Origin of the sequence: Rhizobium sp. Root483D2 (genome assembly GCF_001426685.1) — a bacterium.
GTDB lineage: Bacteria > Pseudomonadota > Alphaproteobacteria > Rhizobiales > Rhizobiaceae > Pararhizobium > Pararhizobium qamdonense.
Genome location: NZ_LMFB01000005.1, coordinates 116,548 through 174,218, shown reverse-complemented (window position 1 = coordinate 174,218; position 57,671 = coordinate 116,548). Strand labels below are relative to the sequence as shown.

Here is a 57,671-nt window from a genome sequence, read left to right as displayed (position 1 = left end):
TCGGAAGGATTTTCGCGGCACAATATCAATTGCTCGATCGCTGAAAGCATCGAGCGGTTTCGCCCGGTGGCGCAGGCTGCGCGCGCGCACGGAATTGCGGTGCGCGGCTATGTCAGTTGTGTGGTGGAATGCCCCTATGACGGTGCTGTCCCGCCCGCAAATGCTGCGGATGTCGCAGGGCAGTTGCTGGCGCTTGGCTGCCACGAAATCAGCCTTGGCGACACGATTGGCCGGGGCACGCCGGAAGCGGTGGACCGGATGCTGGCGGCGGTGCTGGACACTATCCCCGCCGAAAGGCTTGCCGGGCATTTCCACGACACATCCGGCCGGGCACTCGACAATATCGGCGTGGCGCTGGAGCGCGGCATCCGGGTGTTCGATGCCTCGGCCGGCGGTCTTGGCGGCTGTCCCTATGCACCGGGTGCCAAGGGCAACGTGGATACGCTGAAGGTGGACGCCTATGTGAGGGCGCGCGGCTTTGTGACCGGCCTGGATGCGCAGGCGCTTGAGGCGGCCTCGATGTTTGCGCGCGGCTTGAGGAGTCCGGCATGACCTACGAGACGATCCGCGTTTCAGTTGACTGCAGGGGCGTGGCGGCGCTGACCTTGGCGCGGCCGGACAAGCACAATGCCCTGTCCGGCACGATGATCGGCGAATTGACCACGGTTGCCCGGTTGCTGGGGGCGGATACAGCCGTTCGCGCTGTTGTCCTAGCGGCCGATGGCGTGAGCTTTTGTGCCGGCGGCGATCTCGGCTGGATGAAGGCGCAGATCGAGGCGGACCGGGCGGGGCGCATGGCGGAGGCTAGGCGGCTGGCGCTGATGTTCAAGGCGCTGAACGATCTGCCAAAGCCGGTGATTGCCCGCGTTCAGGGCAATAGCTTTGGCGGCGGCGTCGGGCTTTTGTGTATCGCCGATGTGGCGGTTGCGGCCGAAACCACGAAGTTCGGACTGACGGAAACGCGGCTCGGGCTGATCCCGGCGACGATCAGCCCCTATGTGGTGGCGCGGATTGGCGAGGGGCAGGCGCGGCCGCTGTTCATGTCGGGAAGAATTTTGGATGCGCAGGCAGCGCAGGCGGCAGGGCTCCTGACGCGCGTGGTGTCACTGGACGATCTCGATGCGGCGGTGGAGGCGGAAATATCACCCTATCTGCAGGTTGCGCCGGGGGCCGTTGGGCAATCCAAGGCGCTGGCGCGGTCGCTGGGCATGCCGATCACCGATGAGGTCATCGCGGCGACGATCGTGCGCCTGGCCGATGTCTGGGAGACGGATGAGGCACGGGAGGGGATTTCGGCTTTTCTGGAAAAGCGCACGCCCTCTTGGCGCGTGCCGGATTAATCCAACCTTGCGCTTGAAATGCGCAGGGTTTGAGCATATTTTGATATCAGACTTATCAATATGTGTTAGGATGATGTCATGACAGCTTTGAGCTTTGATATGACGGCAAGCCGGTTTGGTGACGGTCAATCGCCGTTTCTGTCGGCGGAGCGGGTCTCCAAGCAGCTCGGTGTCACCTTGTCCGAGCTTGCCAAGCTGATCGGCGTTGCCCGCAATACGTTGAACGCGAAATCCGGCGCGCGCAAGGTGGATCATGCGCTGAGCCATGTCGTGCGCATCCTTTCCATGGCCAGCGAAATGGCTGGGGACGACAACCGCGCGACCATCTGGTTCAAGCATCAGCCGATCCCCGGCTGGGCGGGCAAGACCGCTTATGATCTGGTGAGCGAAGGCAAATCGGACAAGGTGCTGGCCTATCTCGAGGCGGTGCGATCCGGCGTTTATGCCTGACACGGTCCGGCAGACGCTGACGCTGTGGCGCGCCTTCGTGCCGCAATGGGCCTTCGCGCCGCTTTCAGGCGAGGGGGCGGCCCGTTTTGGCGGACGCTGGAACCCGGTGGGTGCAGCCACCATCTACGCGGCCCGCGAACTCTCGACCGCCTGGGCCGAATACAACCAGGGTTTTGTCCAGCATCCGGCGCTGATCGCGCAGCTCGATCTCAAGCAGGCGGCACTCGCCGATCTCACGGATCCGCAGATATTGTCCGGTCTTGCCATGCCGGATGACATTCATCATTGCGAATGGCGGATGCTTCTCGACGCGGGCAAGGTGCCGCCGACCCACCATCTGCGGCAGCGGCTGATCGCCGACGGGTTTGACGGCGTCGTCTATCCATCCTTCATGTCGCCGGGCGGGACCTGCGTGGCGCTCTGGCGCTGGAACGGAAAGGGTGCGCCGCGTCTCGACGTGGTCGATCCGGATGGCCGCCTGCCGAAGACCCGAGCATCGTGGGTCTAGAGCCTCATTGATCGTACGAGGCTCTAAGGGAAACACGCTGGCGGAGGATGAAAGCTGCCGGTGGTGGCGCGCAAGGCGAAAGATTTTTCTCCAATAGTCTATAAAATAAATCAACATAGTTATCTAAAACTGGTGCGGCGCTGTAATTTCCTTCTACTTCCGGGGGATATCAGTGCATGCCCAACACGCCGTCCTACATCATCAAAATCCCGGCCCGCCGTCTGGAATGGCCGACGGTTTTTTTGGCAGTTGCAATCTATGGCGGCTTTCTGGCGCTGACATTCTGGTGGCAATCGCTGCCGGTCATCGCCGTGGCGCTTATAGGAGGCTGGCTGACCGCCTGGCAGGGATCGCTGCAGCATGAGGTTATCCACGGGCATCCGACCGGCAATCAGCACATCAACGATGCGATCGGCTCGATCCCCCTGTCACTCTGGCTGCCCTATCCGATCTACCGCGAAAGCCATCTGGAGCATCACCGCGACGAGCATCTGACCGACCCGATCGAGGACCCGGAATCCTCCTATTTTACCCGCGCGACCTGGGAGCGGCTGGGAACAGCCGGCAAGCTCCTGGCACGCTGGAACACGACGCTGTTCGGGCGGCTGACGATCGGGCCTGCGGTCATGCTGGCGAGCTTTCTGGCGCAGGAGGTGCGATTGCTGATAGCCGGCGAACCCGGCCGGGCGCGCATCTGGGCGGTACACATGGTGGGTGCCGCTGCCGTGCTGTTCTGGGTCACGGTGATCTGCGGCATGCCGTTCTGGCTCTATTTCTTTGGCTTCGTCTATCTCGGGGCGGCACTGACACGGTTGCGGTCCTATGCCGAGCACCGTTACGCCGAACGGCACGAGGAGCGCACGGCGATCGTCGAGAACAGCCATTTGTTCGGGCTGCTGTTTCTCTACAACAACCTGCATGTGCTGCATCACCTCAAACCCGGCATTTCCTGGTACCAGCTGCCGTCGGTCTATCGCCGTCACCGCGAGTCCCTGATCGGCACCAATGGTGGGCTCGTCTATAACAGCTACTGGGACATTGCCCGCCGGTATTTTTTGAAGCCGCATGACGACATCACGCATCCCAAGCATTCTTGATGGGGTTTACGCTCAAGCCACCATGATATCTGTGCGGGAAAAGTCTTCGCCCTTGAAGAGAAGCGGTTCATTGCGCGTGGCGGCCAACGCATAGGAGAAGCAATCGCCATAATTCAAACTGGCGGGATGTCGGCCCTTGCCGAATTTCCGCCAGGCTTGCCGCGCCACATAGGCCTGCTCGACATCGACCGGGGTAAACTCGACGCCTGCCTTGTGGAGCCATAGATCAATCTCTGCGACGCCGGCCTCTCCCAGGCGGGTTTCAATCACCATCGTCAATTCGAGGAGGGATGCCGCAGACATAAGGCGCAGTGGCGCATCTATGATCTTTCGCTCAAGTGTCTCGGCATCTGGCTCACTCAGCGCAATCGCAACAATAGCAGACGTGTCAATCACCATCAGCTTGGTAGCCCGTTTTCATCATAGCCGAGAATGTCTTCTGCCGAACGATTATTCAGCACCGGAAGCGCGGCCAGGCGCCGGCGGCTTGCTGCCAGTTCTTCCAAAAGCATATCTTTTCCGGCCCGGCTTCCCACGCCACGGAGGCGCTCTTCAAGCGCACGCCGTGTTGCCAACGTAATCGTTTCACCGGTTTTATCCGCTAATACCCGGGCAAGACGTTCTGTCTCCGGATCTTTTATGCTGAGAGCCATCACTTTGTTCCTTGGTACCTATATGGTGTAATTCTACCTATGGAAATAGGTTATGCAAGGGGCTGAAGCATTTCATTGGTGGCTAAAAATCAGCGGTCAATCAACTATCTCTGATAGATGCCTGCCGATGCTGGAGCTTACAGATTCGGTATTGCCCTCCTTTTCCAGTTGACTCACAGTCCGCTCACCTCAATAGTTCGGTCACCGAACGAATTAATGGAGGTGGCCGTGAGCGAAACTTTGCGTATCTCCCGGAAGTTTTCCCAAAGGGCCGTGATGGAGGCCATCATCCAGAACGGGCCGATCTCGCGTGCGTCGATTGCCAAGCAGACGGGGCTTTCCAAGCAGACGATTTCGGAGATCGTGCGGCAGCTGGAGCTGGACGACTGGGTGCGCGAGACGGGGCGCACCAGCGGCCATGTCGGACGCACGGCCGTGACCTATGAACTGGTGCCGGATGCGGCCTATATTGCGGCGGTTGATCTTGGCGGCACCAAGATCCGGCTCGCCATTGCCGATCTCGCCTGTCAGGTGTTCGCCGAGGAGGTCGTGGCGACCGACCGGCGCGGCGGCCAGTTTGTCGTCGATCAGATCGCTGATCTCTGCGGCAAGGCGGCAAGCCATCTGAACATCCCGCGCGAACGCATCCGCATGGCCGTGATCGGCGCGCCGGGCGCACCGGACGCCAGGACCGGCCGCATCCTGCTGGCGCCGAACATTGCCGATTTCGACACGATGAACGTGGCAGCGGCTTTCGAGAAGGCGCTGGGGATTGACGTCATCCTGGAAAACGACGTCAATCTGGCGGTGCTCGGGGAAAACTGGCTGGGGCAAGGGCAGGGCATCGACAATCTCGCCTTTATCGCCGTCGGTACGGGGATCGGCGGCGGGCTGATGGTCGGCGGACAGCTGGTACGCGGGGCGATGAATGCCGCCGGCGAACTGGGGTTCCTGCCGTTTGGCGCGGATCCCTTCGATCCGGAATCGCTGCGAACGGGCGCCTTCGAACGGGTCGCCGCCTCGATCGGTATCATGGAGCATTATGCGGCGGCATCCGGTGAGACGGCGGATGTTCGCGAAATCTTTGAGCGGGCAGCGCGTGGTGATACCCATGCTGCGGCGACGCTGGATGAGACGGCGAGATATCTGGCGCGCGGCATCAGCGCCATTGCGGCGATTGCCAATCCGGAAAAGGTCATCATGGGAGGGTCGATCGGCTTGCGCCCGGAATTGATCGAGCGCATTCGCAAATTCCTGCCGGCCTGCTTTCCCTATCCCGTCGATATCGAGGCAAGCCAGCTCGGTCCGCGTGCGGCAATCATCGGGGCTGCGGCGATCGGGCTCAGCCATCTCCACAATGCGCTGTTTGGCGCCGATGCCCCCGATAGCCGTATGTCGCTGCCGCCGGCGGAAACGGTGGCGTTTCGGGAAGAGCTACAATAACTGCGCCCGATGGCCTGTAATAGCAGGGGCTACAAGCACCTCCGCGTCAGCGGGATGCGGCGTTGATTGCGGCAGGTTCGAGCTTGCTAATGTCTGGGGCGCCATAGGCCCGCATGAAGGTGCATACCGCGTTGCGGGCTGCACTTTCCAGTTCGGCTTCGCTCGGCGTCGCGCCGAACAGGGTTCTCATCTGCAGGTCGGCATTCACAAGCGCCAGAAACTGGCGGGCGGCGACGTCGAAGTCGTCGATCTGCAAGAGGCCTTTATGGGCGAGGCGGGCAAAGAGCGCGGCGAGTGCCGTGCCGATCTTGCCGGGGCCGTGCTGGCGCCAGCTTTCGAATAGATGCGGATAGCGCTCGCCCTCCGACTGAACCAGCTTGCGCAGGAATTTTCCATCCTGGTTGCAGATACAGCTGCGGCTGAGGCGTACGGCAAAGGCCGCAAGATCGTCCTTCAGATTGTCCGTCTTTTCGGGAAAGGTCGAAAGGGTCGTGAACAGCATGGCGTTTGCCCGGTCCATGACGTCCTCGACTACGGCGGTGAACAGGTTTTCCTTTTCCCGGTAGTGATTGTAGACGGTCTGGCGCGAGACGCAGGCTTCGGCGGCGATCTCGTCGATGCTGGCGCCGGTAAAGCCCTGGCGGCAAAACACTTCTGCAGCGGCGTCCAGAATGGACTTGCGCTTGGCGCATTGGCCGCGCTGGCTATGCACGGACATCTTCGAAACAGTGTCGCGATTGGCTTTCATGGGTTTAAGATAATGCCTCTTGACGTTTTAGACAATGGTGTCTAATTTTACAGCTGTGTCCAATTATATTGACACGAGCTGCCAAGGCGCAGACGTCCTCCCAAGCGCCGCGCGAAACGCTGGCAACGATCCATTGAACCCTCGTGAGAGCAACGCAGCGCAAGACTGATCCGGGTTTGTGCTGCCGTTTTCTGAAAGATGATCCCATGACGTCCTCCTTCTTCCGGACTGCCCTCATCCTCGGCCTCCTGTCCGCCATCGGCCCCTTCGCCATCGACATGTATCTGCCGGCATTGCCCTCGATCGGGCAGGACCTTGGCGCTGAAAATCAGGTGGTGCAGCTCAGCCTGCTTGCATTCTTCATCTCCTTTGCGCTGGCGCAGCTGATCTATGGTCCGCTGTCGGACATGTGGGGCCGCAAGGCGCCGCTCTATATCGGCATCGGCATTTTCGCGCTCGCCAGCATCGGCTGCGCGCTGGCAAGCGATATCGAAACGCTGATCGCCTTCCGCTTCCTGCAAGGGATCGGCGGCGCGGCCGGCATGGTCATTCCGCGCGCCATCGTCCGTGACATGCACACCGGCGTACAGGCTGCCCGGCTGATGTCGCTGTTGATGCTGGTATTCAGCATCTCGCCGATCCTTGCGCCGCTGACCGGCAGCGCCGTCATCGAGTTCTATGGCTGGCGCGGCGTGTTCTGGGCCGTGACGATTGCCGCCTTGATCGGCCTTGTTCTGCTCGCGACACAGTTGCGGGAAACCCGACCGAGGGAACACCGTGCCGAAAGCGGCCTGCGTAGCGCCATGTCCGCTTACGGTGTGTTGCTTAGGGACAAGAATTTTCTGACGCTGACCTTCATCGGTGGCCTCGGCATTTCCAGCTTCCTCGTCTATCTCGCCAATTCGCCCTTCGTGCTGATCGATTATTACGGGCTAACGCCGACGCAATACAGCTTTGCCTTTTCGATCAATGCCGTGTCGTTCTTTGCGGTATCGCAGGCAACCGGCTGGTTTGGCGAGCGCTTCGGGCTCGTGCGGGTGATGCGGATCGCGGTGACGGCCTTTGCGCTGACCATGGCGGCCATGGCCATCGTCATGAGCCTCGGGTTCAACCAGCTTCCGGTCATGGCTGCATTCCTGTTCGTCGGCTACGGCTTTCTCGGCCTGGTCATCCCGACCAGCGCGGTTCTGGCGCTGGAAGAGCATGGCGAGATCGCCGGCACGGCATCGTCGCTGATGGGAACGTTGCATTTCGTCACGGCCGCCGTCGCCATGGTGATCGTTTCGGTATTCTTCGACGGCACGGCCGTGCCGATGGCCCTGGGCATTGCGCTTTGTGCCGTCGGAGCGCTGCTGCTGACGCAGGCAACCATCGGCCGCCGCCGGGCGATTGCCGCTGCCGAATAAGTGCCTGACTGTCACAGGCTGAGTGGCAAAGGCCTGGAGATGTCTCCGGGCCTTTTGCGTTTTGAGCGGGCAACTAGAACCCGTCATTGCTTAAAGACATAAGCATTCCTTTATGTCTCTTGACTGAGTGTGCCGTTTGCCGCATGTTGGATACATCGTGGTTCTCCGGAGTTCGCATCCGGAGCTAAGAGGGAATCCGGTGCGATGCCGCAAGGTGTCCATGCCGGAGCTGCCCCCGCAACTGTAAGCGGCGAGTTTCTGTCTACCGAATGTCACTGGGACGCAAATGCCCTGGGAAGACCGGACAGCGACGATGACCCGCAAGCCAGGAGACCTGCCGCGATAGATAACGTCCACGGGCGGGGTGTCCCGGTGTGCCGCTTTGCGCAACGGGGACCTGTGTTCATCGTTCGATACGCAATGCGTCCACTTTGTCCCTTGCCCTTAACAATCGGGGTAAGGAAAATGACCATCACCACAGCAAATCTGGGATTTCCCAGGATCGGGGCCAGGCGCGAACTGAAGTTTGCGCTGGAGAGCTATTGGGCCGGCAAGTCGTCCGCAGACGGCCTGCTTGCGACCGCAAGGAATCTGCGTGCCAAAAACTGGGCACTCCAGAAAGACAAGGGGATCGCCACCATCCCCTCCAATGATTTCTCGCTGTATGACCATGTTCTCGACACCGCCGTCATGGTCGGCGCCATCCCTGCCGCCTATGGCTGGAAAGGTGGTCCGGTCGATCTCGAAACCTATTTTGCGATGGCGCGCGGCAGCCAAGGCGGCGGCCACGCAGGCTGCGGTCATGCTGAGCACGGGCAGGGCGTACCAGCCCTTGAGATGACCAAATGGTTCGACACCAACTATCACTACATGGTGCCGGAATTCTCAGCCGGTCAAACGTTCGAGCTGACGGCCAACCGGCCGCTCGACGCGTTTCGCGAGGCAAAGGCATTAGGTGTGCACACCCGCCCGGTTCTTCTCGGGCCGCTGACATTCCTCAAACTCGGCAAGGCGGCGCAGGATGGCGTTTCGCCGCTCAGCCTGCTCGACAAATTGCTGCCGGTCTATGGACAGGTCCTGGCAGAGCTTTTGCAAGCGGGTGCAGATTGGGTGCAGATCGACGAGCCTTGCCTGGTTCTTGATCTCTCGGAGGCGGAACGTGCCGCGTTCGCTCATGCTTACGAGACGCTCCGCACCGATGCGCCCGGTTTGAAGATCATGCTCGCAACCTATTTCGGCGCAATCGGTGACAATCTGGAGACGGCGCTCAAACTCAAGGTCGCGGGCCTGCATGTCGATCTGGTGCGGGCGCCGCAGCAGGCCGCCGTGCTGATCGACAAGGCGCCGGCGGATCTCGTCCTGTCGCTGGGGGTCATCGACGGACGCAATGTCTGGCGTACCGATCTTGCCGGGCTGTTCAAGCGCATCCAGCCGCTGATCGAAGCGCATGGGCATGGCAAGGTGCAATTGGCACCGTCCTCGTCGCTTTTGCATGTGCCGGTCGATCTGACACTTGAAACGGCTCTCGATCCGGAACTCACGTCCTGGCTTGCCTTCGCCAACCAGAAGCTCGATGAACTGGCCTTGCTGGCAAAGGCATTCGATGCCGGTAGCGCGCAGGCGGAGACGGTCTTTGCCACATCGATCGCAGCGGCCAGTGCGCGCCTGACATCGGTGAAAGTGCATGATCCCCTGGTCGCAGGCCGGTTGAAGCAGGTCGATGCCACGATGCTGAAGCGCACGTCGCCATTTGCAAAACGTCAGAGGTTGCAGCAGCAGCGATTGCGCTTGCCGCTGTTTCCGACGACGACGATCGGTTCGTTCCCGCAGACGGCGGAGGTGCGCAAGGCCCGCTCGAAACATGCAAAGGGCGAGCTTTCCTATGTCGATTACCAGGCGTTTCTTGAGCACGAGACCGCGCAGGCGATCCGCTGGCAGGAGGAGATCGGCCTCGACGTTCTGGTGCATGGCGAATTCGAGCGCAATGACATGGTGCAGTATTTCGGCGAACAGCTTTCCGGCTTTGCCTTCACTCAGCATGCCTGGGTGCAGAGCTACGGCTCGCGCTATGTCCGCCCGCCGATCATCTATGGCGATGTCTCGCGTCCGAACCCGATGACCGTTGCCTGGTGGAAATATGCGCAGTCGCTGACGGCAAAGACCGTCAAGGGCATGCTGACCGGACCGGTGACGATCCTCAACTGGTCGTTCGTCCGCGACGATCTTCCGCGCAGCACCGTCTGCAAGCAGATTGCGCTGGCCATTCGCGACGAGGTCCATGATCTCGCCGAGGCGGGCGCGGCGATGATCCAGATCGACGAGGCGGCCTTGCGCGAAGGCCTGCCGCTGCGGCGAGTGGACTGGAAAGCCTATCTCGACTGGGCGGTCGAAAGCTTCCACCTTTGCTCGACCGGCGTTTCCGACGAGACGCAGATCCATACGCATATGTGCTACTCGGAGTTCAACGACATCATGCCGGCGATCGCCGCCATGGATGCCGACGTGATTTCCATCGAGACGTCGCGGTCGAAGATGGAACTTCTGTCGGCCTTCACCGGCCGTGGCTACCCGAACGAAATCGGGCCGGGCGTCTACGATATCCACTCGCCGCGGGTACCCGCTGTCAAGGAAATGGTCGAGCTTCTGGACAAGGCGAGCGAGGGGCTGGTTGCGGGACAGATCTGGGTCAATCCGGATTGCGGCCTGAAGACGCGCAAATGGGAAGAGGTCAAGCCGGCGCTGGTCAACATGGTTGCCGCAGCCATCCGGCTGCGTGCCAGCCTGGAGCGGGGCCGCGCGGTCAATTCATGACGCAAGCCGCAAGACAACAGACCGCGCCGGGAGATTTCCCGGCGCAGTCCCGCCTCATCGATCTCGTCTTTCCCGGCGATACCAATCACCACGGGACGCTGTTTGGCGGCGCCGGGTTTGCGCTGATGGACCGCATCGCCTTCATCGCCGCGACACGGCATGGGCGGGTCCCGTTTGTGACAGCCTCCTGCGACCGCATCGATTTTCGCGCGCCGGCGCGTATCGGACAATTGGTCGAGCTGGTGGCCCGCCCGGTTCGCGCCGGCCGCCGGTCGCTTGCCGTCGACGTGGAGATGATTGCCGAGGATCTGATTGGCGGCGAGCGGCACCTGTGCACGCGCGGATCCTTTGCCATGGTGGCCATGCCGGAGGGCGGCGATGCGGACTGGCGCTTGCCGGCCATTTCCGCCGACATGCCGGAGCCTGCGGGTGACCGCCTCAGAATGACCGATATCGTCTTTGCCGATCAGGTCAACAGCTTTGGCAAGATGTTTGGCGGCGATGCCCTGGCGGCCATGACCAAGGCCGCCTTCGTGGTTGCGTCGAGACACAGCCGCATGGTCACCGTGCTTGCCTCGTCGCGCCGAATCGACTTCAGGCATCCGATCCCCGTGGGCTCGATCATCGACGTGGTTGCAGGGATTGTCCGGACTGGCAGGAGTTCTGTGACCGTCGCCGTCGAGCTCTGGTCGGAGACATTGCTGGATGGCCGCAGGCAGCTGACGGCGCGCGGGGAGTTCGTCATGGTTTCTGTCGGTCCGGACGGGCGGCCGGTGCGTGAAGCGCGTGGCTCCTAGCGGAAACGGGAATGGTTGTCGCTGGTGGTGGCCACGCTATCCACAGCCGATTGCCATGTGCCGCATTAACTCCCCATTATCCACAACGCAGCAAAAATAATGTGCTGCAGACCCTGAATCCGGCCTCTACACATTGACGTCATTTTCCCGTCGTATACTATATCTAGTGTTCAACGGTCCTCCGAATCGAAGGGTGAAGAGGCTAAGAGGGAATACGGTGCGCCAGGGCTTTCAAGCTCCGGCAAAGCCGGAGCTGCCCCCGCAACTGTCAGCGGCGAGCGTCTGTTTCATTTCAAGTCACTGAAGCATCAGGCTTCGGGAAGGCGGAATGGACGCAACGACCCGCAAGCCAGGAGACCTGCCATTGAGCGAAAACGTCCACGGGCGGGGTGCCCGGAAGGTCGCGTGATATGTGGCGGAATGAGTCCGCTTTGTGCTCGCGTTCGTCCGATGCCCGCCAAACAAGGCTTCGGGGTGAAGGCATGTCAGTCAATCGAATTCGCAGACCAACAGACGCGGAATCGCGATCGGCGGCGCAGGCCTAACCCCTCGCAAATATCGGAAATGAACAACAGCGATCGGACCCGCGTGCAGCGGCTCGGAGCCTTTCGCGTGTCAGCAACATCACAGACCCACGATCACAAGACCCACGAGGACCATCATGGATATCACCGTTTACAGCAAGCCTTCCTGCGTCCAGTGCACCGCGACCTATCGCGCGCTCGATCGCGAAGGCATCGACTATCAGGTCGTCGACATTTCCAAGGACGAGGACGCCTTCGCGAAGGTGATCGGCCTCGGTTACCAGCAGGTGCCGGTGGTGATCGCGGGGCAGGACCATTGGGCCGGATTCCGGCCGGACAAGATCAGCGCGCTTTCTTGAGTCCGGCCTGAGCGTGGCCTGAACACGAATGGACAAGCGATGGGCCTGATCGTCTATTATTCCAGCCTATCGGAAAACACCCATCGCTTCGTCGCCAAGCTGAATTTGAAATCCGTCCGCATTCCCGTCAGCAACGGCGTGGAAACGCCGGATGTGCGCGAACCCTTTGTTCTCATCCTGCCGACCTATTGCGGCGATGACGGCAAGGGCGCGGTTCCAAAGCAGGTGATCCGCTTTCTCAACGATGCGGACAACCGGTCCCTCATCCGGGGCGTGATCGCCGCCGGCAACAGCAATTTCGGCGAGACATTCGGTCTCGCGGGCAATGTCATCTCGGAAAAATGCCGGGTGCCGTACCTCTACAGGTTCGAGCTTCTGGGTACGGACGAGGACGTCGCCAATGTCATCAATGGATTGGAACGATTTTGGACGTCTCAGAGACTTTGACGCGGAGCGCAAAACCGCTCAACACTTTGGCTCATTCCGCTGGCGAACGCCCCTTGAAGGCGACGGAAACCGCGATTGATTACCACGCGCTGAACGCGATGCTGAACCTTTATGACGATGAAGGAAAGATCCAGCTCGACAAGGACCGGCTGGCCGCCAAGCAATATTTCCTGCAGCACGTCAACCAGAACACCGTGTTCTTCCATAACTTGCGCGAAAAGCTCGATTACCTGGTGACAGAGGGCTATTACGAGCGCGAGGTTCTCGACCAGTATTCGTTCAACTTCGTGCGCGACCTCTACGATCACGCCTATGCCAAGAAGTTCCGCTTCCCGACCTTTCTCGGCGCCTTCAAATATTACACCAGCTACACGCTGAAAACCTTTGATGGAAAACGCTATCTCGAGCGGTACGAAGACCGCATCTGCATGGTGGCGCTGGCGCTGGCACAGGGCAATGAAGCAACAGCCCGCGACATGGTCGACGAGATCATTTCCGGCCGCTTCCAGCCTGCGACGCCGACCTTCCTCAATGCCGGCAAGAAGCAGCGCGGCGAGCTCGTTTCGTGCTTCCTCTTGCGCGTCGAGGACAATATGGAATCGATTGCCCGCGGCATCAATTCGGCGCTGCAGCTGTCGAAGCGCGGCGGCGGCGTCGCCCTGTCGCTCACCAATATCCGCGAGGCAGGTGCGCCGATCAAGCAGATCGAGAACCAGTCGTCCGGTATCATTCCGGTGATGAAGCTCCTCGAAGACAGCTTTTCCTATGCCAACCAGCTTGGCGCACGCCAGGGGGCAGGGGCCGTCTATCTGAACGCCCATCATCCCGACATCATGCGCTTCCTCGATACGAAACGCGAAAATGCCGACGAGAAGATCCGCATCAAGACGCTGTCGCTCGGCGTCGTCGTGCCCGATATCACCTTCGAACTGGCGAAGAACAACGAGGATATGTACCTGTTTTCGCCTTATGACGTGGAGCGCGTCTACGGCGTGCCGTTCACCGAAATTTCGGTGACGGAGAAATACCGCGAGATGGCGGATGATGCCCGGATTTCCAAGAGGAAGATCAAGGCGCGCGAATTCTTCCAGGTGCTGGCCGAAATCCAGTTCGAGAGCGGCTATCCCTACATCATGTTCGAAGACACGGTGAACCGGGCAAACCCGATTGCCGGCCGCATTACCATGAGCAATCTCTGCTCGGAAATCCTGCAGGTGAGCGAGGCCAGCGACTATAATGAAGACCTGTCCTACAAGCATATGGGTAAGGACATTTCCTGCAATCTCGGCTCGCTGAACATCGCAGCCGCAATGGACAGTTCCGATTTCGGCAAGACGATCGAAACCTCGATCCGGGCGCTGACGGCCGTTTCCGACATGAGCCATATCTCGTCGGTGCCCTCGATCGAGAAGGGCAATGATGACAGCCACGCGATCGGCCTTGGCCAGATGAACCTGCATGGCTATCTCGCCCGCGAACGCATCCACTATGGTTCCGACGAGGGCGTCGATTTCACCAATATGTATTTCTACACGGTGACCTACCATGCCATCCGCGCATCGAACCGGATCGCCGTCGAGCGTGGATCGAGCTTCAAGGGCTTTGAGAATTCGAAATACGCATCCGGCGAGTATTTCGACAAATATACCGGACAGGAATGGGTGCCGGCGACCGCGCGCGTGCTCGAACTGTTTAAGACCGCAGGTATTCACATCCCGACGCAGGACGATTGGCTGGCGCTGAAGTCCGCCGTTATGGCGACCGGCCTCCATAACCAGAACCTCCAGGCTGTCCCGCCGACGGGATCGATCTCCTATATCAACCACTCGACCTCCTCGATCCATCCGATCGTCTCGAAGATCGAGATCCGCAAGGAGGGCAAGATCGGCCGCGTCTATTACCCGGCGCCGTTCATGACCAACGACAATCTCGACTATTACCAGGACGCCTATGAGATCGGCCCTGAAAAGATCATCGATACCTATGCGGCGGCGACCCAGCATGTCGATCAGGGCCTGTCGCTGACCCTGTTCTTCCGCGACACGGCAACGACGCGCGATATCAACAAGGCGCAGATTTATGCCTGGAAGAAGGGCATCAAGACGATCTATTACATCCGCCTCAGGCAGATGGCCTTGTCCGGCACGGAAGTGCAAGGCTGCGTGTCGTGCAGTTTGTGATGGTCTACCCTCCCCTTGAGGGGGAGGGTCGGAGCGGAGCGACGGGGTGGGGTGATCTTTTGCGCGTCCCTGACCGTCACCCCCACCCGCGCGTCCCGCGCGACCTCCCCCTCAAGGGGGAGGTGACGGCTCCGCAGTCGCCATTTTCTTCGATTTTTGAGCTTTGAGGACACCCCATGAACATCGCCATCAAACCAGTTTCGCGCGTGCGTGCCATCAACTGGAACCGCATCGAGGACGACAAGGATCTGGAGGTCTGGAACCGGCTGACCGGGAATTTCTGGCTGCCGGAGAAGGTGCCGCTGTCCAACGATATTCCATCCTGGGTGACACTGCGGCCGGAAGAGCAGCAGCTGACGATCCGGGTCTTCACCGGGCTGACGCTGCTCGACACGATCCAGACCAGCATCGGCGCGCCGAAACTGATGGAGGATGCGATCACGCAGCATGAGGAAGCCGTCTATTCCAACATTTCCTTCATGGAAGCGGTGCATGCCCGCTCCTATTCGTCGATCTTCTCGACGCTCTGCTCGACCCCCGATGTCGATGATGCCTATCGCTGGTCGGAGGAAAACGAGCATCTGCAGCGCAAATCGGCGCTGATCCTTGAACATTATCGCAATCCCGATCCGCTGAAACGCAAGGTCGCAAGCGTCTTTCTCGAGAGCTTCCTGTTCTATTCCGGTTTTTACCTGCCGATGTTCTGGTCGAGCCGGGCAAAGCTCACCAATACCGCCGACATGATCCGCCTGATCATCCGCGACGAGGCGGTGCATGGCTATTACATCGGCTACAAGTTCCAGAAGGGACTGGAGCGGTTGAGCGCGCCAAAGCAGCAGGAGATCAAGGACTTCGCCTACGAACTTCTGTTCGAGCTTTATGACAATGAGGCGAAATATACCGAAACGCTTTATGACGGCGTCGGGCTGACCGAGGACGTCAAGAAATTCCTGCACTACAACGCCAACAAGGCGCTGATGAACCTCGGATATGAGGCTCTGTTTCCGCCAGAGGCCTGCAAGGTCAATCCGGCGATCCTCTCGGCACTGTCGCCGAATGCCGACGAGAACCACGACTTCTTCTCCGGTTCCGGCTCGTCCTATGTCATCGGCAAGGCCGTTGCGACCGAAGATGACGACTGGGATTTTTGAGGCAATGCAAGTTTTCCGGTCTCTCCTTGCCGGCGGTGATGCGCCGGCAATCGCGGGATGACGCGCTGGGCTGCTTTCCCCCCCTTGCAAACCCGCACGCACTCGGCACTGGGCAATCCTGTTTCGAACGCTATTCTTCGTGCTTCCTTTCACTGTAATCGAGGATGAGAGATGGCACAGGGACAATGGAACGGGGTGCGTATCGGCGACCTCGACGGCAAGGCGATCTTGATCACCGGCGCATCGACCGGCATTGGCGCTGCCCTTGTGCGCGCTTTTGCGGCACAGGGCGCAAGCGTGGCGATTCATTACAATGAGAGCAGGCAGGCTGCGGAAAATCTGCTTGTCGAAGTGGAAGGCCAGGGCGGCAAGGCGGTTCTGGTGCAGGGCGATGTGTCTGCCGATGGTGTCACGGAACGCGTCGTTGAGGAGGCTGCCGCCCATTTCGGCCGTCTCGATGGATTGATCAACAATGCCGGCGGCATGCTCGGACGCGTCACGACGGCCGAAATGAGCGATGCGCATTACGAGCGTGTCATGGACCTCAATGCCCGATCCGTGCTGGCGGCGACCCGCGCCGCGCATCCTTTTCTGAAGAAACAGGGTGGCTTCATCATCAACACGACCTCGATTGCCGCCCGCAATGGTGGCGGCAACGGCGCCATTCTCTATGCGGCGTCCAAGGGCTTCGTCTCGACCATCACCCGCGGCCACGCCAAGGAGTTTGCCGCCGACGATATTCGCGTCAATGCGGTCGCACCCGGCGTGATCGCCACGCCTTTCCACGACCGCTATACCAGCCCGGAAATGCTGGACGCCCAGCGCAAGACCGTTCCGCAGGGCCGGGTCGGCACGCCGGACGAATGTGTGGGCGCCTATCTGTTTCTGGCGTCGCCTGTGCTGTCCGGCTACGTCACCGGCCAGATCATCGAGGTGAATGGCGGCCAGCTGATGCCGTAAACGGGGAGGGGCGGCGCTCTCGTCTTGACGCCGCCACTGCCGCTGGACTAAGTGACATCTGACGGTTCCCCGATGGATGACTTCGAGGGGATTAATAGGGAACACGGTGCGGAAGACCCAACAGGGACCAAGACCGTGGCTGCCCCCGCAACTGTAAGCGGATTGCCGATCGCCATCCGGCGCTTTTTTAAGAAGCGCCAAGCCACTGCAAGCCCTCGAGGCTTTCGGGAAGGCAGGCGAGAGACAGATATCCGTGAGCCAGGAGACCTGCCGTCGAAAGAAACATCCAACTTCCCGGGCGGGGTTGCCCGGAACAGGAGCCATCATGTTTGATTTCGACCGCCGCACCCGGCGTTTTCGCGCCGTTTCCTTCGCAACGGAATTCTGTCGCCGTCCCTAAGCGGGCGGCTAAGAGCCTGCGCGCGCTTTTGCACAGCAAAAGCTGCCGTTCCCCCTTTTAATTCCACGGGCACCCTGGCGCCCGGACTGGAATTCCGTTTTCAAGAAGGTTCAAATGTTTATCACCCGCATTCTTCCTCTGTCGCGTGTTCTGGCGCCGCTGCCGGCTGCAGCCATCGCTGTCATCGCCTTGGCCGCACCAGTTGCCGCAACGCCCACCACCTATCCGCTCGACATCACCAATTGCGGCCAGACCGTGCGCTTCGACAAGGCTCCGCAGAAGGTCGTCTCGATCGGCCAGGGCATGACCGAAATCTTGTTTTCGCTGGGTCTCGCCGACAAGATTGCGGGCACTGCCGTCTGGGTCGGTCCGGTTCTGCCGGCCTTTGCCGAAACCAAAAACGGCATCAAGCGGCTGGCCGATAACGACCCGAGCTTTGAATCCGTCGTTGGCGCCGAGCCCGATCTGGTCGCCGCCGAATTCGAGTGGCATGTCGGCGCGCAGGGTTCGGTTGGCAAACGCGAGCAGTTTTCCGGCCTCGGCATCAACACCTATGTCTCGCCGGCCGATTGCGTGGCCAAGATCAATACCGATGGCGGCGACGGCGTTCGCCGCGAACTCTTCACCATGGACCTGATCTACCAGGAGATCGGCGAGCTTTCGCAGATTTTTGACATCCAGGATCGCGGCGACGCCCTGATTTCAGAGTTGAAGAAGCGCGAAGCCGACGCTGTTGCCTCGATCGGCGCCGCCAAGCCGGGTGCGCTGCCGGTGGTCTTCTGGTTTTCCAGCAAGGAAGTGCAGGGCGATGCCTTTATCGCCGGCAAGAACAGCGCGCCTGCCTATATCCTGAAAACGCTGGGCGCCCAGAATGTGGTGACCACCGAAGAGGAATGGCCGCTGGTCGGCTGGGAAACGATTGCCGAGGCCAACCCCTCCGTCATTGTCATCGCCACCATGGACCGCCGCCGCTATGCCGCCGACGATCCGGCCGTGAAGATCGATTTCCTGGAGAAGGACCCGGTCACCAGCCAGCTCGATGCCGTGAAGAACAAGCGCTTCGTTGAAATGGACGCGCAATCGATGAACCCGACGATCCGCACGATCGACGGTATCGAGATCCTCGCCAAGGGCATCAAGTCGTTCGGCCTGTCGCAGTGAGCCTGGCCATGGCTCAAACCCTGGTGACCGGCGAAAGGTGGTGGGCGCGTCTCGCGCTCGTCGTCCTCTCCTTCGTGACCCTCGGTTTCGTCATCAGTCTCGCCGTCTCCATCGGCGAGATCCCCATTCCCTTGGAAACGACGGCCAAGGCCGTTTCCAATCGCCTGTTCGGCACCGCTTTCGAACTCAGCCGGATCCATCAGGGCATTGTCTGGGACTACCGCCTCAGCCGCGCGCTTCTGGCGGCGAGTGCAGGCGCCGCACTTGCCTTGTCAGGCGCCATCCTGCAGGCGCTGCTGCGCAATCCGCTGGCCGAGCCCTATGTGCTCGGTATCTCCGCCGGCGCCTCGACAGGCGCTGTCGCGGTGATGATCCTGGGGTTCGGTTATGGTGTTTTGACATTATCGACCGGTGCCTTCATCGGTGCGGTCGTCGCCTTCGTTCTCGTCTCGGCGCTTGCCGCCGGTGCAGGCGGCGGGGCAGACCGGATCATCCTGGCCGGCGTTGCCGGTTCGCAGCTTTTCAATGCGCTGACCTCTTATATCGTTACCACATCCGCCAATGCCGAGCAGGCGCGCGGCGTCATGTTCTGGCTGCTCGGAAGCCTTTCGGGCGTACGCTGGCCCGATGTCTATCTGGCGGCCCCTGTTGCCCTGATCGGTTTTGCCGTGTCGATGTTTTACGCGCGGGCGCTCGATGCCTTCACCTTCGGCGCCGATGCGGCGGCGGCGCTCGGTATCGCCATCAACCGGGCGCGCATCATCCTGCTGGGCGCCACCGCGCTGATGACGGCGGCGATGGTCAGCATCGTCGGCTCGATCGGCTTCGTCGGACTGGTCATGCCGCATGCGGCGCGGTTTCTGGTCGGCCCCGCGCATGGCCGCCTTTTGCCGGCGGCGGCCATCACCGGCGCGATCTTCATGGTGGCGGCCGATATCGTCTCGCGGGTCATCATCCCGCAACAGATCCTGCCGATCGGCGTCGTCACCGCATTGTTCGGCGCACCCGCCTTTGCGCTCATTCTCTACAAGGCGAGGAGGCCGGTTTGAGCATCGTCATCCATGATGTGCGCTGGTCGGCCGGCGGCCTGATGATCGTCGATGGCATCAGCATCGATGTGCCTGCCGGCAAGACGCTTGGTCTGCTGGGGCCGAACGGGTCTGGAAAATCGAGCCTGCTCAAGTTGATCTGCCGTCTGCGCAATGTCAAAAGCGGCGTGATTTCGCTGGGGAGTACCGATATTGCCGGCATGGCCCGCCTCGATATCGCCCGGCGGGTAGCCTTGGTCGAGCAGCAGGCGACAACCGAGGCGCAGGTCACGGTGTTGGATGTGGTGCGGCTTGGCCGCACGCCGCATCGCGGTCCGCTGACGCCCTGGAGCGCTGCAGACGACAAGGCTGTCACCGCTGCGCTGCATCATGCCGGGCTGCAGGAGCGGGCCGGACAGCTCTGGCACACGCTGTCGGGCGGCGAGCGCCAGCGCGTGCATATTGCCCGGGCCTTGGCGCAGACCCCGAGCGAATTGCTGCTTGACGAGCCGACCAACCATCTCGACATCCAGCACCAGCTCGAAATCCTGTCGCTCGTCGCCAAACTGCCTGTCACCAGCATCATCGCGCTGCATGACCTTAACCTCGCAGCCATGTTCTGCGACAGGCTCGCCATTCTCCACCACGGAAAAGTCGTGGCTGCCGGCACGCCGGAAGAGGTTCTGACCGAAGATATGATCGCGAAAGTCTTTGGCGTGCGCGCCTATATCGAACGCTCCGCCCATCACGGGCGCCAGCATGTGCAATACCGGCTTGATTGAGCCGTGAGAGCGTTCAAAGTGCAGTCCACCAGATAGGCCTTTCCGCGCTTCTGATACCGCAACCCAGATAAAGTGTTGATAAACGGGCACAATCGCAGCTTGGATGCCGCGATTTGATCAAATTTGACGTGCGGATCCCCGTCTCACGCGGAACAGCCCGGCGAAACGCGAAGACGAAAAACGATTGTTCAGCTTTGCTCTTCAAGAATAAAATATTCTATAAAATCGCTAGATTTAAATCATAACACTCTGTTGTTCGATTTGCAGCTTCACTACGGTCCCGGCCGCGTCGTTCACGACATTTTAGATACGCTTCGGGGATTGTAATAATGGATAAGACAACTTTACAGCTCACGCCGGGGCTGACACCGCTTCTGGGATATTCCCTGCTCATCGGGCTGGGTGTCGCAAGCCTTGTGCTGGCATTTTTCATCCGGCGTGTTTTGGTGCGAAACACCCACGACTTTATCATCTCGGGCCGCAAGATCGGCTTCGGTTTCGGCGTCGGTTCCGTCATCTCGGTGTGGACATGGTCCATGGCGGTGATGATGACATCGGCGATGACGTTCGAATGGGGGCTGTCCGGCCTGTTCTGGTTCGTGGTTCCGAATGGCCTGGCCATCATGCTTCTGGTGCCCTTCACCAGGATCCTGCGCCGCCAGATGCCGAACGGCTACACGATCTCGGAGTTCACGAAGAACCGCTTCAACCAGTCCGGTGTGGCGACGTCGATCGTGACGCTGACGATGATCTTCGGGATCATCCTCGAGATCCTCATCAACCTGAAGGGGACGTCGGTCGTCATGTCGACGGTTTTCGGCATCGACTGGACCTATGCAGCCCTTGTCGGCCTGCTATCGGTGCTGGCCTATTCCTATTTCGGCGGGCTCTGGACGAGCGTCATGACGGGAACGATCAATCTGCTGATGATCACGGTGCCCGCAGCCATCATCGTCGCATTGGCCTTCGACGCCGTTCCAGGGGGAACGGCCGCCGTGGTTCAGCGCGTTGGCGAGGCCAATCCGGACAACCTTTCGGTTCTGCGTTGGGACGCGGCCGCTGGTTTCGGTATCACCCTGGCACTCGGCATTTTTGCCGCAGCGATCGCCGACCAGACGTTCTGGCAGAAAGCCTGGGCGATCAAGGCCGAATATGTCAACCGGACATTCGTCTGGGCGGGCGCGCTGTTTTATCCGATCCCGATTGCCTTGGGAACGTTGGGCCTGATCGGTATCGCCTACGGCTTGACACCGGCCGATATCGGCGGCGACACGGCGGCCATCGGCCCTTACCTGATCTCGCATCTGGGCCTGCCTCTGTTCATCGTCGTCATCTACGTTCTGATGATCTTGGCGGCCTGCTATTCCACGATTGACGGTGCAAGCTCGGCTCTCTCGTCGATTGTCGCTGTCGATATCGTCAAGCGGTTCGCACCGGGGACGACGGAAAGTGCACTCTTCCTGATCACCAAAGTCTCCATTCTGGCCGGTGGTCTGATCGCATTCCTGATCGTGCTGTCGGGCGTGGATTTCACGACGCTGGTCCTGACGACCTACGCCCTGAAAAGTTCGATCCTGCTGCCACTGGTTCTCGCAATCCTTTGGCCGCGAACAACGACCCTCGGCTTCGTCAGCGGCATCGTGCTTGCGATCCTCGTCGGCATGCCGATCCGCCATCTCTACGGAGACCTGATCGGAACCATCAGTATCGTCGGGATCAGCGGTTTGACCGTTGTGATCGGCGCTCTGCTGCAGCCACAGCGGTTCGATTACGCTGACCTGCGCAAGACCAACGACATCGCTCTTGGTCACCCATCGAACGGCGCTGCTATCGCGTCTCCCGCCGAATAAGGACAGGCAAACAATGTCGAACATCACCATCGTCATCATCGCAGGTGCGCTTCTGTCCACCCTCTATTTTGCCGCAGGATATTGGCGCGGCGTCCGCAACGCGATTGCCGACTTCCGCAATGGCAAGGACGATCAGGGCACCGTGCCCCAGAATGGTCACTGGGCGGGCATTGCGCTTGCCTTTCTGACCTCCATCGTCAGCGTCGTGGGAATTGGGTACGCCCCCTGGTTGATCTATGTCGGGCCCTTCCTCGTGCTTGTGACCACCGTCGGGGTGGGGGTTGCGTTCTTTTTTGAAAAGAAAATCGAACTTTCGCCTGAGGCCGCTCAAAAAGAGCAGAACCGCTCGCACTGACCTTTGGAAATGGCCTTGAGCCGGAATCGATCGCATGACGGAAAAGAAAAAAGCGCACTTCCTCGGGTTCATCCAGAACGGCGTCAATAGCCACGCCACGGGCATGTGGCGGCATCCAAAAGACAAGGTCGGGTGGGATTTCACCCGGCCTGAATATTGGCAACATATGGCACGGACCATGGAGAGGGGGCTTTTCGACGCCATCTTCATCGCCGACGAACTGGCGCCCTATAGCAGCTTCGCAGATAGCTCGGATGCGACGGTGAAATGGGCCGTACAATGCCCGACGCACGAACCTTCCACGATCGTGCCGATCATCACCACCGCCACCTCTCATCTCGGGGTGGGGATCACCTTGTCCACCGCTTTCGAACATCCGTATTCGATGGCAAGGCGCCTCTCCAGCCTCGATCATCTCTCCGGTGGCCGCGTCGCCTGGAACATTGTCGGCTCCTATTCAAAAAGCGAATGGGATGCCTATGGCGCCACCATGGACGATCGAAGCCGCCGGTATGACCGCATCGAGGAATATGTCGGCCTGTGCAAGCGGCTGTGGAATTCCTGGGAGCCCGATGCCATCATCGCCGACAAGGAAAGCGGTGTTTACGCCGACCCCGCAAAGGTGCACGAAATCGTTCACGAAGGTGAATTCTTCAAATGCCGTGGCCGCCATTTCGTCGCACCGTCGCCGCAGGGACAGCCCGTGCTCTGGCAGGCGGGGTCCTCCGAAAGGGGCCGGGATTTTGCCGCGGAACATGCGGAAGCGATTTTTGCGATCCATCCCGATATTGCTCAGATGCGCGCCTATTCCGACGATCTCAATGGCCGGGTGACGGGCAAATTCGGGCGGGCGGCAGAGAGCGTCAAGATGATCTACGGCGTGCAGCCGATCGTGGCTGAGACGCGCCGGGAGGCCGAGCGCAAGTTTGACGGCATCCGTGCGCTTTTGCCGAGAGAAGGTTCGCTCGCCATGCTGTCGGGACAGCTGAGCGTCGATTTTTCCAGATACGATCCCGATACACCCCTGCAGGAGATCGAGATACCCGGGATCCAGGGGGTCAAGGATGCCCTGGTCAGATCAGGGGCCGGCGCTGAAGTAACGATCGCGCAAGCGGCCGATATCTACTCCATGCGTTTTGCCATGCCGGCACTTGTCGGCTCGCCGTCGGATGTGGCCGACCAGCTGGAACTGTATATGGACGAGGGCGGGGCTGACGGCTTCATGCTGCTCGCAACCTATACGCCCGGCTGTTTTGAGGAATTCGTGGATCTCGTCGTTCCCGAACTCCAGCGGCGCGGCCGCTACCGGACGGCCTATGCCGGAAAGACGCTTCGTGAAAACCTCCTGCAGAATTGAAAAAACGCTATGACACGTAAAAAGGCTCACCTCCTCGGCTTCATCCAGCACGGCGTCAACAGCCATGCCACGGGGATGTGGCGCCATCCCAAGGACAAGGTCGGCTGGGATTATGCCAGCCCCGGCTATTGGCAGCATATGGCGCGCACCATGGAGCGCGGCCTGTTCGACGCGATGTTCATCGCCGATGAGCTGGCACCCTACAATACCCATGGCAATTCCTCCGATCTCACCGTGAAATATGCGGTGCAATGCCCAACCCATGAACCATCGACGATCGCGCCGATCATCACCGGGGCAACCAAGCATCTTGGGGTAGGGGTCACGCTTTCGACGGCGTTCGAGCACCCCTATTCGATGGCGCGCCGGCTTTCGAGCCTCGACCACCTGTCCGGCGGCCGCGTCGCCTGGAATGTCGTCTCGTCCTACTCGAAAAGCGAGTGGGATGCCTATGGCGCCGAGATGAGCGAGCGGGGGCACCGGTATGAGCGCCTGGAAGAATATATGGAGCTTTGCTACAAGCTCTGGAATTCCTGGGAGCCTGACGCCATCATCGCCGACAAGGCCAGCGGCATCTATGCCGATCCCGGAAAGGTGCACGAAGTCATCCACGAGGGCGAATTCTTCAAATGCCGCGGCCGCCATTTCGTGGCACCGTCACCGCAGGGGCAACCCGTGCTCTGGCAGGCGGGATCATCCGATCGGGGCCGGGACTTCGCCGCCAAACATGCCGAGGCGATCTTCGCCGTCCTTCCGACCGTCAACCGTATGCGCGACTATAGCCGCGACCTCGACCAACGGGTGCGTGAGCGTTTCGGCAGAAAAGAAGGCAGCGTCAAGCTGATCTTCGGCGTCCAGACGGTCGTCGCGGAAACCCGCGAAGAGGCGCAGGCGAAATATGAACGCATCAAGGCCTGCATCCCGCTCGAAGGGGCGCTCGCCTGGATGTCGGGACATTTCGGACTGGATTTCTCGAAATACGACCTGGACGAATATATCCAGAACATCGAAGTGCCTGGTATCCAGGGATTGTTCGAATCGATCCTCTACGCGCGCGACGGCGCGCCCGTGACCATCGGCGAAGCGGCGATCATCTATGCGCAGGGCATGGGCATGCCCGTCCTCGTCGGCACGCCATCCGATATCGCCGATAAACTCGAGACCTTCATGGACGAAGGCGGCGCCGACGGCTTCATGCTGATTGCAACCTACACTCCAGGCTGCTTCGAAGAATTCGTCGATCTCGTCGTCCCAGAACTGCAACGCCGCGGCCGGTATCGCAACGCTTATCCCGGCACGACGTTGCGGGACAATTTGTTGGGAGATTGAGGGGTCGCGACGGGGTGTGGCGCGGTCGTTTGCTTGGGGCAAATGACGCGTGGATATTACCCTGTCGAGACTCCATGTGTGAAATTTTCCATTTGATTGAATTATAGGGGCACCAAATTCGCCGCTGACTCAACATAGATGTTGGTGAAAGAGGTGGTCGCTTCGGGCATGTCTCTCGGGATAATGCCAAAGGATTTGGTGTGAGCGCGGCCAGTGCCGTTTGGCGGGAAAAACAGTTCATCAAGGCCGGCACATCCAAGCCGAAAAGTAAGGCGGCACTCGCCGTTCAAAAGTAGATTAATGGCCGTTTAACGGCCTGCAGCATCATTGTGTGGCCAGCATTTGACGACTGGGTACGGTCAAATGTTTCGACTTGGCATTGTGTGCCGATGAAGCTTCGGGTTGTGATGCTTAATGCGTCATGGGTCAGATAGGTATGCCAACTGTAATTTTGTATTAACAATTTAACCGCCGGATTCCCTTTGCGGCTGTCGGAACTTCGCAACACCGGTCAACATGAACCAGCGTTGCAACTATCTGCTTCACATCGACGAGTTGTTACGATAATGGTGTGCCGTCGTTGCTGGGTTTGCCGACTGTTTCAGATTTCTAGACGTTGCTAGGTTGATTTGGTTAGGCTTGAAACATAATGCATAACATATTGTGATGTGGAGATTGCCTTCATTGCAAGCCAGCGGCAATTACTACGCAGTGAGGACGTTTTGAGCGATTACCAGTTGTTATGCCCCCAATTAGATCTGACGAATATCGCTACAGTTGGCGTGGCGGAGCAAAGTTCCCACTCGCCATGGTCGAGTGAGTTAGGGGCGAACGGCGTTCTGTGTCGCGACTGTCCGGAAAATTTCGGCTTCCATACGGATGAAGAAGACGCCCCTTGGTGGATGGTAGACCTCCATCGGCCGTACCCGCTGGATGCGCTGGTCCTACACAATCGCCGCGACGGTTTCACAGACAAAGCCAAGACGATCACGGTTAAGACTTCGCTGGACAAGATCACGTGGACCACGATCCATAGCGGTATCAGCTATTTCGGCCCTGGTAATGGTGCTCCACCTCTGCAGCTCTCGCTCCGAGGCCAGCTCTGGGCTCGCTACGTGAGACTCGAGTTGAGTGAGCGCAATTATTTCCATCTGGCACAGGTCGAGATTTTCGTGGAGACGAAATTTGTCCGGATCGTGGAGCTGGGGAATGAGTGGTGCGTGAGCCTGCCTATGGTGAACGAACCCAATTCGGTCTATCCGGAAAGTTATGAAATCGTCGGCTCGAAGCGAGGCGCAGTCTCGGATAAGGTCATCGGGCTCAAAATCAATCAGAATGGTGCTTTCGGCAATTGTGTCATTCAATATGCAAATGCGATCGAACTGGCTCGAAAGGCAGGCCTGCACTACATCCAGGTTGCCAATGGTGGCCTGATAAAATTGGAAGAAAAACTTCCAGTTGATGGTTTGACTTTCCTGCCAGCTGAAGAACCTCGCCCGCAAGACGGCGCTTTTCTAAAAGGCTATTTCTTTCATATCCAGCCAGCAGCAACTCGGACGAGCGAAGACTACCACGCTATAATCAAAGATGTTGCGAAGAAACTTTTTCCATCCATCGTGCCGAATAAAAAAGTGTCGGATGAATTATGCATCCACATACGATCGGGAGATATATTCTCAAGCTGGGTTCATGCCGACTATGTTCAGCCGCCCTTGTCTTTTTACAAGCTTTTGATCGAAAAGCTCAACGGCGAGGGCGTGATCTCCAAGGTAAAGCTCGTATTCGAAGACAGGCGAAATCCTGTCGTAGATCCTCTCGAGGCGTATTTGCGCGACCGAAGCATCGATTATACATGTCAGAGTGGGACAGTGGTTGATGACATCAATACAATCGTAAATGCGAAGTACATGGCCTATGGCTATGGCACATTTGGTCAGGCCATCTGCCATTTCTCGGATTCTATAGACACTGTCTTTAATTTTGTGCCGGAAGGAGGTCAGCTTTTTCCACAGCTTCCCAATATACGTAGAACAATAAATATTATTGACCAATCGAAAGAATATATAAAAGTCGGTGAATGGAGAAATACTGATGATCAACGTAATATGATGGTAGCCCATTCCATGGACAAGCTATGTGAAGCATGATATTTGATGTCGAATAAATTATTGTCAATCAATATTATAATTTACTAAAATAAAGACCGCTGCGATATTGTTCTATACTTCATTTTCAGCAGTCAGCCTGTGCGGTATTGCATCTTTTGTAGCGCGAGGATATCAGTCCAAAACAATATGGAATTCCTAACTCCCGCAACTGTCTTTGTTGTCCGCAGCGAGGCCGGAAGCTCAGTGAAGCAGTGCGTAGCCAAACGCCAGATCGACCGCGATAAAAGGTAAAAGTATATGACGAAAACTGCGCTGATCACCGGCGTTACCGGACAGGACGGGTCTTATCTGGTCGAACTTCTGCTTGAAAAAGGTTATGAAGTTCACGGCATCAAGCGCCGGTCATCGTCATTCAACACACAGCGGATTGATCATATTTTTCAAGACCCGCACAGCACGGATCTGCGGTTGCATCTGCATTATGGTGATCTCAGTGACACGTCCAATCTCACGCGAATCATCAATCAAGTACAGCCAGACGAGGTTTACAATCTTGGCGCCCAGTCGCATGTTGCCGTCAGCTTTGAGGCGCCGGAATATACAGCAGATGTCGACGGGTTAGGCACGCTCAGATTGTTGGAAGCCATTCGTTTTCTGGGGCTGGAAAAGAAGACACGTTTTTATCAGGCATCCACGTCGGAACTATACGGGCTTGTACAGGAAGTTCCGCAGAGTGAAAAAACGCCGTTTCATCCAAGGTCACCATACGCTGTTGCAAAAATTTACTCCTACTGGATTACGGTAAACTATCGCGAAGCGTATGGAATGTATGCGTGCAACGGAATATTGTTCAACCATGAGTCCCCTCGTCGAGGGGAAACTTTCGTTACGCGTAAAATTACGCGGGGCCTAGCGAATATTGCGCAATCCCTGGAAGATTGTCTTTATCTGGGAAATCTGGACTCGCTGCGTGACTGGGGCCATGCGAAAGACTACGTGCGCATGCAATGGATGATGCTCCAGCAGGAGCAACCTGAAGACTTCGTCATCGCTACCGGCAAGCAATATTCCGTGCGCCAGTTTGTGTTGTGGTCGGCGCAGGAACTGGGGATTACCCTTGAGTTCTCAGGTCATGGCGTGAACGAGATCGCGACGGTGGTTGCCATCCAAGGCGACAATGCGCCTGGCGTCTCGCTTGGTGACGTTATCGTCAAGGTTGATCCCCGCTACTTCAGGCCGGCGGAGGTTGAGACCCTGCTTGGCGATCCCTCGAAGGCCGCGAAGAAACTGGGTTGGGTGCCGGAAATCACTGTTCAGCAGATGTGCGCTGAGATGGCGGCTCACGATTTGGAGATTGCTAAACGACATGCGTTTCTGAAACGCAATGGCCACAATGTTGCGTTTGCTGTCGAGAGTTGAGGCGCCACGATGAAAGTTCTCATTACTGGTGGGTCGGGCATGGTTGGAAGAAACCTGCTTGAGCACGCGCGCGCAAATGATTTCCAGTTGGAAGCGCCTGGTCGAAGAGAGTTGGATCTTTCCGATAAAATATCTGTGCAGAGCTACTTTCAAAAGGTGAAGCCCGACGCAGTCATCCATGCAGCCGGGCTCGTCGGGGGGATCCAGGCAAACATAGCTGCACCCGTACGCTTCCTTGTCGAAAACCTGCAAATCGGCATGAATGTCATCCTCGGCGCGCAGAATGCAGGAGTAGAAAAGCTGATTAACATCGGCAGTTCGTGCATGTACCCGCGGGAGGCGACCAATCCTCTCAACGAAGATGACATTTTGACTGGGGGCCTTGAGCCGACAAACGAGGGGTATGCGCTGGCCAAGATTTCCTGCTCTCGGCTCTGCAATTATGTTTCATCGACCCATGGCGTCCACTACAAAACAGTGATTCCGTGCAATCTTTACGGGCGGCATGACAAGTTCGACCCTCAGAAATCTCATATGGTACCGGCGGTCATCCGCAAGATTTCAGAAGCTGTCGAGAACCAGGCCGACGTCGTTGAAGTGTGGGGGGACGGCCTTGCAAGGCGGGAGTTCATGTTTGCTGGTGACTTGGCCGATTTCCTGCTGTTTGCAGTGGAAGACATTGAAAGACTGCCGCAAAATCTCAATGTTGGCATTGGCGTGGATCACAGCGTCAACGACTACTACAAGGCGGTGGCAGATGTACTGGGCTATCAAGGCCGGTTCGTTCACGATATGTCGAAGCCTGCCGGGATGAGCCAAAAGCTGGTAAACATTCAGAAATTGCGCAATCTCGGATGGCAGGCAACTACCTCCCTGTCCGAAGGAATTCGTAAGACCTATGAGTTCTATAAGAATGGAGTCTACAAATGATCAACCTCAGCTTGGCAACCGACACATGGGACAGCAAGGAATTTGCCGCTATTCAGCGAGTGATCGACTCCGGCATGTTCACGATGGGCGAAAACGTCGCCAATTATGAGCAACAATTCGCGGAGTTTTTTGGTTCAAAATATGCATTGATGGTAAGCTCCGGTTCGACTGCGAATCTGCTTATGGTCGCAGCATTGTTTTTTACAAAGAACCCCAAACTCAAAAGAGGCGACGAGGTCATCGTTCCAGCGGTATCATGGTCGACGACGTATTATCCATTCCATCAATATGGTCTAAAGCTCATCTTCGTCGATATAGACCAGTACACTTTGAATATGGATCTGAATAAGTTGAAGTTGGCCATCACCGACAAGACGAAAGCGATTTGCCTCGTCAACTTGCTTGGAAATCCAAACGATTTTGACGCCGTTACTAAGATTGTAGGCAATCGCGATATCACCATTCTTGAAGATAATTGCGAATCCATGGGTGCATTGTTTGCTGGAAAACAGGCAGGAACATTCGGCACCATGGGCACATTTAGTTCGTTTTACTCGCATCATATCGCGACCATGGAAGGTGGTTGTGTCGTGACTGATGATGAAGAACTGTATCATGTTCTCCTTTCCCTTAGAGCGCATGGCTGGACACGGAACCTGCCAAAGTTCAACCACGTTACGGGAGAAAAAAGCGATGATCCTTTCGAAGAGTCGTTTAAGTTCGTTTTGCCAGGCTACAATGTCAGGCCGATCGAAATGAGCGGCGCGATCGGACAGGAGCAGTTAAAAAAACTGCCATCCTTCATTCGGAATAGAAGAGAAAACGGCGCTTATTTTCAGGAGATCTTTGCCAATCATCCTTATCTTCAGATACAGGAAGAAGTTGGCGAAAGCAGCTGGTTCGGATTTGCTCTAACCATACGGGACGGCGCGGATGTGGACAGAAAGGCGCTAGTGGCAAAACTTTCTGCAAATAAGGTTGATGTTCGTCCGATTGTCACAGGAAACTTCCTGAAAAATGAGGTCATAAAATACTTTGATTATGAAGTATCCGGAGGCCTAGAAGCCGCTGAAAATATAGACTCGAGAGGGTTTTTTATTGGAAATCACCAGGTTGAGATTCGCGAAAAACTTCAGGCTGTTCGAACATTGCTGAGTTGAAACACCATTGAATTAGTTCATCTTGCGATCTCTGCATCATCGCGTTCGGAAAATGTACTTAAGAGAAGAAAATGGCGATACGTGAGATTTTAGAGAAGATTGGCCTGCTTCGGAAAAGCAAGAGCGAGGCAACGCGCCTGGTTGAAAGAGCCGATAGTGCGAACCGCAGTCGCCAATGGGCGGTTGCGGAACAGTATTATGCTAAGGCTCTGACGCACCTGCCCCAGAACGACGGACTATGGGTGCAGTATGGGCATTGTCTCAAGGAGCAGGGAAATCTCGCTGCGGCGGAGACCGCCTACCGGACGGCGCTAAAGTTTAACACGAATGCGGCAGATATCTATCTTCAGCTCGGTCATGTGCTGAAGTTACAGAAAAAGATGAACGAGGCCATCAATGCCTATCAGGAGGCGTTGAAGATCGATCCGGATTTTGAATTCGCCAAGGTCGAGCTCCAGCAGCCCGATATTCATATCGTGATGGCTCAGACAAATTCCTTTGACGAGGTCATGGAGACGTTGGCGCCGCATTTCGATTCAGATTACTACAACCAAAGTAATCCGGACATCAAACGCGCCGGCGCTGATCCATTGCGGCACTATTGCGCTATAGGCTGGCGTGAGTACAGGAACCCGTCAGACTGGTTTGACACGGCCTATTACATCGACACGTTCTCAGATGTCAGATCGTCGGGAATCAATCCGTTTTTCCATTACATCATGTTCGGTAAGGACGAAGGGCGACGGGCAAAAGAACATGTTGACGAAAAGCTGGGCCTCCTAGCGTCACTGCGGGAGGACGCCCGCCCGCTAGCGCCCGAGTTTTCCGATGTTGCAGCCAACCGCGATATTCTGGAAATCGCAATTGGAAATTCCCGGACGGCTCACGGGAATGGTTTGGTACTAGCACTGAGCCACACCTGCTATATTGAGGTCGTTGCCGGCACTGAACTCGTAGTGGGCAAGGAGCAGTTACGCTTCAACGCCGAAGGCTTGAGCTACATTCACCTGTCGCCATTTGAGCAGTCGGAATTTATTTTTGATACGGAGCTTGACCAGACATATTTCAAAGTTGTGGTCGATGGCGACTTTGCTGGAATTTTTTCTGGATCGGTTGTCGGCGATGTTCTCATTCCGAATAGGCAGGCAGCAGAAAAGCGCGTCTTCATCATGCACTCGCCTCTTGGGCATAGCCTACCCGCGATTATTGCGTTGAATGCAGCCTATGGGGCGACACATAATTACTATTGGCTACATGATTATTCCAGCCTCTGTAATGGCTATAACTTGTTGCGTAATCATATTGAATTCTGTGGCGCGCCACCGCTGGATTCGGTTGCCTGCACGGTCTGCATCTTCGGTAAGGAGCGCATACGCCGTGTCGAGCAGATGAAAATCCTTTTCGATGCTATCCCGTTCGTCGTCCTTTCTCCATCACAGGCGGCCTTGGATATCTGGCTAAAATCCTTCAACGGCAAATGGGTTGATGCTGAGGTAGTTCTACATGGCACTCTGGTGCCTGAGAAAATCGCATTGAAAGAAAAGGCGGCGGACGAACCGATTAGGATCGCTTTCGTAGGATATCCGGTCGAGCACAAGGGTTGGCGAGTTTTCAGGGATATCGTTGCGAGCAACCGGTTTAACGAAAATTATCACTTCATGCATTTCGTGAGCAACAAATTCCAGTATCGAACTAACAAGTATGTCGAAAGAGTTCATGCTGAGATCAGGGCCGATTCTGGGGAAACGATGGTCAATCTTCTCCAGGACAACGGTGTGGACATCGTCGTTATGCCCTCGGGTTGGCCGGAAACATTTTCCTTCGTGACCTATGAGGCGATTGCTGCTGGATGTACCGTTCTAACCGTCAGAAACAGCGGAAATGTCGCTGCAGTTGTCGGGAAAATGGACAAGGGACGCGTTTTCGACACGTCTGCTGACCTGATCGACTTCTTCTCAGATACACAGTTACCTGACCTGATGGAAGCGGCGGCATCCAGAAAGCAGACCTATAATCTGGTCTTTACCGGAACCACACCCGCTTCTAAGCATTTTAAAGGGTAGTCAATGCCTGAAGTTCACGTCTACACGAGCTTTTCCTATGCCTATTTGTCGCGGGCGCGCATTCTTGCGCAGTCTCTGCGGAACGCCAATCCAGGTTGGAAAATATGGGCAATCATGGTTGATCGTCCACCAAAGGGCTTTTTGGAAACGGAGTGGGAAAAAGACTTCGACGTCATCCTAGATCCTGAGATCCTGTTTCCAGACTGGAAGGCTTTCGTTTTCAAACACGATATCGTAGAAGCATGCACGGCTGTGAAGGGTAGGGCGCTTCAGCATATCCTGGATTCCGGCGCTGAGAAGGTGATCTATCTCGATCCGGACATCGCTGTGTTCCACCCATTGGATCATATAGCCGAGAAGTTGGATACGGCATCTGTCATCTTGACGCCGCATCAAGTTGATCCGAACAGTTCGGCAGTCGACTTTATGGACAATGAACAAATCTCGCTGAAGTATGGCATATATAATCTCGGTTTTATCGCTGTGAAAAATGACGCGATCGGAAATGCCGTCGCTGCCTGGTGGAACGACTGCCTTTACCGGGCCTGCTACGACAGTATCGAAGACGGAATTTTCACTGACCAGAAATATTGTGATCTCATTCCCTGCCTGTTCGACAATGTCTATATCGAACGCCACCCGGGTTATAACGTCGCCAGTTGGAATATCAGCCAGCGAAACGTGAAAATCGGCCAGGACGGAAAAATCGCCGTCAATGACGACCTTTTGCGCTTTTATCATTTCACGAAGATCAATTCCGATGGCGAAGGCATGACCCGTCGCTTCGCCGCAGGAAATTATGCCGTCTTTGAAATATGGAACTGGTACAAGCGACGACTTCGTACGCTCGAAGTTCCTGGCATTCCCAACCGGTACTGGCACTACGGACAGCTAGAGGATGGAACACCTATCCCCAAGAGCATCCGGCTCTTTTTTAGGAATAACCTAAGCCTGATGAATTATGAAAACCCTTTTTCGGTTGGTCAAGGCTCTTTTGCGTCGAACTACCGCCTTAAAGGCCATCAGAAATTCGGCCGGGCGACACGAGTTCCGGCAGAACATAAGGTGGCTTGCGTCATCCATGCATTCTATCCCGAGCTTCTCGATGAAATGTTTTCTGAGCTTGCTAACTATAAAGGAAAGTTGAAGCTTTTCTTGACGACACCAGCCGACAAGGTAGGTCACGTTCAGACCGCTCTAAAGCGCTATAAGTTCGATGCCGAGGTAATCGTCACCGCTAATCATGGCCGTGATGTGCTTCCTTTCCTGACTGTTCTCAAAAAGATCGACCCGGAGGAATTCTCGCTGATCCTGAAGCTTCATACAAAACGGTCGAAGCATCTCGATAACGGTGAAAAATGGCGCCGGGAGCTTTTAGCCTGCTTCATTAAGCCTGATGAACTATCGGCAGCCGTGCGGATATTCAACGACCGGCCGGATGTTGGTATCCTAGGACCGGCAGGACATAACGTTTCCATGGAAGGCTACATGGGAAGCAATGAAACCCATTTGAATGCTCTAAAGGCACGGATGGGTGTCGGCGATCTGAAAATATCAAAGCTGGGCTTCATCGCCGGATCTATATTTATGGCCCGACCGGCGGCTTTGCAGGCTCTTAGCGATCTCAATCTGCAGTCAAGGGAATTCGAGCACGAAGCGTCGCAGACCGATGGAACCATTGCCCATGCAATTGAGCGGGCGTGGACATTTTCGGCCGCTGCCCGGCTGCTCAAAGTCGCGACCAAGCCTATCGATACCCGTGGCGGAAGTCTTCATATTGAGGAAGCCGCAGTCGCGTCCTACGATTTTGCACCACGAAGCCACGATATCGCAGCCGAGTAGATCATTCGGTCTCTCGATGCCCTTCATGTGCAGTTGTGTTGATGAGAGAACCCATTAGTAAAATCGGGCGCATCAACAACATGAAATCTTTGAAGTATTGGGGACGAGAATGGTAAGTCTTGGGATTCGGGAACCACCCCATTCAATTGTGTTGGGTTTTCGCCAAAGTATAAAAATTTCAACGTGTCTCAATCGCCTCGCTCAGATCTAACCGCGCTGTTGTCGTCCATATCGTCTGAAACTTGTTGAGAACGGCAATTTTTGAGGTTCTTAACGGCGATATTGCCTCACAAAAAGCAGGATGCGTTTTTCGACCCATTCCCCCCCAATTTTCGGGAGAGTTTTGGTTTTTCTGCTCTGATCCCAAACCTTGGATCGCCGGGGATTAGAGTTTTCGGGTTTTATCACGATGACAGGCTGGTGGCGCCGCCGGGATTATGTATCGCAATCGGGACGTGATGTCCGATTGCCGAGTGAGGACGATCCCCATTGTAGTATCGACGCCAAGTCTCCAACTTTTCGCGCAAGTCCGCAAGGGTCAGGAACCAGTGCGCGTTCAGGCATTCGGCCCGCAGCTTGCTGTTGAACGCTTCAATGAAGCCATTGTCGGTCGGTTTGCCTGGCCGCGAGATGTCAAGTGTGACCTTGTTGACATAGGCCCAAAGGTCCAGATCGCGGGAGATAAACTCGCTGCCATTATAGACACTGATCGTGTTGCGATAGCCGGTCTTCTTACAGACACGGTCCAGCGCCTGAACGACATCCTCGCCGCGATAGGCAATAGTGCGCCAGTGACCGGGCGGTAGCGCGAATGCGTGTCCACCACGGTCAGGATGCGCAGTTTCTTGCCGGTTGCGAACTGGTCGTGAACGAAGTCCATGGCCCAGATATCGTGCGGGCCAGCGGCGACCTGGCGGTCATCCCTTAGCTTTGCCTTCACCCGACGTTTTTGGTACTTGTTTGAAAGCGGTGCCCCGCTCACACCTTGACGACCAGTTGATATGATAATCAAGATTTCGATGTTGTTTTGGGTTGTCAGATATGCGCTATCACGTGACTTCAAAATTGGAGTTTGGGGTGATTTCTCAACATGAGTAGAAGATGGGTTCTGCGGCCGCTATCACTGCAGATCATCGGGACAGTGACGATATTCTCTCATGTCGATTCAATGGCGGCAGATCGCGTCGATCTCCCAGGTGGCTTTCGGTTGGGCAGTTCACTAAATGAAGCCAAGCGGCATGCTGCGGCCACTGGCTGGCAACTCGTCGCCATGCCACCGGAGCTATCGGGTCAATGGTTCGTAAAAGAGGCGAATATTGGTGTTTATGTCTGTGACGATGCCGTCGCAAGCGTGACCCAAAGCTCCGAGGGTGACCTAGACGGCTTCGCTCAGCTTGTCTTTGATTTGCAGATGAAGCGAGGTGAGCCCAAAATGCAGACGGCGTCATTCATGGCCGGAGCGACGCGCATCTCAAACATCGATGCACGGTTCGCGGAGGTGGACGGCGTGGGTGTCGCTGTACAACTCAGCAGCACGGCAGGCAGGCTTACAATATCCACAAATTACTTTTCTGACACGTGCGCCGATTCGCGACGTGAACGTTAAGGATCAAACGTAGTCTCTATTGTCGAGCTACATTATCTCCCTCGGTATTTCCACGGCAGCAACTCACCGATCCCGTTCTGCTTATGGCCCTTGACGATGGCGGTGAGCGTGCTCGTCAGATAGGCAAGCGGATCAACGCCGTTGAGTTTGCAGGTCTCAACAAGCGAGGCCATGGTCCCCCAATTCTCGGCCCCAGCGTCGTGGTTCGCAAAAAGTGCGTTCTTCCGGTTGAGAGCGATAGGCCGGATGGTCCGCTCGACGCTGTTGTTGTCGACCTCGATGCGCCCGTCGGTCAGGAACAGCTTCAAACCATCCGAGTATTTGGCGATGGAGGCCAAAGCCTCGCCGAGCGGGGACTTCGTTGCGACACGAGCACGGTGATGGACGAGCCAAGTCTGCATGTCGGCGATCAGCGGCGCTGATCGCCCTTGCCGGCCCGCAAGGCGAACCTCCGGATCAAGGCCGCGCAATTCGGCTTCGATTCGATACAGTTCACCAATCCGTTTGACGCCGTCCTCGGCAATAGTTGCTGTTCCATTGCGGGTGATCTCTATGAGCTTCCGGCGAGCGTGGGCCCAACAATAGGCAAGCCGAATGTCCGGACCGACACGGTCAGGTGCGATCAACCTGTTGTATCCGGCATAGCCGTCCACCTGCAGGATGCCGGAGAAGCCTTGCAATATCCGTTCGGCATGGAGCCGCCGCGACCGGGTGCATAGGTGAAGGCGACGCCGGGCGGAGCGCTACCGCCCCATGGTCGATCATCCCGTGCGAGCGCCCAGAAGTATCCGGTCTTGGTTTTGCGCGAGCCGGGATCAAGCACCGGAGCACGGGTCTCGTCCATAAAGAGCTTGGTCGAGCGCTTTAGGTCGGCAAGGCATCGAACACAGGCCGCAGTTCGTAGGCTGCGCGTCCGACCCAATCGGCGAGCGTGGAGCGGTCGAGATCGACGCCCTGGCGGTTCATCTGCGCCTGCCGATAGAGAGGCAAGTGATCGGCATATTTGGAGACCAGCACATGTGCGACTGTGGCTTCCGTCGGCTGGCCTGTCTGGACCAGCCGCGCTGGAGCCGGGGCCTGAACGATGCCGTCGGTGCAGGCACGGCACGCATATTTGGGGCGACGGGTGACAATCACAGGGAACTGTGCCGGAATCACATCCAACCGCTCGGAGACATCCTCGCCGATGCAATGCAAGCAACCGCCGCAGGCGCAGATCAGGCTTTCCGGATCGATCACCTCTTCCACACGGGGAAGATGCTGAGGACGGGAGCAGCGATTGCTCGCTCGTGTTTTTGAGACCTTGGTCCCGGCAGGAGCGTCTGCCTCATCCTCGGCATGGATCGCTGCCATGGCCCTTGCGGAAATTGACCGGTTTGGTCGCCACCATGATCCGCACGCGATTCGATGGAAAAATCATGTCGCCGCCGCCAAGGCGCGCGCGATAGCGGCGATCCGTGCCGCAGATGCCCCTTCCTCAAGACGGACCGTGACGAGGCCCACGATAATCTCGGCGCGAGAAATCTGCCTGGCGGCTGGCGGCTCCGGCGTGGGCATCTCGACAACCATGGCCGCGAATTCGACTGCATCTTCCGGCGCAGGCAAGACCAGCTTGCCCTGCCGCGCCAATGTTCGCCATGACTACAGGTGATTGGCCTTAATGCCAGGGCGCTCGCTACTTCGTTCACCATCACGCCCGGACGCAAACTTTCCGAAACGATTCGTGCCTTCACCTCGTCCGGCCATTGGCGATGAGCCTCATGACGGCTCCGCCCCTTCGTGAGAACCTCCAACGTAGTGTCCATGGAGAAACTCCTTGTCGCTCGTCCATGGACACTCGATCACAGATCAGGCGACAGCGGGCAATGTGGGGGCAGAACACCCGTTACGCTCGTTTGGCAACTGAACGCCTAATTCACTGTAAATCCTATGTGTCTTCTTCATGTTGATTTTCCATCCGTCGCGACACAAGTGGACATGGACGCGCCTATATCCATAGCGCACCCGCGCCTCGCAAATCTCCTTGATCCGTCTTTCCAGGGGGGCCTGCCCGGCATGGCGGAACTTGTAATGGTAGGTCGAGATGTCGAACTTGAGGACCTCGCAGGCCCGTCGGATCGATATGCCCCAAGCCACCAGCATCCCGCCGATCAGCTTCCGCTTGCGGGCAGGCCTCAGAGCTTTCGGCGGATGACGTCCTGGAGCATCTCCCGGTCCAGCGTCAGGTCCGCAACAATCTTCTTCAGATGGCCATTCTCGTCTTCCGAAGCCTTCAGCCGACGCATCTCATCGGGCAACAGACCGGCGTACTTCTTGCGCTAATTAAAATAGGTCGCCTGGCTGAACCCTGCCTTGCGGCAAATCTCCGCTACCGGCACGCCGTCGTCGCCCTGTTCAAAATGAACGCCTTTTGGGCGTCCGAAAAATTAGATGCTTTCATCACTTCTGCTCCTGTTCCCAGCCGGGAATCTCGCGCGGAAAACTCCAATCAAAAACGGTCCAGTTTTTGGGGATCAGGTCATTCTGGATGTCGCACCCCTAGTTTCTGATAAGCGAGGACATGACGGGGCGGTAGGATCTGGAATCCAAATCGGAAGCAGCTGGACGTCAACGACCCCAATCAGAGGACGCTCTGAAACGATGCATTGACCATCGCCAAGCCTCGAAGTAGAAATGGAAACCGTCAGAAAAGGGAGCACAAGATGTCAGACCCATTGCACACCGAATGGGCAAATACAGATAGGGGTGTGCCGAAATACGTCCTCAATGCTGAAATCCAAAGCGCTCCTTGTGACGCATCTTCGTTTCTCAAGTTAATGAACGAAGCATACGAGGCAATCCCGGAAAAATTCAGAAGTGAAGCTGTCATCTCTCTTGATGGAGACCTGCACGATAGGCCTGTGTTGAAGATGTTCTATCACGAGCAGGAAGCGCGAGGATCGCAATTGGAATTTAATGAGCTTGCAAGGCAACTGAAGGGCATCCCCCATACCACGCCAGAGAAAGGAAAGGTGCTTTACGACCTTATTTTGAACGGCCGCTACGAAAAATGCATAGAACTCGGATTCGCAAGTGGCGTCGGTTCAGTATACATGGCCAGCGCATTGGAAAGGAACGGCGTCGGACACCTGACGAGCGTCGATACGCACGAGGCCTACAAGCGCCAGCCGCTTGCAAGCGAAACTATAAAGAGATTTTCCCTCGAGCACCGCGTCGATCTCGTTTTCCATGAGATATCTTACACTTGGTTTCTCATGGATGCGCTGGAGAGAGGCATAACCTTCGACTTTTGCTTCCTGGACGGCGCCCATACCTGGGATGTCGATGGTATGGCATTCTCGCTTCTAGAGCGAGTATTGACTCCTGGCGGTCTGATCGTGTTCGACGACCTAGACTGGTGCTATGCGAATAGCCCTACAATGAGCAAGATTCCCGTACCGGAACGGATGCGTCAGACGCCTGCGGTTCGAAAGATTTTCGAACTTCTTGTAAAGCCTAACCCTCTGTTCTGCGATGTCTATGAAATCGAGGGCATGGGCGTTGCGAAGAAGCTGCCATGACTGTAACAGGATTCGAAATCAAACGTCTGGCCCGAGAGAAGCTCGACTTTGCGGATGACAGCCCCTTCTGGGGATATCTGAATACGCACGCTTCGCGCTTTGCTCGGCTGGTGAACGATATTAATGCACTAGGCTCCGTGAAAAGCATCCTCGATGTTGGCAGTGGTGCCTACATGCAGAGTATTCTTTCTGGTTTCTGCGACTTCGAGCTATATGATAGTCCACAGGGGGTGGATCTCGAGATCGATAACTGGGCCGTTCAATATCAAGATAAGTTTGATCTGGTTCTCTGCACCGAGGTCATCGAGCATATGGCGGCAGACTCTGCATATTTGGTCCATCAATGTGCCAAAAGCTTGAAGCTTAACGGTTTTCTGTATATGACGACCGTTAATATCGCGCGTAAGCTCAGTATTTATTCTCTTTTGCATGGAGAGACGCCATATTCAATGGGTGGACTTTTCGGCAAGAGAACGGATAGACATCAACGGGAATATGCGCCGCAGGAAACTGCCGATCTGGTTGCAGCACAGGGATTCGACGTTAGGTTTTCGACTGCCGATTGTTATGATGTGCCTCAATTCATCAGACAAAAGGAAGAGTGGGTCGATAAACGCGTTCCCGAGATAGACCCGCGTCTTCATCGAGATACTATCGTTGTCCTTGCGAAAAAGATCGAGGCCACATCCTCACCGGTTAGGACGTGGCCGGTATTCCATCACAGTGTCTCAAGCAATGCCGCATGGGTTGCGCCGCAGGCACGCCAGAATGCTGTATTAGACGACGGCTATGCGCAGTATTTTTCGAGAAAGTAATTCACCGACTACAACGAATGTGAGCGGTAGCTGTTTCGTTATGAAGCGTGACTCATATTCGAACTACTGAAAACACGGCGGCATATAGCAATTTGAACGCTCGAATGGAAACACTGTTCTGCAGTTTGGTATGCCAAGGGTGGTTACAAGCATGGCGATAGAACCGGCCTCAAAGTTGGACACCTTTTACGCGGTTGAAGACCCTTGGAATTATGACACCACGCCAGACGATTCCGTCCGGCTCGCCCGATTGCTGTCTGCCCTTCCAAACCGCACCTATGACCGAACGCTGGAGATCGGCTGCGGCAACGGCTTCGTCACCTTGAATTTACCTGGCAAAGAAGTAGTCGGTCTGGACATCAGCGAAATTGCTGTTGAATGGGCACGCAACAAGGCCGCAAAACGCTCAGATGCGGATCGCTTTCTATTCGATCAGTGTTCGCTTTTTGATCTGTCGTCGGAGCGATACGGGCAGTTTGATCTGGTCGTGATTTGCGGCGTTTTGTATCCGCAATATGTAGGCCGCGGCTTTTCTCTCGTCCAGATAGTGATTGATCGGTTGCTGCGGAAGCATGGCATACTGGCCAGCGTACATATCGACGACTGGTGCCCATGGAGGTTTCCATACACGCTGCTAAACGCCGACCTATCTCCTTATCGCCAGTATGTTCACCGGCTTGAAGTCATGGAAAAATGATCCTTCTTTATCATAAAGTTGATTTGGACGTGAAATCGCACTGGTATGTCAGTGCAGACCAGTTTGACCGTCAGATGGCTGCCTTGCAGAGCTACGACGTCGTTTACCTGGACAACTACGACCCCTCGAATCCCAGGCATGCGGTCATCACCTTCGATGGAATTTACGAGAGTGTAGGGCGCTACGCGGCGCCAATCTTGGAGAAGTGGGGCTATCCATATGAACTTTTTGTGATTGGAGACCACATTGGTGGTGACAACGCGTTCGACAAGGGAGAGCCGCTCGAGCGCTTTGCCACAATCGAAATGCTGAGCGACATGAGCCGCAGGGGTGCCCGTATCCAGTGGCATACCGCGAGCCATGGCCGACTTGACCACTTGGGAGAGCGCCTCGGCGAGGAACTCGACGTTCCGCAAACCCTGCGTGACGTGTTCGACACTTGCCACTTTCGTTGGTTTGCATATCCGCACGACATCGGCCGGAGTAGAGACCCCGACGGTATAATAGCGCGTGCTGTCGAGCAGCGTTTTGCTGGCGCCCTTGCCGTGGACGCGGGGTCTTCAACGGATAGGTACCGGTTTAATCGTCTAACTGTTCTTGAATCCACGCGCGTACCGGGGGCGTCGCGTATATCTATCATCATAGCTAACTATAATTACGGTCGTTACCTTGCGGAAAGCATTGACTCGGTGTTACGTCAAACACATCCGCCGGATGAAATTCTGGTCATCGACGACGCCTCTTCTGACGAAACACCGGGCGTTCTAACCGCATTTGCAAACCAGGTGAAAGTCGTTGTCAACGAAGTTAATCTCGGGATTGTAGAAAACTTTCGCAAGGCCGTTTCGCTGACGACGGGTGATTACGTAGGCTTCCTCGGCGCCGACAACCGCATGCGAAGCGACTACGTTGAACGCACAAGGGCCGCCCTGGACAACAACAGTGACGCTGCGGTGGCTTATACAGACATGACCATTTTTGGGCCGTTGGCTGAAATCTTGGCTGCCAAAGTCAAGGCCCCCAAATCGCCTACAGGCGAAACCTACCATTGGGAATTCCCCGACCCCACACCGGAAGTCGTGGAAGGAATCGACAAACGGAACTTCATTCACGGTTCGTCCCTATTTAGACGCAGTTGGTACGACCGTGTCGGTGGATATGAGAAGTCTTCCGATGCGGAAGACCACGACCTGTTCCGGCGTATGCTGAAGGCAGGGGCACGCTCCGTACGCGTTCCCCATCGCCTGATCGAATATCGGCAGCATTCCAACGAGCAGGCGAATACGGTCCTCAGCCTCCAACTTCGCATCAATGCGCTTGAGCGCACCAACCGCGAGCTTCGCGAGCATTTGGCCAAAATGGGCATTGTCTCGAAGTCTGTGAAGAATCAGTTTGAGCTCACAAAGATGGCGCCCAACGTCGTGGCGCGGCCGGCGACGAAACTCAACTGGACCGATGACGGTCTTCAAATAGAGGCGCTCAACAACGATCCCGGCATCGTCATTTTACTGCCGAACAATCGGGAGAAATGGCTCGGTGTTCGGGCCATCTACCGATTCGATCAGGCCGGCGTCGCGCAATTATACACGCGGACCGACGACGAAGAGGCATTCAGCGCAGATTCCCAAATCATCAAGCCCATTAAGCGCGGTTGGAATTTCCTCTCGCTATCAATTCAGCGGGAGGCTCCGATTTCAGCATTAAGGTTCGATATGTGCGATCGGCCGGGCAAGCTTTTGTTTCACGAACTGGTGGTGTTCAGCGTGTAAACAACTCGGCACGGCGGCGAAAACGCTTGTTCGCTGCCGCCGCCTTAAAGTTCTGTGAGATCAACTCAGCTTTCCTAACTTCGCTTCGCTCCAGCGATTTTTTCGGCGGCTTCCAGTACGCGCGAAACGCCGCCGAATGGTCGCTCAGTCGGAGGCCGACTGTCTGAAACTCCGGGTTTTGTTAACGCTCTTGCCGAATTCTCGCGCGAGGTCGATGCGTCCGGTAACGCCGGCCAATCCGTGCTGCAGGCCAAGCTCGATCGCGAAATTTGACAAATCAACCATATCGGACCGGTTAGCCCCTATCCGCTCTTTCCATATAGATGCCGTCTCCAAAAGACGCACATGTGTTTCTGCGATCACGTCAGCATGGAACTTGGCACAGAGGATGAGAGCATTACGGCAATAATAATAGAGGAATACCGGCGTCGGCGCTCCGCCGTCTTCGGAACGCTTATGATGGAGAAGCTCCGTTTCTGGGAAGACCTTCATTTGAATGCCAGCTTTGGCAGCCATGAGGCACCAGTCCGTCTCCTCGAAATATAGGAAATACTGCTCTGGTATAAGTCCGATTCGGTCTATGACTTCTTTCCTGAAGAAAATGCTTGCTCCAGTAATGTAATCGCATGATACAGGTACAGCTGGCATTTCCCCCGACCGCTTTCCTATATAACGGTGCTTACTTTCGAAGCCGTTTTTCCAGCTAATTTCACCGCCTCCAAACCAAATGATGTCTGGCCGATCGCCAAACAGGATTTTGGAGCCAAAAATCGCCGTGTCAGAGTTTGTATCGGCTAGAACGGTCATGCGCTGCAGAAAATCGACGGGCACGACCGTATCGGGATTTACGATCCACATGTAGTCGAAGTCGCGCTCTGTAATCAGCGCAAGGGCAACGTTGTTACCGCCAGCGTAGCCAAGGTTGTCGTCGCATTGGATAACTGTGCAGTCCGGAAACTTTTCGCTTAGGTAAGCGAACGATATTGCATTCAAGTCGTTGCTGACAATGTATATATGCGGTGGGGTTCCTGCCTGAGCTAATAGTGTATCAACGCAGCGAACCGTATCTCCGAGATCGTTGTAATGAAGCACGACGGCTGCAACGCGTGCGTGAGTGGAGGGTGCAGACGCATGCTTGATAAATGTGCGGCGTTTCTCAGTACCCACTTGCAGCGTGATTGCCGGGCTTATGGTCGTTGCCATGAAGCTACGCAGCAAAGTGGTTAGGGTTGCTGTCCAGTCGCACGCTTCCGCACTTGCAAGTGCGCCCGCTGCGAGTTCTTTTCGCGTTACAGGTGAAAGGTCCAGCGATTTCTGCAGGACGGCCTGCAAGCTAGCGACATCGCCGTTGCGGAAAAGCAAGCCATTGCTTCCGTCGGTTATCATTTCGGGAATGAGGCCGCCATCGGATGCGATCACCGGAACGCCAAATGACAAGGCCAGATAAACTGATCCCGAGGTTAAGACGCGGTCATAAGGAAGAACGGCGAAGTCGGCTGAACGCATATAGATTTGCAGGTCGTCATCGGCGACATGCTCTTCAACGAGCTGCATCCGCTTATCGAGGCGGATGCTTTCACGGAGACCGTTCATTGACATGTTGACGGGGCTGCCGACTATCAGGAGGCGTGCGTTGGGATTATTGATGGTCTGAAACGCTGAAACGAGATTTTCGATCCCTTTATAGGACCTGAGCTGCCCCAAGAAAAGAAAGACGACATTGTCTTCAGCCAGTCCGAGCCTGGAGCGGGCTGCGGTTTTGTCGATGAAGTCCGCATAGGTGCCGATATAATTTCCGTGGGCACCGAGTACGGTCTTTTCTACCGGAAGCTCGTAATGCTCTGCAGCGAAGGTCGGCACGCCTAGGGAATGAATGTGGATCGTCGAGGCCAGTTCAGCCAGCTTTTTGCAAAGTCTGACTTCAAGTTCGGGATGCCGCATTTCATGCGGCAATGTGTTGTGAATGGTCCACGCGAGATGACCGCCGGCGTTGATGAACGTTTCGAGCGATAAAACGAATTTCTCCAGCCGCATTTCGGCGACCTGGGGCGACTGCTCCACCCCAAGGATTGGAGACGTCCAGTGTAGGTGGAAGACAGTGGGTTTTCCCTTGCGTTTGATCTGGTTGTCGAGCGCTTTGGCGATATCCCCGAACTCCACATCGTAGCCGGGTGGCAAATCCTTGTAGAGTAATCGTTGATACGGATTTGTATTCCGGTAATCGGGGTAGATCACGAGATGCAGGCCGTAATTGGTCTCCACCTCGTCAAGCAACGAACTGAATGAGGTGGATGCCGACGGCCCGTCGATCTTTGTCCGATTGATTCCGTTGATTGTTTCAACAATTTTGGATGTGTGCTTGGCAATCGCGTCGCGGAGTACTCGTCCATCCTTAAACACGAAGTCACCAGAGTCGAGGCCGAACGCCCTTTCCCGCTCAGACTGACTCTCGAAAAGAAAAATCTTTGGCTTCGGTATGTGCTCTAGAGAACCGACTGCGTCACCCAGGATGAGCATGTCGAAGTCATCAACGGAGGTGATTGCACCTGTGGTGAGGTGAACAAGAACGTTGACCTGGTCAGGCATTAGCTCCAGTTTAGGTGCTGATTTCGCCGTAACCCACAGAACGATGTCGTCCCCGTTTCTCTCCACAGTTTTCCGACTCTTCGAAATACTTTCCATTCGAAGCCAGAACCCTTGTTCGCGCAGGCAATCAGCAATAATGCGGGCAATAATCTCACTTGCAATATCGTCTTGGTCGAACCGTACGTTCAGGCGAAGCTGACCGAAAACACGACCGAGTGATCGCGCGGCCTGCTCGGCGCGGCGAGCATAGGTGTGTTCGCTCAGTACCTTCTGGCGAAGCTTGTCTACTAGTGACAGGCGGGTCACGTCATCTGAAAGATAAAGGTTGAGAAGGTCGGTGAAGTTCTGCTTGCCCTCGTAGACCGGAAGGTCGCCGTTGAACACTTCATCGCTTCCGACCCGACCATTGCTGATCACCAGCACGCCGGCTGCCAGCGCATCGAACACCCGACTGTTGACCGAGCCCCATTCCTTTACAGTAGAGTTGCAATCATCGATAACTACCTTCACAGATCCATAAACCTTAGGCATGTCCAGGTAAGGAAGCGAACCGCGCCAATATTTGCTTAGCCGTGGAAATTCTCCCCAATTGTGACCGAAGAGGTTGAAGCTATATGGCAGCGCATCGGGGTCGAGTACGCAAACGATTTCACGCGGCGCTTTGAAGAAGCTGCCGGTGAAGCAATAATCTGATAGATATTCCTTGGTCATTTCCGAGTTCTGGAAGCGCTGGGCAGACGTAGCGATCCGGAACACTTCGACCGGCTTTTTCGTGTTGGCGCGGAACGCGGACGCCGATTTGTTCGAAGCGGCCCAGATGATATCGAAGTTGTCCAGCCACGGCAGGACAAGCCACCGGTCGAACCAGTTTCGTGCCCATGCAACCTTGAGAAGATTTGAATTGCTGCTGGTGATCTTGTTGGGGTCCCAGTCCTGCCGCATGGCGATGACGACATCGAAGTCCGCAAGATCATACCATCCTTGCGGCGGCACGTACGTGACGGACCATGACTTGAGTGCGGCCAATTCCTCGCCAAGTTCGAAAGCCGTGAAGAAATCTGCCTCTGGCGCAGCCATATCTGTCGTGCTGACGAGAAACGCCACCTTGAGCGCCTCAAATCGACTGAACCGCTCCCCTTCTAAAGCTTCTCGGCGAATCTGCTGCCGAATCCGCGCGCCAAACCGCGACTTCAGAAGATTTAGGTTGCTGGCATAGCGAAGGCGGGTGTGCTCGTCTTCATTTGTTCTGGTTGCCCCGCGATAGTGCAAGGCAACAATATTGTTCGCGCAAAGGATCGATTTTCCTAGTTGGCTGGTCACCTTAAGGCAGAGATCTACGTCTTCGTAACCGTAGAAATAGCGTTCTTCAAAACCCCCGACCGCAGCGAAGTCGCCCTTGCGCATCATCATTGCAGCGGCAGTTACTGCGGGGACTTTCCAGAGGGAATTCGATACGGCGAGAGTATCGGGATGTAGCGGCAACTCGTAGGCCCCGATTGTGTTCTCCACGCTTGATGCACCAAACTTAACGCCAAGATGCTGGATGAATCCCTCTGAGTGGAAGGCCTGTTCGTCATCATTTGGGGGGGAGCGTAGCTTTATGCCCACTACACCCACCGCTTCATCTCGAAGAAGCTTTACCATTTCCGACAGGATGCACTGTACCAGAATGATATCGTTGTTCAGGAATAGAAAATAGTCCCCGGTAAGGTTCGCTCCAAAATTGTTGGAGTGAGAAAACCCATAGTTGCGGCCTCTGTCGATAAAGTTAATGTTTAATCGATTTTGCCAATGCTCGGCAGTTTGCGCGCTAGCATCTGTCGAGCCGTGATCGATGACAGTAATGATGTAGTTAGGGTAGGCGTTGAAGGTATGAAACGACTTGAAAAGCGTATCGAGGTGATCGCTACCGTTCCGGTTTAGGACGATAACGTTGACAAGAGGCACCGCCTCGCCGATCTCCATCGCGGGTGCTGTGTATAGGTAACGCTGTAGTCCACTGTTTTCATTTTTAGTTCTAGACTTGGTCGCCGCGCGGAATTCGATTTGCTTTTTGCCAATGAGATGGCCGGTTTCTGCGAAGCTCGCTTCGACATTGACAATGCCTTCGAGGCCGAGCATCGGCGGGAAGCCGATATGGAAGCCATGGCGACCATCTGTGCCAAACGCCTTGGCCAGATCGGTTCTCGCCGAGTCGGCGATGACGCCACCGATTTTGCAACCCTCAATGGAAAGATTGACTCTAATCCGGCGTGCCGGATCGTCAATATCATAGGCCCAGCCAGCGACACCGTTTATCTTCACGTTGTCTATAAAGCCTTTCAGCCGGGGTTGAAGCGGCTTTCGCTCAAGCTCTTCTAAAGCGAGGGGTTTGACGTTGCCGGCCCATAATAGTGGCAGTTTGCTGTCCGCTATCTGGATAGACACATGATCGAGATCATCCTTGAACAATGTTTTGTTTAAGGAAATACTGAAGCCCTGAAAGCCCGTGATCGAACCAATACTGGTCAGATCTTCGCGAAAGATGTTGGCGGTACCTCTGCCGTACGACACACCATTGCAGAGGACTTCGACAACGACTGGCTGCGAAAGATTTGAGAACGATGCCGCCCACCCTGAAACGAGTTTGGCGCCGATCCTATCGACAAAGCCGATGCCGGTCTGCTTTCCATCAAATATTACTGCGGATTGGGCATCGACAGTACCGTCGAAGGCAAAGTTGATTTCATGAGCTCTGCCGTCCAGCAGTTCCGGTGGTAGAGTAAGGAGATAGCCGCTACTTCGTGACTGAGCATAGGGTCCGAATGAGGATTTTCGAGTTGTAGAAGCTGTAGTAAGAACTTTTCCGTTCTCGATTGCTTCCACTTTAAAGACGTGATCCGGTTTTTCGTCGTCAGTATACCATCCCTCGATATCGAGCCCGAAGTGGATGCGGGAGCCACCTTTGGAAGTAGACCGAACGAGATCGGAGATGCCCTTCACAGAGGAGGGCGCAGCAGTCTCCTGAACATCAGGCACAGTAAAAAAGACTTCACATGGGACGTTCGGAAATTTGAAGTCGGAATTTGGCACGACGACATCCACAAAATGCGAGCGACCGTCGAAAAGCTCGCGAGGCATTTCGAACTGAAACGCGTGATTGCCATTGCCTATGCCGGCTTCGGTAAGATCGTCGCGGTAGGTGCTGGCCGGCAACTCCGCCAAAACGACGTTGTCTACAATAATCTGAACTGTCAGGTTCGCATCTGTGTGCAGCGGTGAGTAAAGCCATCCTCCGATGTTGAATTGATCAAGCGAATCGATACTGCCTTTAATGCCGCTTAGCTGCGCGTCTATCATGCTGACTCCGACAAGAAATGCTTTTCAGACCATGTTCGCATTTTATCTGGTGAGCCGCTGATTGGTTGCCAGGCACCCATTAACCACCTGATTATCATGCAAAATCTATATTTTGATCATATGTGATAATCACTGTATATAGAATCCACTTACTAATGCAACAATTGTCGGAGGTTCGATCTGACGAGGCAGATCGCAAATTGATTATTTAGCGAAAACTGTTGATAAGCAATTGATAGCGAGCGCGGCGAACTTCAGAAATCCAGAAAAAGGCCGGGATACAAAACGCCTCAAACGCATAAGGCTGCTCCCACAATGACATCGATGAATACTCCGCCTCAATATCTGTCTTTTCCGAAAGCGGTGAATTTGTATCGCTGGCGATAACGGGAAATGTACGGTGCGATTAGGGATTTTATGACGTGAAGATTTTGCTGGAACCATCCCCTGCCGCTGGCGCGGCGGGCAAAGAACACATGCCAGATGCGATGCTGGGCGCTCACCTTGATCTACGACGGCGACTATCAGTCAGATGCTGCCGATCTCGGCAATGTGACGCTCGTGATCATTTTTAACTGAGGCGCGGTTTAAAAAGTAGCGTCTTGCTGGCTGATCGATGGCAGCGCACCTTTGGCACTGTAGACGCGCATTTGACGCTCCATCTCGACGGCGTTTGCTAACGTCTGTGCGGCGTGGCTCAGTGGCGTTGTCAAAAGTTTCGCGTTTCTGCGAGCGGAGTAACGCTGAGCGTGATGTACGGGTCATGGGCTATCGCAAGCTTGTTGCCCAGCCTAAACATCTCCCGAAAAAACCTCAAGCCATTAAAAATTAAAACAAATCCCGGTCATAATGGCAGACATTGTCGCCGGAGCAACTCGAGAGGAGTCAATAAGTTCGGTTCGAGGATTAACCCTATTGGCCAGTGTAGCAACATCACGCACTACTAAGCCACCCGTAGGAAGTGACCTTTCGAGCCACATGCTCACTGCCCGAGATCGGCCTATATCTTCGCTCCAATGCCACGTGCTTAGGCAGGAGGTGATATGGCCATTTATGACAAAGTCACCATCTTTGGACGAACGTCATGTTTACCTCGGTGCGCCGCCGCTACTCGACGGCCGCGAAGCTCACCATTCTTCAGGAGACATGTGGGACTGCAACCATGGTAGACATTGTTTCCGCTTAAAATGGCAACAAGCTGAGAGAAAAGACCATTGGGAGCGAACGGTGCGACGGAATGCAATTGCGCCGTGGGAAGGCTGTTGATAAGGAGATCGGACTTAGATCTGCCAAAGATTGCAAGGAAATGTTAATGCGATTTGAAAATTTGAAGCTGCCTGGCATTGTTTTAATAACGCCGTCAAAATTTGGCGATAACCGGGGCTACTTTTCCGAAACGTTTCGATCTGATCTTTTTATGGAGCATATAGGTCCTGTTGTCTTCGTTCAAGATAACCAATCGTTATCGGCGGAAGTTGGAACGATACGTGGGCTTCACTTCCAGTTGCAGCCGCGTGCGCAGGGTAAGTTGGTTAGGTGCGCAGGCGGTTCTATTCTTGACGTTGCGGTTGATATTCGAAAAGGGTCTCCAACCTTTGGCAAACACGTGAAAGTCGAATTGTCAGCCGAGAATGGTCAGCAGCTTTGGATCCCGGCGGGATTTGCACATGGTTTTTGCACGCTACAACCGAATAGTATTTTATCGTATAAAGTTACGGATTACTACAGTGCTGAATATGATCGCGGGCTTCTTTGGAACGATCCTGATATCGGCATCGAGTGGCCAGTGTCTTCCGACGAAGCGGTGCTTTCAACGAAAGACATCGCCCAGCCAGGCCTCTCTGATTTGGATACGAATTTCAGCTATTAAATTTGCGTGCCGGTCGGTGACCGCTCAGGAGAAGATTAAATGCGTGTTCTTGTTACCGGTGGTGCCGGCTTCATTGGTTCAGCCTTGGTTCGGCACTTGGTTGCGGTCAAGGGTTACGACGTTCTAACTGTTGATAAATTGACCTATGCCGGAAATCTCGCTTCACTATCTTCGATTGAAAGTAATCCGCTTCATCGGTTTTTGAAAGCAGACATCTGCGACCGATCTGCAATGCAGGCGGCATTCGAGAGCTTCAAACCGGATCGCGTTATGCATTTGGCTGCGGAAAGCCATGTCGATCGCTCTATCACAGGAGCCCGCGATTTCGTTGAGACAAATGTACTGGGGACTTTCACAATGCTGGAGGCGTCGCGACAGTACTGGCATAATCTTCCCGCCGAGCGCAAGAATGCGTTTAGATTCCTGCATGTTTCAACCGATGAAGTTTATGGATCTCTGGGTGACACAGGTCTCTTCACTGAAATGACTCCATATGATCCTTCTTCGCCCTACTCAGCATCTAAGGCCGCGTCTGATCATCTTGCGAAAGCATGGGAACGCACTTACGGAATGCCCATAATTGTCTCAAATTGCTCAAATAATTATGGGCCATATCACTTTCCAGAAAAACTAATTCCGCTTACAATACTAAACGCTCTTCAAGGCAGGACGTTGCCGGTTTACGGCAATGGCGCAAATATTCGTGACTGGCTTTATGTTGAGGATCATGCTCGAGCCCTTGATCTGATTGCCCAACGCGGTCGCATTGGCGAGACCTATAATGTCGGTGGGCGCAATGAAAAACGGAACATCGACGTAGTGTTGCGAATTGTTTCACTCATTGATATTGCGCGACCAGAAAATCGTCCCCACGAAAAGCTGATTACTCACGTTACGGATCGGCCAGGGCACGATGCGCGTTATGCAATTGACGCCACTAAACTAGAAGCTGAACTGGGATGGAAGGCACAAGAAAACTTCGATTCTGGCATCGAAAAAACTGTGGCGTGGTACATTGCTAATGAGTGGTGGTGGGCTCCTCTTCGAAAAGAGTATGATGGCAGCCGCTTAGGCTTACCTAAATTTCCCGGAGACAATTGATGTTGCGCCGCTACGTCGTAACGGGACGAGAGGGGCAAGTTGTAAGTGCCCTGCTTGAGAGAGCAAAGCATTGGCCTGAGATTGAAGTTTTACCACTGGGCCGCCCTCTTTTGGACCTTTCGTCGCATCAAACCATCAACAAAGCAATTAGTGCCGCGAAGCCAGATATAATTATTTCAGTTGCAGCCTATACTGCAGTTGACCAGGCGGAAACGGATGAAGCAGTAGCTTTTTCCGTTAACGCGGACGCTGTTGGTCATATCGGTGAAGTTGCAGCGGATTTGGGGGTGCCCGTCGTCCATATTTCAACTGACTATGTGTTCGATGGAGAGAAAAATGCACCCTATAACGAGGATGACCCTGTCCGGCCGCTTGGGGTTTACGGCCGCTCGAAGCTTGAAGGTGAGAAATTACTGGCTGGCGCGACCTCCAACTATGCTATCCTGCGAACGGCTTGGGTTTATAGTCCCTTTGGAAAGAATTTTGTAAGAACTATGCTGCGCCTTGCAGAAACGCGTGACACAATCGGGGTTGTTGCTGATCAATATGGCAACCCGACCTCCGCTTTGGAGATTGCTGACGGGGTGCTTAAAGTAGCCGACAATCTCCTTTCATCTAACGACGAAATCCTTCGAGGCACTTTTCACATGAGTGGTAGCGGTGACGCAAGCTGGGCCGATTTTGCCCATACGATCTTTCAGTTGTCTGGAGAAGTCGGTGGACCATTAGCGGCTGTAAACTCTATTACAACTGCAGAATATCCAACACCCGCCCGCCGCCCGATGAACTCTCGTTTAGATTGTGACAAACTGTATAATGTTCACGGTGTTCGCCTTCCGCATTGGAAGATGTCTGCGGCAGAGGTCGTCTCAAAAATTTTGAACTCCTAATTCAGCTCTTATTACTCAAGGAATACCCGATGAAAGGCATTATCCTCGCAGGCGGAAGCGGCACGCGATTACATCCGATGACGCTGGTTACGTCTAAGCAACTGATACCGGTATACGACAAGCCTATGATTTATTACCCGCTTTCAACGCTCATGCTGGCAGGAATACGAGAAATTCTCATCATTTCAACGCCCCATGACCTACCTCACTTTCAGCGCTTGCTTGGCGATGGCTCGGCGTGGGGGCTCTCTCTCTCCTACGCAGAACAACCATCACCCGATGGTCTTGCCCAAGCCTACATCATAGGGGCTGAATTTATCGGTTCAGATTCGTCATGCCTGATCTTGGGTGACAACATTTTCTACGGCCACGGCATTACTAAGCTATTTGAAAATGCATCTAATCGGTCTGACGGAGCAACGGTTTTCGCCTACCACGTTAACGATCCCGAGAGATATGGTGTAGTTGAATTTGACAGCGATATGTCAGCAATTTCATTGGAAGAGAAACCTGAAAATCCAAAATCCAATTGGGCTGTAACAGGCCTTTATTTTTACGACAAGGAGGTTGTCAATATCGCGGCGAATCTCAGTCCGTCATCCCGTGGAGAATTGGAAATTACCGACGTGAACAAGGTCTATCTTGAGAAAGGCAAGCTTAGTGTTGAGCTAATGGGTCGTGGATATGCATGGCTCGACACCGGCACGCCGGAAAGTTTGCTCGATGCTGGTGAATTTGTATCGACCCTGCAAAAACGACAGGGCATCAAGATAAATTGCCCTGAAGAGATCGCTTTCAGTAAGGGCTTTATTGAGAGAGCCCAGCTCGAAATTCTCGCCAATAAATTCGGTAAAAGCGAATATGGTAAATATCTAAAGTTGGTTGCGGCTGGCGCAATTTAAGCGATTACAGCTGATCCGCTGGAGTGCGACCGCGCATGTTGGCCACAACAACAAATCCTCATAGCGTTAACGGCGAGTTGTTTCGATCAACAAACGTTTGGAAAAAACTTGTTCCGCTTCTCAAGGGTGCCAAACTTGAGCTCTTCAATTTTAACATCGATGGGTGTTGCAGCCTTTGAAGTCCACAAAATCTTTCTCGGCTCACATGGAACAGGCCCACACGTATGCCGCCGCCCAAGATTGGGAAGCGGCAGCGCATGAGTACGCAAATGCGGCTGCAATCGAACCAAGCGCGCCGCTTTTCGTGCAAATTGGGCATATGTTGAAAGAAGCCGGATATTTGCATGCTGCTGTGAGATCCTACCGTGCAGCGATATACTGGGATGGAACCGGTACAGACGCTCGTCTGCATCTTGGCCATCTTTTAAAACGCCTTGGCAAGCTAGATCAAGCCCTAGCGATCTTTAAACGGCTTTCGGAGTTGCCACATGCCCCTTACGTAGCCTCCGAAATCACGGGCCTGGAAGTCGCAAAACTAAATGGGTATCAAACTCCGACTGCCTTAAAGAAACGCCGCCAGCAGATGCCAAAACTTCCAGGGGAATTGTTGAAAGCTGAACAGAGGATCAGAGCCTGCATTTCTGGCGAGAGCGCCCGCCGAACTAAATTGAGTCAGAGCAGGTTTTCTTCGCTGTACTCTGCACATAAAGTAAGAGGCTGCATTCGATTCCGCTCAGCTATTCCTGCCAGTATTAAACCGGTTGCGAACCTTATTATTAAGAACAATAGCCTTTTTGCGACAACGAACAATCCGCAAATGATGCTAGAGTTCCTACCGCCGTCAAAGCTTGCTGAAATGGAGGGGGCATGGATAGAGTTTACTGTCCGAATCGAGGCAGCAGGAAAGCTCATTAAGCCGGTGATTTATATTGAATCGCAACCGGGATGGCAAAGGTTTTCCACGATTCATCTTTCTCCCACGGGCAACGGCAGTTTTCGTGCCACGTTCCAGCTCTCACCGCGTACGTTCTCGATCCGGTTTGATCCCCTAGAATCATTTGGTCCTTTTCAAGTTTCCGAGCTTAGTTTGAAGAGACTGTCGTTAACTTCAGTTCTGTGCAGAGCATACAGAGTACCCGAAGGTTTAAATTTCTTAAAAAGAATCTTCACCTTGGGCACGGGCGGGCGAATAGTGCCTCGAACGCTTCCTACGATGATCGAGCAACCGGCTTTAAATGAATACGATCGTTGGATAGCGGGGCATGACCTTGCCAAGCAACAAACAGTAGTAGCCAATGCAGCTCCTACTATCTGTTCATTTGGTTGGCTATTACCTCTAGGTGAAGCCGATATTGCAATGGTACTTTCGACAATACAATCTCTAAAAGCACAAGTCGGAAACATAGACTGGAAATTATCGATACTTGCAAGCAGTAAAATATCCCACGATATTTTGCACGCGTTACATAGAGAAGAAAGTCTGGACCACCGGATCACAGTGGATGTGGTACCCGGAAACGCAGACCGGGGAACGTGTTTAAATTACGGCGCAAACACGCTCAAAACCAAATTTATCGGACATATTGAGCCGGGGGATAGATTTTCCAACGATATGCTTTTGACATTCGCCGGATACTTATCAAAACATAAGTCTACTGTACTTCTTTATTGCGATCATGATTTCCTCGATAAAAACGGCCGCCGTCATTCTCCCCGATTTAAGCCGGACTGGAATACTGACTATGCTTATTGCTACGACTACATCGGACGTACAGTGGTATTTTCAGACAATGCATTTAAGGAAGCTGGAAAGTATTCAAGCCAGTTTCCCGGCAGGGAAGATTTCGATCTCGTATTAAGGGTTACGGGCACGTTCAGCGACGACAAAATCATACATGTGCCGCTGCCGCTTTGGCATTGCGTTGGTACGGACGAGGTATCGGATATTGTTGGTCCGGTGACTGCCAATATTCGAAATCGTGGCCTTCGCCTCGTAGTGCAATCTGGAACAGGGGTGGGAACGGCGAGACTAGTATGGCCTCTACCTAAAACTCCGCCACATGTTACAGTAATAATTCCAACCCGAGACCGGATCGACTTGCTAAGGTCTGCAATCGACTCCATTTTGACAAAAACTACGTACCCTAATTTTGATATCACTGTGGTTGATAATGGAAGTGTGGAAAAGGGAAGTTTTCTTTACTTTAATGACATCAGTCAAACAAGCCGCGTGTCAATTCTCCGAGATGAAGGAGCCTTTAATTTCTCCCGCCTCAATAACCGTGCAGCTGCCGTAGCTACAGGCTCAGTGCTAGCCTTCATCAACAATGACATAGAAGTCATTGAGGCTGGCTGGCTTTCGGAACTTGTATCTACAGCTCTCGATCCGCACGTTGGTGCTGTTGGTGCGAAGCTGCTTTACCGGAGCGGTCATGTGCAGCACGCTGGCATCGTCGGTGGAGTTGGTGCTGTAGCGGGACATGGACACAAAAATTCGGCTTTTGATGACCCTGGCTACATGAACCGCCTGATCGTCCAGCAGAGTACAACTGCAGTTACCGCTGCTTGTTTGGTTGTGGAGAAACGCAAATTCGATTCAGTCTGCGGCTTTGACGAGTTGAATTTGGCAGTCGCATTCAACGATGTTGATCTGTGTTTGAAATTGGGCCAGCTCGGCTGGAGGACAATATTCACACCATGGGCAGTCCTTCAACACCATGAAAGCATTTCACGGGGGCCGGATGTCGGTGGTGAAAATGCAGAAAGGTTCAGAAGGGAGGCGTTATTCATCACTGAAAAGTGGGGCGCGACGCTATTGGAGGACCGTTTTTATAATCCAAACTTAACACGCGAGTATGAAGATTTTTCGCTTGGTCCGGGAAATAGATCACTTATACGAACCGTTATCAATGAGAACCTATAGCCCCATGGATCCGATTTTGTTTGGATGGTTCTGCAGTGTCGCCAAGCTTAGCAGCAGTGGTCGATGATGACGTCGTAGAATTTGAAGGCCCGGTTCGAGAATCGGTTTTCATGCCTGACCTGCCAGATATTTCAACGGATTGAGTTCGGGATTTCTGCAAAGCCAGGATGGCGAGGTTTGCGTGGATCAAGAGTTTTTGAGAAATGTGCTGCCCTGCCTGATGCATTATTGCGATGGCTGAGCATTGTCGGCAGCGTTTCGGAATATTTCAGTCAGATACGCGTTCATGGCATAGATATCCCGCCAAGACGATGACTAGAGCTGCTGCCTGCCGTTTTCGGGCCATTACTTATATCAAAACGTAAGTTTCGTGTGAGCGGTCACAAATCATGGCAAACTTAACCAATTGGCTTCTGGTAGATGCAAGCTGCAAAATGATTGTAGCCTGCGGCACTCACGGCTTCGTCAGTTAACATAGCCAGTTTAAGCAACGCATCGTCGGAGGGAAGTTGAAAGTTGGCGATGACGTCATTGAGGGCAATATGATAGATAGCGCCTCCCAAAAGCCAAACTGAAGCGTCGGGTAGTAACTCGTATATCGCCGGCAGGATAGCCTCGCTGTCAGGTGCTTCAGACGGATCTAATGCTATCATCTGCTGAATGGTAGGTTTAACCACCTTACGGGTTGCTTCGATCCGAGCGCCTGCACTCTTGGAGAAGAATCGATCTGGTAGTGCCGCTCGAAACGCATCCATGAAGCGCAGCTCCTCGTCTCGCCACTGAAAACGGTTTGGTCCGACATACTCGTTAATTACGAGATATCCGCCCGGTTTGAGAGCATTGACGGAGAGTTCAATTGAATGGCGAGTATCATCCATATGGTGAAGCGCGCTGTCCCAGTAAACGAGGTCGTAGCGCTCCGAGAATTTTAACGCAGTCAGTCCATCGTCCGTCC

The 57,671-nt window shown here is 55.1% G+C and carries 43 protein-coding genes, 3 pseudogenes and 3 riboswitches (2 of these 49 only partly in view); of the genes and pseudogenes, 38 read left to right on the top strand and 8 right to left on the bottom strand.

The window, feature by feature from the left end:
* The 5 genes from ASD32_RS04315 to ASD32_RS04295 form a co-directional block, all read left to right on the top strand.
* Positions 1 to 552 carry the 3' portion of a hydroxymethylglutaryl-CoA lyase gene (locus tag ASD32_RS04315; RefSeq protein WP_060636664.1) on the top strand. 324 nt of this gene lie to the left of the window's left edge, so 552 of the gene's 876 nt are visible here — the last part of the coding sequence; the start codon falls outside the window, past its left edge; the stop codon is at positions 550 to 552.
* Positions 549 to 1,340, top strand: a complete 792-nt coding sequence (locus ASD32_RS04310) for a crotonase/enoyl-CoA hydratase family protein (protein ID WP_060636663.1) — start codon at positions 549 to 551, stop codon at positions 1,338 to 1,340. The genes ASD32_RS04315 and ASD32_RS04310 overlap by 4 nt, the downstream gene beginning before the upstream one ends.
* Before the next feature lie 78 nt (positions 1,341 to 1,418).
* The gene (locus ASD32_RS04305) at positions 1,419 to 1,790 is read left to right on the top strand and encodes an antitoxin Xre/MbcA/ParS toxin-binding domain-containing protein (protein WP_060636662.1); all 372 of its coding nucleotides are present in this window, start codon (positions 1,419 to 1,421) and stop codon (positions 1,788 to 1,790) included.
* Complete coding sequence (locus tag ASD32_RS04300; protein WP_060636661.1) at positions 1,783 to 2,298, top strand: RES domain-containing protein; 516 nt, start codon at positions 1,783 to 1,785, stop codon at positions 2,296 to 2,298. The genes ASD32_RS04305 and ASD32_RS04300 overlap by 8 nt, the downstream gene beginning before the upstream one ends.
* 176 nt (positions 2,299 to 2,474) lie before the next feature.
* The gene (locus tag ASD32_RS04295; RefSeq protein WP_060636660.1) at positions 2,475 to 3,395 is read left to right on the top strand and encodes a fatty acid desaturase; all 921 of its coding nucleotides are present in this window, start codon (positions 2,475 to 2,477) and stop codon (positions 3,393 to 3,395) included.
* Between the two features lie 12 nt (positions 3,396 to 3,407).
* On the opposite strand, the gene ASD32_RS04290 is transcribed toward ASD32_RS04295, so the two are convergent.
* Positions 3,408 to 3,794, bottom strand: a complete 387-nt coding sequence (locus ASD32_RS04290) for a type II toxin-antitoxin system VapC family toxin (RefSeq protein WP_060636659.1) — start codon at positions 3,792 to 3,794, stop codon at positions 3,408 to 3,410.
* Positions 3,794 to 4,048: a type II toxin-antitoxin system VapB family antitoxin gene (locus ASD32_RS04285; RefSeq protein ID WP_060636658.1), complete on the bottom strand. Its 255-nt coding sequence runs from the start codon at positions 4,046 to 4,048 to the stop codon at positions 3,794 to 3,796. The genes ASD32_RS04290 and ASD32_RS04285 overlap by 1 nt, the downstream gene beginning before the upstream one ends.
* Before the next feature lie 228 nt (positions 4,049 to 4,276).
* Here ASD32_RS04285 and ASD32_RS04280 point away from each other — a divergent pair, with 228 nt between their 5' ends.
* Positions 4,277 to 5,491, top strand: coding sequence for an ROK family transcriptional regulator (locus ASD32_RS04280; protein ID WP_244490097.1), 1,215 nt, complete (start codon positions 4,277 to 4,279; stop codon positions 5,489 to 5,491).
* A 46-nt stretch (positions 5,492 to 5,537) separates the two neighbouring features.
* Here ASD32_RS04280 and ASD32_RS04275 read toward each other — a convergent pair whose 3' ends face one another.
* On the bottom strand, positions 5,538 to 6,209 hold the full coding sequence (locus ASD32_RS04275) for a TetR/AcrR family transcriptional regulator (RefSeq protein WP_082546645.1): 672 nt from the start codon (positions 6,207 to 6,209) through the stop codon (positions 5,538 to 5,540).
* A 236-nt stretch (positions 6,210 to 6,445) separates the two neighbouring features.
* Between ASD32_RS04275 and ASD32_RS04270 the strand changes: the two genes are divergently transcribed.
* From ASD32_RS04270 to ASD32_RS04170, 21 genes are all read left to right on the top strand, one after another.
* Positions 6,446 to 7,645: a multidrug effflux MFS transporter gene (locus ASD32_RS04270; RefSeq protein WP_060636655.1), complete on the top strand. Its 1,200-nt coding sequence runs from the start codon at positions 6,446 to 6,448 to the stop codon at positions 7,643 to 7,645.
* A 141-nt stretch (positions 7,646 to 7,786) separates the two neighbouring features.
* A riboswitch (cobalamin riboswitch) is annotated at positions 7,787 to 8,002 on the top strand.
* A gap of 108 nt (positions 8,003 to 8,110) precedes the next feature.
* Positions 8,111 to 10,456 (top strand): 5-methyltetrahydropteroyltriglutamate--homocysteine S-methyltransferase, encoded by a 2,346-nt coding sequence (gene metE / locus ASD32_RS04265; protein WP_060636654.1) that lies wholly within the window; start codon positions 8,111 to 8,113, stop codon positions 10,454 to 10,456.
* Complete coding sequence (locus ASD32_RS04260; protein ID WP_060636653.1) at positions 10,453 to 11,253, top strand: acyl-CoA thioesterase; 801 nt, start codon at positions 10,453 to 10,455, stop codon at positions 11,251 to 11,253. Before metE ends, ASD32_RS04260 begins: the two co-directional genes overlap by 4 nt.
* A gap of 157 nt (positions 11,254 to 11,410) precedes the next feature.
* Positions 11,411 to 11,634, top strand: a riboswitch (cobalamin riboswitch).
* A 280-nt stretch (positions 11,635 to 11,914) separates the two neighbouring features.
* Positions 11,915 to 12,136, top strand: coding sequence for a glutaredoxin-like protein NrdH (nrdH, locus tag ASD32_RS04255; protein ID WP_060636652.1), 222 nt, complete (start codon positions 11,915 to 11,917; stop codon positions 12,134 to 12,136).
* Between the two features lie 39 nt (positions 12,137 to 12,175).
* Positions 12,176 to 12,583: a class Ib ribonucleoside-diphosphate reductase assembly flavoprotein NrdI gene (nrdI, locus tag ASD32_RS04250; RefSeq protein ID WP_060636651.1), complete on the top strand. Its 408-nt coding sequence runs from the start codon at positions 12,176 to 12,178 to the stop codon at positions 12,581 to 12,583.
* Complete coding sequence (gene nrdE, locus ASD32_RS04245) at positions 12,562 to 14,763, top strand: class 1b ribonucleoside-diphosphate reductase subunit alpha (RefSeq protein WP_060636650.1); 2,202 nt, start codon at positions 12,562 to 12,564, stop codon at positions 14,761 to 14,763. Before nrdI ends, nrdE begins: the two co-directional genes overlap by 22 nt.
* Positions 14,764 to 14,939: 176 nt before the next feature.
* Positions 14,940 to 15,914, top strand: coding sequence for a class 1b ribonucleoside-diphosphate reductase subunit beta (gene nrdF / locus ASD32_RS04240; RefSeq protein ID WP_060636649.1), 975 nt, complete (start codon positions 14,940 to 14,942; stop codon positions 15,912 to 15,914).
* Between the two features lie 171 nt (positions 15,915 to 16,085).
* On the top strand, positions 16,086 to 16,874 hold the full coding sequence (locus ASD32_RS04235; protein WP_060636648.1) for an SDR family oxidoreductase: 789 nt from the start codon (positions 16,086 to 16,088) through the stop codon (positions 16,872 to 16,874).
* 45 nt (positions 16,875 to 16,919) lie between these two features.
* A riboswitch (cobalamin riboswitch) is annotated at positions 16,920 to 17,164 on the top strand.
* A 224-nt stretch (positions 17,165 to 17,388) separates the two neighbouring features.
* On the top strand, positions 17,389 to 18,435 hold the full coding sequence (locus tag ASD32_RS04230; protein ID WP_082546635.1) for an ABC transporter substrate-binding protein: 1,047 nt from the start codon (positions 17,389 to 17,391) through the stop codon (positions 18,433 to 18,435).
* A gap of 8 nt (positions 18,436 to 18,443) precedes the next feature.
* On the top strand, positions 18,444 to 19,484 hold the full coding sequence (locus ASD32_RS04225; RefSeq protein ID WP_060636647.1) for an iron chelate uptake ABC transporter family permease subunit: 1,041 nt from the start codon (positions 18,444 to 18,446) through the stop codon (positions 19,482 to 19,484).
* A complete protein-coding gene (locus ASD32_RS04220; protein WP_060636646.1) occupies positions 19,481 to 20,245 on the top strand; it encodes an ABC transporter ATP-binding protein in 765 nt (254 codons plus the stop codon). Before ASD32_RS04225 ends, ASD32_RS04220 begins: the two co-directional genes overlap by 4 nt.
* A gap of 329 nt (positions 20,246 to 20,574) precedes the next feature.
* Positions 20,575 to 22,095: a sodium:solute symporter gene (locus tag ASD32_RS04215; protein ID WP_060636645.1), complete on the top strand. Its 1,521-nt coding sequence runs from the start codon at positions 20,575 to 20,577 to the stop codon at positions 22,093 to 22,095.
* A 13-nt stretch (positions 22,096 to 22,108) separates the two neighbouring features.
* The gene (locus ASD32_RS04210; RefSeq protein ID WP_060636644.1) at positions 22,109 to 22,450 is read left to right on the top strand and encodes a hypothetical protein; all 342 of its coding nucleotides are present in this window, start codon (positions 22,109 to 22,111) and stop codon (positions 22,448 to 22,450) included.
* A 34-nt stretch (positions 22,451 to 22,484) separates the two neighbouring features.
* Positions 22,485 to 23,807 carry an LLM class flavin-dependent oxidoreductase gene (locus tag ASD32_RS04205; protein ID WP_060636643.1) on the top strand — a complete coding sequence of 441 codons (1,323 nt, stop codon included), beginning with the start codon at positions 22,485 to 22,487 and terminating at the stop codon, positions 23,805 to 23,807.
* A gap of 9 nt (positions 23,808 to 23,816) precedes the next feature.
* Positions 23,817 to 25,136, top strand: a complete 1,320-nt coding sequence (locus ASD32_RS04200) for an LLM class flavin-dependent oxidoreductase (RefSeq protein WP_060636642.1) — start codon at positions 23,817 to 23,819, stop codon at positions 25,134 to 25,136.
* Positions 25,137 to 25,858: 722 nt separating this feature from the next.
* Positions 25,859 to 27,283 carry a discoidin domain-containing protein gene (locus ASD32_RS04195; RefSeq protein WP_156383052.1) on the top strand — a complete coding sequence of 475 codons (1,425 nt, stop codon included), beginning with the start codon at positions 25,859 to 25,861 and terminating at the stop codon, positions 27,281 to 27,283.
* Positions 27,284 to 27,541: 258 nt separating this feature from the next.
* Positions 27,542 to 28,663, top strand: a complete 1,122-nt coding sequence (gmd, locus tag ASD32_RS04190; RefSeq protein WP_060636640.1) for a GDP-mannose 4,6-dehydratase — start codon at positions 27,542 to 27,544, stop codon at positions 28,661 to 28,663.
* A 9-nt stretch (positions 28,664 to 28,672) separates the two neighbouring features.
* Positions 28,673 to 29,593, top strand: coding sequence for a GDP-L-fucose synthase (locus tag ASD32_RS04185; RefSeq protein WP_060636639.1), 921 nt, complete (start codon positions 28,673 to 28,675; stop codon positions 29,591 to 29,593).
* A complete protein-coding gene (locus tag ASD32_RS04180; protein WP_060636638.1) occupies positions 29,590 to 30,753 on the top strand; it encodes a DegT/DnrJ/EryC1/StrS family aminotransferase in 1,164 nt (387 codons plus the stop codon). Before ASD32_RS04185 ends, ASD32_RS04180 begins: the two co-directional genes overlap by 4 nt.
* A gap of 71 nt (positions 30,754 to 30,824) precedes the next feature.
* A complete protein-coding gene (locus ASD32_RS04175) occupies positions 30,825 to 32,816 on the top strand; it encodes a tetratricopeptide repeat-containing glycosyltransferase family protein (protein WP_060636637.1) in 1,992 nt (663 codons plus the stop codon).
* Between the two features lie 3 nt (positions 32,817 to 32,819).
* Complete coding sequence (locus ASD32_RS04170; protein ID WP_082546634.1) at positions 32,820 to 34,658, top strand: rhamnan synthesis F family protein; 1,839 nt, start codon at positions 32,820 to 32,822, stop codon at positions 34,656 to 34,658.
* A gap of 404 nt (positions 34,659 to 35,062) precedes the next feature.
* On the opposite strand, the pseudogene ASD32_RS28860 reads toward ASD32_RS04170, so the two are convergent.
* A pseudogene (locus ASD32_RS28860) lies at positions 35,063 to 35,625 on the bottom strand (integrase core domain-containing protein); the annotation flags it as partial.
* Positions 35,626 to 35,748: 123 nt separating this feature from the next.
* Between ASD32_RS28860 and ASD32_RS04160 the strand changes: the two are divergent.
* The gene (locus ASD32_RS04160) at positions 35,749 to 36,264 is read left to right on the top strand and encodes a hypothetical protein (protein ID WP_060636634.1); all 516 of its coding nucleotides are present in this window, start codon (positions 35,749 to 35,751) and stop codon (positions 36,262 to 36,264) included.
* A 32-nt stretch (positions 36,265 to 36,296) separates the two neighbouring features.
* Here the strand turns inward: ASD32_RS04160 and ASD32_RS04155 are convergent.
* Positions 36,297 to 37,617: pseudogene (locus tag ASD32_RS04155) on the bottom strand (IS66 family transposase); the annotation flags it as partial.
* On the opposite strand from ASD32_RS04155, the gene ASD32_RS30580 reads away from it, so the two are divergent.
* Entirely contained in the window at positions 37,616 to 37,915 is a 300-nt protein-coding gene (locus tag ASD32_RS30580; protein WP_244490096.1) for a hypothetical protein, read from the top strand. The pseudogene ASD32_RS04155 and the gene ASD32_RS30580 sit on opposite strands and share 2 nt — an antisense overlap.
* A 239-nt stretch (positions 37,916 to 38,154) precedes the next feature.
* Here the strand turns inward: ASD32_RS30580 and ASD32_RS28855 are convergent.
* Positions 38,155 to 38,704 (bottom strand): annotated as a pseudogene (locus tag ASD32_RS28855) (transposase); the annotation flags it as partial.
* 262 nt (positions 38,705 to 38,966) lie between these two features.
* Here ASD32_RS28855 and ASD32_RS04135 point away from each other — a divergent pair.
* The 4 genes from ASD32_RS04135 (at position 38,967) to ASD32_RS04120 (ending at position 43,105) form a co-directional block, all read left to right on the top strand.
* Positions 38,967 to 39,824, top strand: coding sequence for a class I SAM-dependent methyltransferase (locus tag ASD32_RS04135; RefSeq protein ID WP_060636632.1), 858 nt, complete (start codon positions 38,967 to 38,969; stop codon positions 39,822 to 39,824).
* On the top strand, positions 39,821 to 40,639 hold the full coding sequence (locus tag ASD32_RS04130) for a methyltransferase domain-containing protein (RefSeq protein WP_060636631.1): 819 nt from the start codon (positions 39,821 to 39,823) through the stop codon (positions 40,637 to 40,639). The genes ASD32_RS04135 and ASD32_RS04130 overlap by 4 nt, the downstream gene beginning before the upstream one ends.
* A 151-nt stretch (positions 40,640 to 40,790) precedes the next feature.
* A complete protein-coding gene (locus tag ASD32_RS04125; protein ID WP_162252637.1) occupies positions 40,791 to 41,336 on the top strand; it encodes a class I SAM-dependent methyltransferase in 546 nt (181 codons plus the stop codon).
* On the top strand, positions 41,333 to 43,105 hold the full coding sequence (locus ASD32_RS04120) for a glycosyltransferase (protein ID WP_060636629.1): 1,773 nt from the start codon (positions 41,333 to 41,335) through the stop codon (positions 43,103 to 43,105). The genes ASD32_RS04125 and ASD32_RS04120 overlap by 4 nt, the downstream gene beginning before the upstream one ends.
* 144 nt (positions 43,106 to 43,249) lie before the next feature.
* Here the strand turns inward: ASD32_RS04120 and ASD32_RS04115 are convergent, their stop codons facing one another.
* Positions 43,250 to 49,030 (bottom strand): glycosyltransferase, encoded by a 5,781-nt coding sequence (locus tag ASD32_RS04115; protein WP_060636628.1) that lies wholly within the window; start codon positions 49,028 to 49,030, stop codon positions 43,250 to 43,252.
* Between the two features lie 1,312 nt (positions 49,031 to 50,342).
* Between ASD32_RS04115 and rfbC the strand changes: the two genes are divergently transcribed.
* The 5 genes from rfbC (at position 50,343) to ASD32_RS28850 (ending at position 56,716) form a co-directional block, all read left to right on the top strand.
* A complete protein-coding gene (gene rfbC, locus ASD32_RS04110) occupies positions 50,343 to 50,900 on the top strand; it encodes a dTDP-4-dehydrorhamnose 3,5-epimerase (protein WP_060636907.1) in 558 nt (185 codons plus the stop codon).
* A gap of 39 nt (positions 50,901 to 50,939) precedes the next feature.
* Complete coding sequence (gene rfbB / locus ASD32_RS04105; RefSeq protein WP_060636627.1) at positions 50,940 to 52,001, top strand: dTDP-glucose 4,6-dehydratase; 1,062 nt, start codon at positions 50,940 to 50,942, stop codon at positions 51,999 to 52,001.
* Positions 52,001 to 52,891 carry a dTDP-4-dehydrorhamnose reductase gene (rfbD, locus tag ASD32_RS04100; RefSeq protein WP_060636626.1) on the top strand — a complete coding sequence of 297 codons (891 nt, stop codon included), beginning with the start codon at positions 52,001 to 52,003 and terminating at the stop codon, positions 52,889 to 52,891. The genes rfbB and rfbD overlap by 1 nt, the downstream gene beginning before the upstream one ends.
* A gap of 29 nt (positions 52,892 to 52,920) precedes the next feature.
* A complete protein-coding gene (gene rfbA / locus ASD32_RS04095; protein WP_060636625.1) occupies positions 52,921 to 53,793 on the top strand; it encodes a glucose-1-phosphate thymidylyltransferase RfbA in 873 nt (290 codons plus the stop codon).
* Positions 53,794 to 53,968: 175 nt separating this feature from the next.
* A complete protein-coding gene (locus tag ASD32_RS28850) occupies positions 53,969 to 56,716 on the top strand; it encodes a glycosyltransferase family 2 protein (RefSeq protein ID WP_162252636.1) in 2,748 nt (915 codons plus the stop codon).
* A 398-nt stretch (positions 56,717 to 57,114) separates the two neighbouring features.
* Here the strand turns inward: ASD32_RS28850 and ASD32_RS04080 are convergent, their stop codons facing one another.
* Positions 57,115 to 57,671 carry the 3' portion of a class I SAM-dependent methyltransferase gene (locus tag ASD32_RS04080; protein WP_082546632.1) on the bottom strand. The gene runs 358 nt beyond the window's last position, so only the last 557 of its 915 coding nucleotides appear in the window; the start codon falls outside the window, past its right edge — the gene reads right to left on this strand; it ends in the stop codon at positions 57,115 to 57,117.

Bases quoted from the DNA above. Each gene is read 5' to 3' on its own strand.
- ASD32_RS04310 (WP_060636663.1), top strand. From the start codon at position 549: ATGACCTACGAGACGATCCGCGTTTCAGTTGACTGCAGGGGCGTGGCG.
- ASD32_RS04305 (WP_060636662.1), top strand. From the start codon at position 1,419: ATGACAGCTTTGAGCTTTGATATGACGGCAAGCCGGTTTGGTGACGGT.
- ASD32_RS04300 (WP_060636661.1), top strand. From the start codon at position 1,783: ATGCCTGACACGGTCCGGCAGACGCTGACGCTGTGGCGCGCCTTCGTG.
- ASD32_RS04295 (WP_060636660.1), top strand. From the start codon at position 2,475: ATGCCCAACACGCCGTCCTACATCATCAAAATCCCGGCCCGCCGTCTG.
- ASD32_RS04290 (WP_060636659.1), bottom strand. From the start codon at position 3,794: ATGGTGATTGACACGTCTGCTATTGTTGCGATTGCGCTGAGTGAGCCA.
- ASD32_RS04285 (WP_060636658.1), bottom strand. From the start codon at position 4,048: ATGGCTCTCAGCATAAAAGATCCGGAGACAGAACGTCTTGCCCGGGTA.
- ASD32_RS04275 (WP_082546645.1), bottom strand. From the start codon at position 6,209: ATGTCCGTGCATAGCCAGCGCGGCCAATGCGCCAAGCGCAAGTCCATT.
- ASD32_RS04270 (WP_060636655.1), top strand. From the start codon at position 6,446: ATGACGTCCTCCTTCTTCCGGACTGCCCTCATCCTCGGCCTCCTGTCC.
- metE (WP_060636654.1), top strand. From the start codon at position 8,111: ATGACCATCACCACAGCAAATCTGGGATTTCCCAGGATCGGGGCCAGG.
- ASD32_RS04260 (WP_060636653.1), top strand. From the start codon at position 10,453: ATGACGCAAGCCGCAAGACAACAGACCGCGCCGGGAGATTTCCCGGCG.
- nrdH (WP_060636652.1), top strand. From the start codon at position 11,915: ATGGATATCACCGTTTACAGCAAGCCTTCCTGCGTCCAGTGCACCGCG.
- nrdI (WP_060636651.1), top strand. From the start codon at position 12,176: ATGGGCCTGATCGTCTATTATTCCAGCCTATCGGAAAACACCCATCGC.
- nrdF (WP_060636649.1), top strand. From the start codon at position 14,940: ATGAACATCGCCATCAAACCAGTTTCGCGCGTGCGTGCCATCAACTGG.
- ASD32_RS04235 (WP_060636648.1), top strand. From the start codon at position 16,086: ATGGCACAGGGACAATGGAACGGGGTGCGTATCGGCGACCTCGACGGC.
- ASD32_RS04230 (WP_082546635.1), top strand. From the start codon at position 17,389: ATGTTTATCACCCGCATTCTTCCTCTGTCGCGTGTTCTGGCGCCGCTG.
- ASD32_RS04225 (WP_060636647.1), top strand. From the start codon at position 18,444: ATGGCTCAAACCCTGGTGACCGGCGAAAGGTGGTGGGCGCGTCTCGCG.
- ASD32_RS04215 (WP_060636645.1), top strand. From the start codon at position 20,575: ATGGATAAGACAACTTTACAGCTCACGCCGGGGCTGACACCGCTTCTG.
- ASD32_RS04210 (WP_060636644.1), top strand. From the start codon at position 22,109: ATGTCGAACATCACCATCGTCATCATCGCAGGTGCGCTTCTGTCCACC.
- ASD32_RS04205 (WP_060636643.1), top strand. From the start codon at position 22,485: ATGACGGAAAAGAAAAAAGCGCACTTCCTCGGGTTCATCCAGAACGGC.
- ASD32_RS04200 (WP_060636642.1), top strand. From the start codon at position 23,817: ATGACACGTAAAAAGGCTCACCTCCTCGGCTTCATCCAGCACGGCGTC.
- gmd (WP_060636640.1), top strand. From the start codon at position 27,542: ATGACGAAAACTGCGCTGATCACCGGCGTTACCGGACAGGACGGGTCT.
- ASD32_RS04185 (WP_060636639.1), top strand. From the start codon at position 28,673: ATGAAAGTTCTCATTACTGGTGGGTCGGGCATGGTTGGAAGAAACCTG.
- ASD32_RS04180 (WP_060636638.1), top strand. From the start codon at position 29,590: ATGATCAACCTCAGCTTGGCAACCGACACATGGGACAGCAAGGAATTT.
- ASD32_RS04175 (WP_060636637.1), top strand. From the start codon at position 30,825: ATGGCGATACGTGAGATTTTAGAGAAGATTGGCCTGCTTCGGAAAAGC.
- ASD32_RS04170 (WP_082546634.1), top strand. From the start codon at position 32,820: ATGCCTGAAGTTCACGTCTACACGAGCTTTTCCTATGCCTATTTGTCG.
- ASD32_RS04160 (WP_060636634.1), top strand. From the start codon at position 35,749: ATGAGTAGAAGATGGGTTCTGCGGCCGCTATCACTGCAGATCATCGGG.
- ASD32_RS30580 (WP_244490096.1), top strand. From the start codon at position 37,616: ATGGCCCTTGCGGAAATTGACCGGTTTGGTCGCCACCATGATCCGCAC.
- ASD32_RS04135 (WP_060636632.1), top strand. From the start codon at position 38,967: ATGTCAGACCCATTGCACACCGAATGGGCAAATACAGATAGGGGTGTG.
- ASD32_RS04130 (WP_060636631.1), top strand. From the start codon at position 39,821: ATGACTGTAACAGGATTCGAAATCAAACGTCTGGCCCGAGAGAAGCTC.
- ASD32_RS04125 (WP_162252637.1), top strand. From the start codon at position 40,791: ATGGCGATAGAACCGGCCTCAAAGTTGGACACCTTTTACGCGGTTGAA.
- ASD32_RS04120 (WP_060636629.1), top strand. From the start codon at position 41,333: ATGATCCTTCTTTATCATAAAGTTGATTTGGACGTGAAATCGCACTGG.
- ASD32_RS04115 (WP_060636628.1), bottom strand. From the start codon at position 49,030: ATGATAGACGCGCAGCTAAGCGGCATTAAAGGCAGTATCGATTCGCTT.
- rfbC (WP_060636907.1), top strand. From the start codon at position 50,343: ATGCGATTTGAAAATTTGAAGCTGCCTGGCATTGTTTTAATAACGCCG.
- rfbB (WP_060636627.1), top strand. From the start codon at position 50,940: ATGCGTGTTCTTGTTACCGGTGGTGCCGGCTTCATTGGTTCAGCCTTG.
- rfbD (WP_060636626.1), top strand. From the start codon at position 52,001: ATGTTGCGCCGCTACGTCGTAACGGGACGAGAGGGGCAAGTTGTAAGT.
- rfbA (WP_060636625.1), top strand. From the start codon at position 52,921: ATGAAAGGCATTATCCTCGCAGGCGGAAGCGGCACGCGATTACATCCG.